50 protein-coding genes and 1 rRNA gene (1 of these 51 only partly in view) are annotated in these 56,865 nt (G+C 66.0%); 31 read left to right on the top strand and 20 right to left on the bottom strand.

All coding sequences use genetic code 11. From position 1 onward, the window contains the following. Positions 1-91 (top strand): 5S ribosomal RNA (rrf, locus tag HV798_RS28020); the annotation flags it as partial. A gap of 174 nt (positions 92-265) precedes the next feature. Here the strand turns inward: rrf and HV798_RS28025 are convergent. Continuing rightward, positions 266-1,675 carry a sigma-54-dependent transcriptional regulator gene (locus tag HV798_RS28025; protein ID WP_217481198.1) on the bottom strand — a complete coding sequence of 470 codons (1,410 nt, stop codon included), beginning with the start codon at positions 1,673-1,675 and terminating at the stop codon, positions 266-268. A gap of 79 nt (positions 1,676-1,754) precedes the next feature. Next, on the bottom strand, positions 1,755-3,725 hold the full coding sequence (locus HV798_RS28030) for a sensor histidine kinase (protein WP_246289249.1): 1,971 nt from the start codon (positions 3,723-3,725) through the stop codon (positions 1,755-1,757). Positions 3,726-4,020: 295 nt separating this feature from the next. Between HV798_RS28030 and HV798_RS28035 the strand changes: the two genes are divergently transcribed. Then, on the top strand, positions 4,021-5,358 hold the full coding sequence (locus HV798_RS28035) for a dicarboxylate/amino acid:cation symporter (protein WP_175192677.1): 1,338 nt from the start codon (positions 4,021-4,023) through the stop codon (positions 5,356-5,358). A gap of 102 nt (positions 5,359-5,460) precedes the next feature. Here HV798_RS28035 and HV798_RS28040 read toward each other — a convergent pair whose 3' ends face one another. The 7 genes from HV798_RS28040 to HV798_RS28070 form a co-directional block, all read right to left on the bottom strand. Continuing rightward, on the bottom strand, positions 5,461-6,081 hold the full coding sequence (locus tag HV798_RS28040) for a Maf family protein (RefSeq protein WP_175192676.1): 621 nt from the start codon (positions 6,079-6,081) through the stop codon (positions 5,461-5,463). A gap of 53 nt (positions 6,082-6,134) precedes the next feature. Further along, positions 6,135-6,605: a 23S rRNA (pseudouridine(1915)-N(3))-methyltransferase RlmH gene (gene rlmH / locus HV798_RS28045; protein ID WP_025135153.1), complete on the bottom strand. Its 471-nt coding sequence runs from the start codon at positions 6,603-6,605 to the stop codon at positions 6,135-6,137. Between the two features lie 8 nt (positions 6,606-6,613). Then, positions 6,614-7,018, bottom strand: a complete 405-nt coding sequence (gene rsfS, locus HV798_RS28050) for a ribosome silencing factor (protein WP_029953358.1) — start codon at positions 7,016-7,018, stop codon at positions 6,614-6,616. Between the two features lie 73 nt (positions 7,019-7,091). Next, positions 7,092-7,679 carry a nicotinate (nicotinamide) nucleotide adenylyltransferase gene (gene nadD / locus HV798_RS28055; protein ID WP_175192675.1) on the bottom strand — a complete coding sequence of 196 codons (588 nt, stop codon included), beginning with the start codon at positions 7,677-7,679 and terminating at the stop codon, positions 7,092-7,094. Then, entirely contained in the window at positions 7,676-8,587 is a 912-nt protein-coding gene (gene hemF / locus HV798_RS28060; protein ID WP_175192674.1) for an oxygen-dependent coproporphyrinogen oxidase, read from the bottom strand. The genes nadD and hemF overlap by 4 nt, the downstream gene beginning before the upstream one ends. Positions 8,588-8,600: 13 nt before the next feature. Then, positions 8,601-9,908 carry a phosphoribosylamine--glycine ligase gene (gene purD, locus HV798_RS28065; protein ID WP_175192673.1) on the bottom strand — a complete coding sequence of 436 codons (1,308 nt, stop codon included), beginning with the start codon at positions 9,906-9,908 and terminating at the stop codon, positions 8,601-8,603. Between the two features lie 140 nt (positions 9,909-10,048). Then, positions 10,049-10,780, bottom strand: coding sequence for a YebC/PmpR family DNA-binding transcriptional regulator (locus tag HV798_RS28070; RefSeq protein WP_025135157.1), 732 nt, complete (start codon positions 10,778-10,780; stop codon positions 10,049-10,051). 156 nt (positions 10,781-10,936) lie between these two features. On the opposite strand from HV798_RS28070, the gene HV798_RS28075 reads away from it, so the two are divergent. The 3 genes from HV798_RS28075 to HV798_RS28085 all read left to right on the top strand — a co-directional run bounded on the left by HV798_RS28075 (position 10,937) and on the right by HV798_RS28085 (position 14,640). Continuing rightward, positions 10,937-12,466: a helicase HerA-like C-terminal domain-containing protein gene (locus HV798_RS28075; protein ID WP_175192672.1), complete on the top strand. Its 1,530-nt coding sequence runs from the start codon at positions 10,937-10,939 to the stop codon at positions 12,464-12,466. Positions 12,467-12,589: 123 nt separating this feature from the next. Further along, on the top strand, positions 12,590-13,657 hold the full coding sequence (locus tag HV798_RS28080; RefSeq protein WP_175192671.1) for a tartrate dehydrogenase: 1,068 nt from the start codon (positions 12,590-12,592) through the stop codon (positions 13,655-13,657). A gap of 26 nt (positions 13,658-13,683) precedes the next feature. Next, positions 13,684-14,640, top strand: coding sequence for a hypothetical protein (locus HV798_RS28085; RefSeq protein WP_175216604.1), 957 nt, complete (start codon positions 13,684-13,686; stop codon positions 14,638-14,640). Positions 14,641-14,701: 61 nt separating this feature from the next. Here the strand turns inward: HV798_RS28085 and HV798_RS28090 are convergent, their stop codons facing one another. From HV798_RS28090 to HV798_RS28110, 5 genes are all read right to left on the bottom strand, one after another. Continuing rightward, a complete protein-coding gene (locus HV798_RS28090) occupies positions 14,702-16,321 on the bottom strand; it encodes a DHA2 family efflux MFS transporter permease subunit (protein WP_246289252.1) in 1,620 nt (539 codons plus the stop codon). 12 nt (positions 16,322-16,333) lie between these two features. Continuing rightward, entirely contained in the window at positions 16,334-17,596 is a 1,263-nt protein-coding gene (locus HV798_RS28095) for an HlyD/EmrA/EmrK family protein (RefSeq protein ID WP_175192670.1), read from the bottom strand. A gap of 20 nt (positions 17,597-17,616) precedes the next feature. Beyond that, on the bottom strand, positions 17,617-19,044 hold the full coding sequence (locus HV798_RS28100; protein ID WP_175192669.1) for an efflux transporter outer membrane subunit: 1,428 nt from the start codon (positions 19,042-19,044) through the stop codon (positions 17,617-17,619). Between the two features lie 107 nt (positions 19,045-19,151). Next, positions 19,152-19,658 (bottom strand): MarR family winged helix-turn-helix transcriptional regulator, encoded by a 507-nt coding sequence (locus tag HV798_RS28105; protein ID WP_175192668.1) that lies wholly within the window; start codon positions 19,656-19,658, stop codon positions 19,152-19,154. Positions 19,659-19,698: 40 nt separating this feature from the next. Beyond that, positions 19,699-20,589 carry a DMT family transporter gene (locus tag HV798_RS28110; RefSeq protein ID WP_175192667.1) on the bottom strand — a complete coding sequence of 297 codons (891 nt, stop codon included), beginning with the start codon at positions 20,587-20,589 and terminating at the stop codon, positions 19,699-19,701. A gap of 85 nt (positions 20,590-20,674) precedes the next feature. Here HV798_RS28110 and HV798_RS28115 point away from each other — a divergent pair, with 85 nt between their 5' ends. The 10 genes from HV798_RS28115 (at position 20,675) to HV798_RS28160 (ending at position 29,999) form a co-directional block, all read left to right on the top strand. Beyond that, positions 20,675-21,655, top strand: coding sequence for a DMT family transporter (locus tag HV798_RS28115; RefSeq protein ID WP_175192666.1), 981 nt, complete (start codon positions 20,675-20,677; stop codon positions 21,653-21,655). Positions 21,656-21,705: 50 nt separating this feature from the next. After that, positions 21,706-22,695, top strand: coding sequence for a quinone oxidoreductase family protein (locus HV798_RS28120; protein ID WP_175192665.1), 990 nt, complete (start codon positions 21,706-21,708; stop codon positions 22,693-22,695). A 161-nt stretch (positions 22,696-22,856) separates the two neighbouring features. Then, positions 22,857-24,365, top strand: a complete 1,509-nt coding sequence (gene styD / locus HV798_RS28125; RefSeq protein WP_175192664.1) for a phenylacetaldehyde dehydrogenase StyD — start codon at positions 22,857-22,859, stop codon at positions 24,363-24,365. A 70-nt stretch (positions 24,366-24,435) separates the two neighbouring features. Further along, positions 24,436-25,317, top strand: coding sequence for a transporter (locus HV798_RS28130; RefSeq protein WP_175192663.1), 882 nt, complete (start codon positions 24,436-24,438; stop codon positions 25,315-25,317). 106 nt (positions 25,318-25,423) lie between these two features. After that, positions 25,424-26,584: an amine dehydrogenase large subunit gene (locus HV798_RS28135; RefSeq protein WP_175192695.1), complete on the top strand. Its 1,161-nt coding sequence runs from the start codon at positions 25,424-25,426 to the stop codon at positions 26,582-26,584. Next, entirely contained in the window at positions 26,581-27,138 is a 558-nt protein-coding gene (locus HV798_RS28140) for a MauE/DoxX family redox-associated membrane protein (protein WP_175192662.1), read from the top strand. Before HV798_RS28135 ends, HV798_RS28140 begins: the two co-directional genes overlap by 4 nt. A gap of 16 nt (positions 27,139-27,154) precedes the next feature. Further along, positions 27,155-27,793 carry a methylamine dehydrogenase accessory protein MauD gene (gene mauD, locus HV798_RS28145; RefSeq protein WP_025135171.1) on the top strand — a complete coding sequence of 213 codons (639 nt, stop codon included), beginning with the start codon at positions 27,155-27,157 and terminating at the stop codon, positions 27,791-27,793. Continuing rightward, positions 27,777-28,292 (top strand): methylamine dehydrogenase light chain, encoded by a 516-nt coding sequence (locus HV798_RS28150; protein WP_025135172.1) that lies wholly within the window; start codon positions 27,777-27,779, stop codon positions 28,290-28,292. The genes mauD and HV798_RS28150 overlap by 17 nt, the downstream gene beginning before the upstream one ends. Further along, a complete protein-coding gene (locus HV798_RS28155; protein ID WP_246289255.1) occupies positions 28,289-28,933 on the top strand; it encodes a c-type cytochrome in 645 nt (214 codons plus the stop codon). The genes HV798_RS28150 and HV798_RS28155 overlap by 4 nt, the downstream gene beginning before the upstream one ends. Positions 28,934-29,033: 100 nt before the next feature. Continuing rightward, the gene (locus HV798_RS28160) at positions 29,034-29,999 is read left to right on the top strand and encodes an AraC-like ligand-binding domain-containing protein (RefSeq protein WP_025135174.1); all 966 of its coding nucleotides are present in this window, start codon (positions 29,034-29,036) and stop codon (positions 29,997-29,999) included. Here HV798_RS28160 and HV798_RS28165 read toward each other — a convergent pair. Further along, positions 29,980-30,654 (bottom strand): epoxyqueuosine reductase QueH, encoded by a 675-nt coding sequence (locus tag HV798_RS28165; protein ID WP_175192661.1) that lies wholly within the window; start codon positions 30,652-30,654, stop codon positions 29,980-29,982. The genes HV798_RS28160 and HV798_RS28165 overlap by 20 nt on opposite strands. A 101-nt stretch (positions 30,655-30,755) precedes the next feature. Beyond that, positions 30,756-33,530, bottom strand: coding sequence for a bifunctional [glutamate--ammonia ligase]-adenylyl-L-tyrosine phosphorylase/[glutamate--ammonia-ligase] adenylyltransferase (gene glnE, locus HV798_RS28170; protein WP_175192660.1), 2,775 nt, complete (start codon positions 33,528-33,530; stop codon positions 30,756-30,758). Between the two features lie 84 nt (positions 33,531-33,614). Here glnE and HV798_RS28175 point away from each other — a divergent pair, with 84 nt between their 5' ends. After that, entirely contained in the window at positions 33,615-37,253 is a 3,639-nt protein-coding gene (locus HV798_RS28175) for a YhdP family protein (protein WP_281360926.1), read from the top strand. 90 nt (positions 37,254-37,343) lie between these two features. Beyond that, positions 37,344-37,517, top strand: a complete 174-nt coding sequence (locus tag HV798_RS28180; RefSeq protein WP_246289258.1) for a hypothetical protein — start codon at positions 37,344-37,346, stop codon at positions 37,515-37,517. A gap of 103 nt (positions 37,518-37,620) precedes the next feature. On the opposite strand, the gene rho is transcribed toward HV798_RS28180, so the two are convergent. Both rho and trxA read right to left on the bottom strand, forming a co-directional pair. Next, complete coding sequence (gene rho / locus HV798_RS28185) at positions 37,621-38,880, bottom strand: transcription termination factor Rho (RefSeq protein ID WP_006218533.1); 1,260 nt, start codon at positions 38,878-38,880, stop codon at positions 37,621-37,623. Positions 38,881-38,997: 117 nt separating this feature from the next. Next, positions 38,998-39,324: a thioredoxin TrxA gene (trxA, locus tag HV798_RS28190; RefSeq protein ID WP_025135179.1), complete on the bottom strand. Its 327-nt coding sequence runs from the start codon at positions 39,322-39,324 to the stop codon at positions 38,998-39,000. A 327-nt stretch (positions 39,325-39,651) separates the two neighbouring features. On the opposite strand from trxA, the gene parE reads away from it, so the two are divergent. The 5 genes from parE to HV798_RS28215 all read left to right on the top strand — a co-directional run bounded on the left by parE (position 39,652) and on the right by HV798_RS28215 (position 46,713). Further along, complete coding sequence (gene parE / locus HV798_RS28195) at positions 39,652-41,613, top strand: DNA topoisomerase IV subunit B (RefSeq protein WP_175192659.1); 1,962 nt, start codon at positions 39,652-39,654, stop codon at positions 41,611-41,613. Then, on the top strand, positions 41,613-42,218 hold the full coding sequence (locus tag HV798_RS28200; RefSeq protein ID WP_175192658.1) for a YcxB family protein: 606 nt from the start codon (positions 41,613-41,615) through the stop codon (positions 42,216-42,218). Before parE ends, HV798_RS28200 begins: the two co-directional genes overlap by 1 nt. Positions 42,219-42,253: 35 nt before the next feature. Further along, entirely contained in the window at positions 42,254-44,575 is a 2,322-nt protein-coding gene (gene parC / locus HV798_RS28205; RefSeq protein WP_175192657.1) for a DNA topoisomerase IV subunit A, read from the top strand. A 204-nt stretch (positions 44,576-44,779) separates the two neighbouring features. Beyond that, entirely contained in the window at positions 44,780-45,427 is a 648-nt protein-coding gene (locus HV798_RS28210) for a TetR/AcrR family transcriptional regulator (protein ID WP_175192656.1), read from the top strand. 23 nt (positions 45,428-45,450) lie between these two features. Then, positions 45,451-46,713 (top strand): DUF418 domain-containing protein, encoded by a 1,263-nt coding sequence (locus tag HV798_RS28215; protein WP_175192692.1) that lies wholly within the window; start codon positions 45,451-45,453, stop codon positions 46,711-46,713. A gap of 105 nt (positions 46,714-46,818) precedes the next feature. Here the strand turns inward: HV798_RS28215 and HV798_RS28220 are convergent, their stop codons facing one another. Both HV798_RS28220 and HV798_RS28225 read right to left on the bottom strand, forming a co-directional pair. Beyond that, the gene (locus HV798_RS28220; protein WP_175192655.1) at positions 46,819-48,159 is read right to left on the bottom strand and encodes an aspartate aminotransferase family protein; all 1,341 of its coding nucleotides are present in this window, start codon (positions 48,157-48,159) and stop codon (positions 46,819-46,821) included. A gap of 40 nt (positions 48,160-48,199) precedes the next feature. Then, positions 48,200-49,147 carry a MurR/RpiR family transcriptional regulator gene (locus tag HV798_RS28225; protein WP_425486175.1) on the bottom strand — a complete coding sequence of 316 codons (948 nt, stop codon included), beginning with the start codon at positions 49,145-49,147 and terminating at the stop codon, positions 48,200-48,202. Positions 49,148-49,400: 253 nt separating this feature from the next. Here HV798_RS28225 and HV798_RS28230 point away from each other — a divergent pair, with 253 nt between their 5' ends. The 9 genes from HV798_RS28230 to HV798_RS28270 form a co-directional block, all read left to right on the top strand. Beyond that, entirely contained in the window at positions 49,401-49,949 is a 549-nt protein-coding gene (locus tag HV798_RS28230) for a MarR family winged helix-turn-helix transcriptional regulator (RefSeq protein WP_175192654.1), read from the top strand. Then, positions 49,946-50,506 (top strand): diaminobutyrate acetyltransferase, encoded by a 561-nt coding sequence (gene ectA / locus HV798_RS28235; protein ID WP_175192653.1) that lies wholly within the window; start codon positions 49,946-49,948, stop codon positions 50,504-50,506. Before HV798_RS28230 ends, ectA begins: the two co-directional genes overlap by 4 nt. Before the next feature lie 126 nt (positions 50,507-50,632). Further along, complete coding sequence (gene ectB / locus HV798_RS28240; RefSeq protein ID WP_025135188.1) at positions 50,633-51,940, top strand: diaminobutyrate--2-oxoglutarate transaminase; 1,308 nt, start codon at positions 50,633-50,635, stop codon at positions 51,938-51,940. Further along, entirely contained in the window at positions 51,937-52,341 is a 405-nt protein-coding gene (locus tag HV798_RS28245) for an ectoine synthase (RefSeq protein ID WP_025135189.1), read from the top strand. The genes ectB and HV798_RS28245 overlap by 4 nt, the downstream gene beginning before the upstream one ends. 15 nt (positions 52,342-52,356) lie before the next feature. Further along, positions 52,357-53,280 carry an ectoine hydroxylase gene (gene thpD / locus HV798_RS28250; RefSeq protein ID WP_175192652.1) on the top strand — a complete coding sequence of 308 codons (924 nt, stop codon included), beginning with the start codon at positions 52,357-52,359 and terminating at the stop codon, positions 53,278-53,280. 85 nt (positions 53,281-53,365) lie between these two features. Then, positions 53,366-54,238 (top strand): MOSC domain-containing protein, encoded by an 873-nt coding sequence (locus HV798_RS28255; protein ID WP_175192651.1) that lies wholly within the window; start codon positions 53,366-53,368, stop codon positions 54,236-54,238. Between the two features lie 306 nt (positions 54,239-54,544). Continuing rightward, complete coding sequence (panD, locus tag HV798_RS28260; RefSeq protein WP_025135192.1) at positions 54,545-54,913, top strand: aspartate 1-decarboxylase; 369 nt, start codon at positions 54,545-54,547, stop codon at positions 54,911-54,913. Between the two features lie 55 nt (positions 54,914-54,968). Beyond that, positions 54,969-56,015, top strand: coding sequence for a CDP-6-deoxy-delta-3,4-glucoseen reductase (locus HV798_RS28265; RefSeq protein ID WP_025135193.1), 1,047 nt, complete (start codon positions 54,969-54,971; stop codon positions 56,013-56,015). Positions 56,016-56,219: 204 nt separating this feature from the next. Next, a protein-coding gene (locus HV798_RS28270) for a D-amino acid dehydrogenase (RefSeq protein WP_175192650.1) crosses the window boundary here: on the top strand, positions 56,220-56,865 show its 5' portion. Its footprint extends 611 nt past the window's final position; 646 of the gene's 1,257 nt are visible here — the first part of the coding sequence; its start codon is at positions 56,220-56,222; its stop codon lies beyond the right edge, outside the window.

Consider the following 56,865-nt stretch of genomic DNA (forward strand, 5'->3'; position numbering starts at 1 on the left):
TACCACTCCTTCCCATCCCGAACAGGACAGTGAAACGCCTTTGCGCCGATGATAGTGGACGGACGTCTGTGAAAGTAGGTCATCGTCAGGCTTTTATTCCGCAAAACCCCACAGGCTCTCGCCTGTGGGGTTTTGTCTTTGTGGCGACGAAAACTTGGCAAGAGAAATTCTGAGTCGCGGTGCCACAAACACAACAATACAAAAAAGCCCCAGGGCGGCTGCGCCGCCCTGGGGCTTTTGCATGGGCATCGAGCATGGAATACGCTCAGGCCAGCGGCGTACCGGTGTAGTCTTGCCGGTCGATGCCGTGACGTTGGAGCTTGTCGTAGAACGTCTTGCGGGGAATGCCCAGTGTTTCCAGCGTGGCGCGTACATCGCCTTGATGGGCCGTGAGCGCTTCGCGGATGAGTTGGGCTTCGATGCGTTCCATCTTTTCGGGTAGTGTGCCAGGCGCCGTGTCCTGGACGGGGGCCGTGCTGGTGGGGGCATTGAGCACACCCAGGACGAAGCGTTCGGCAAAGTGGGCCAGTTCACGGACATTGCCAGGCCAGTCGTGGGTCAACAGATGATGCTTGATGTCGGCTGGCATGTCGGGGATATCGCGCTGGAAGCGGCGTGATGCATGGCCCAGATAGTGTGCGAACAGAAGCGGAATGTCTTCGCGACGTTCGCGCAGCGGCGGAATGCGGATGGTGACGACGTTCAAGCGGTAGAACAGGTCTTCGCGGAATTTGGCGCGGATGGCGGGGCTGCCGAGATCTTCCTTGGTGGCGGCAACGACGCGCAGATCCAGATTGCGGACATCGTTGCTGCCTAGCGGCGTGATCTGGCGAGATTCCAGCACGCGCAGCAGCTTGACCTGCACGGCTAGCGGCATGCTTTCGATTTCGTCCAGGAACAACGTGCCGCCGCTGGCATGCTCGATGCGGCCGATTCGTCGTTTTTGGGCGCCGGTGAACGCGCCGGCCTCGTGGCCGAACAATTCGCTTTCGATCACGCTTTCGGGCAAGGCGCCGCAATTGATTGCCACCAGCGCATGGTGGCGCCGGCGGCTCAAGCGGTGCAGTGCGGTGGCAACGACTTCCTTGCCGGTGCCCGTTTCGCCTTCTACCAGCACGTCCACGTCGGCATCGGCGATGTGGCGCAGCGTCTGTTTGATGCGTTGCATGGCGGGGGTGGTGCCGATGAACGGCACTTCGTCGGCTTCCACGGCAAAGGCGGCTTCACGCAGGCGTCGGTTTTCCAGCACCAGGTGGCGCTTTTCGGCGGCATGCGTGATGGCCGTGACCAGACGATCGGGCGGGTAAGGCTTGGCCAGGAAATCGTAGGCGCCGTCGCGCATGCATTGCACGGCGGTGGCGATGTCGCCGTGACCCGTGATGAGGATGACGGGAATTTCCGGATCGATAGCACGCAAGCGTTGGAACAACTGCAGGCCGTCGATGTCCGGCATGCGGATGTCGGTAACGACCACGCCGTCGAAGTCGCGGTTCAGCGTCGGCAAGGCGCTGCGTGCGCTGGCGTGGGGCTCGACTGCAATGCCGTGCAGCTTCAGCGTCTGGACATTGGCGCGCCGCAAATCTTCGTCGTCGTCGATGAACGCGACGCGGGGCGCCGGCGGCTTGCTCAGGTTGTCGGTGGATGCGGGACCGAACGACGGGCCGCCGGGCGGCATGCTTGTGGCACGTGTTGTCGCAGAGGGAGCGTCCGTCGGCAACACGCCGTTGGCGGCCGTCGGCTGGGAAGAAGAGGAATCAGGGGCGCGGGTCATGGATCGTGGGCGGCGACTTGCGCAGCGTGAGCGTGAACATTGCACCGCGGCCGGGACCGTGGGGTGCGGGGAAAATGGCGTCTCCGAGGTGGGCGGCTCGCAGGTCGCCGCCGAATTCGGCGATGATGTCCCGCGAAATGACCAGGCCCAGCCCCAGGCCTTCGGCTTTGGTCGTATGAAAAGGGGTGAACAGGCGCGCACTGGCTTCGGGCGACAGGCCTGGGCCGTTGTCATTGACGAACAACTGCACCGAGGCGCCCATGTCCTGCATGGCGATGATGATGCGGCCGTCGGCCTGGCCTTCCAGCGCGTCCATGCCGTTCTGCAGCAGGTTCACCAGCACTTGTTCGAGACGGATACGGTTGGCCTGTACCCGGTAATCGGGTTCGGCGGGCGGGCGTTGCAGCACGACGCCCTGGCGCCGGGCGCGGGGGCCGACCAGCAGCAGCGCGCCGTCCAGCGCTTCTTTGAGGCTGGTCGGGCCGACCGAGGCGCCTGCCTTGCGTGAAAACGCGCGCAGCTCGCCAGTGATGTGGCCAATGCGCTCGGTAAGCGAGGCGATGGTACCCAGGTTCTCTTGCACCGAGGCGGTATCCTGGCGGCGCAGGAATTCGGCGGCGTTGTCGGCGTAGGCGCGAATGGCGGCGACGGGTTGGTTGACCTCGTGCGCGACGCCGGCAGCGACCTGGCCCAGCAGGGCCAGCTTGCTGGCCTGCACGAGTTCGTCCTGCATGGTGTGCAGCCGTGCTTCGGTGCGTTGGCGTTCGTCCATCTGCGTCAGCAGTTGCTGATTCACTTCGCGCAGTTGGGCGGTGCGTTCTTCGACCTGGGCGGCCAGTTGCTCTCGCACCGCCGCCTGCTGCGCGGTACGTTCGCGGTTGCGGTGGCGACGGTACAGAAAGATGCCGATCACCGCCGACAGCAAAGCCTGGGCGAGCAGGGCGCCGAGCTGGGCGTTGGCCGTGGCGCGGTTCAGGGCGGATTGCACGGGCGACAGCAGATGCAGGGTCCAACCTGGCGATTCGACAATAGGCAGGGTGGTGTGCAGCAGGGGCGCGCCTGCGGGAATCTGAGGCAGGGCTTCATCGGCGCGCACCAATTGGCCGCCATTGACGGTTTTCAGTGGCGGACGCAGCGGCAGCGGCTGGAACATCGCATCGCCGAATTGCAGGCTGGTACGCAATGTCTGCGCCATCTCGGGCGCCAAGGGCGACAGCACTCGGAAGCGCCAGTCGGACAGGCTGCCCAGCAACACCACGCCATGTTCGTCGGTGACGAAGATCGGGGCGTTCGATTGCCGCCAGTCGGCTTCGAGATCGCGGAAATCGACCTTCAGCACCACTACGCCCAGCATGGCGCCGTTGGTGTCGTCCACGCGCCGCGACAAGTACAGGCCGGCTTCGTGGCTGATGGTGCCCAGCGCGAAATGTTCCGCGGAGCCATGCGCCACGGCGCCCTTGAAATAGGGGCGGAATTGGTAATCGACCCCGACGAAGGTGGCGGGCTCGCGCCAGTTGCTGGCGGCGATGGCGTAGCCGCTTTGATCCAGGACGTAGATGGCGGATGCGCCCACGCCGCGGCTCAGCGTGTCGAGCTTTTCGTCCAGCGATTCGATCTGGGCGGGCGTGGGGTTCTGCAGCGTGGCACGCAGGTCGACATCGCGGGTCAGCACGAAGGGCAGGGCGCGGAATTTGTCCAGGTTGTTGCGCAAGAGGGCGGCGTTGATCTGGCCTGCGCCACGGGCTTGCAGCGCGGCTTCCTTCAGGGCGCCGTCACGCGCCCATTCACTGGCGGCGTGCAGGGTGCCGAAGACGATGCCGACCGCAAGCAGGATCAGGAGCGCCCATGGCCAGGTAATGCCGCGCGGCGTGGCGGCGGCAAGCGCGCTGGCCTGGGATGGGCCACTCGATGATGGGCGAGGGGACGCCTTGGACGGTGAGGGATCGGAGGGCATGGGGGTGTGTGGTTTTCCGCACATTTTATCTGGTTTCTGTGTGGAATTTCGCCAGCCATAGCGTGCACTGATCCCGAGATGGAAAAGAAAACAAGCAAAATCAAGGGCTTGGGGACAGATTCAGGATTGGCGCCACCTGGCACGGCATTTGCATATACCTCGGTAAGCCTGGCGGCATTGCGCACCCGGGTGAAATGGCCTGCGGAGATACGCAAGGCTTTAAAAGAGATAACGCCCCGGCGGCCGTTGCGTAGCATCGCAAGGCGCCTGGGGCCCCTGGTGGGGACAAATCCCAATGATCGAAGTAGATCAAGTCGCGCCTGCGCGCAAGCTCAAGTTCTATCAAATCCTGTACGTGCAGGTGCTCTTTGCGATCGCGATCGGCATCTTGCTGGGTTACTTCAAGCCGGAACTCGGCGAGTCGATGCAGCCGCTGGGCGACGGGTTCATCAAGCTGGTCAAGATGATCATCGCGCCGGTGATCTTCCTGACGGTCGCCACCGGCATCGCCGCGATGAGCGACCTGAAGAAGGTCGGCCGCGTGGCGGGCAAGGCCATGCTGTACTTCCTGGTGTTCTCGACCCTGGCCCTGATCGTGGGCATGGTGGTGAGCCACATCGTGCAGCCGGGCGCCGGCATGCACATCAATCCGGCCACACTGGACCAGAAGGCGGTGTCGGGCTATGTCGCCAAGGCGCATGATTCGACGATCACCGGCTTTCTGCTGAACGTGATTCCCACCACGATCTTCAGCCCCTTCGTTGGCGGCGACATCCTGCAGGTGCTGTTCGTGGCCGTGCTGTTCGGCATCGCGCTGGCGCAGGTGGGCGAACGCGGCAAGCCGGTGCTGGATTTCCTGACGGCGCTGGCGCAGCCGATCTTCAAGCTGGTGGCCATCCTGATGAAGGCGGCCCCCATCGGCGCTTTCGGCGCCATGGCGTTCACCATCGGCAAGTACGGCATCAAGTCCATCATCAACCTGGCGATGCTGGTGGGCACGTTCTACGCGACGGCCGTGCTGTTCGTGGTCGTCATCCTGGGCATGGTGGCTCGCTACAACGGCTTTTCCATTCTGAAGCTGGTGCGCTACATCCGTGAAGAACTGCTGCTGGTGCTGGGCACGAGCTCGTCGGAAGCGGCCCTGCCGACCCTGATGCAGAAGATGGAACGCGCCGGGTGTTCGAAGTCGGTGGTCGGCCTGGTCGTGCCCACCGGTTACTCGTTCAACCTGGACGGCACCAACATCTACATGACGATGGCGGCGCTTTTCATTGCCCAGGCTTGCGACATTCCGCTGTCGCTGGGTGACCAGATCCTGCTGCTGCTGGTGGCGATGCTGAGCTCGAAGGGCGCGGCGGGCGTGACCGGCGCGGGCTTCATCACGCTGGCCGCGACGCTGTCTGTGGTGCCGACGGTGCCGGTGGCCGGCATGGCCCTGATCCTGGGCGTGGACCGCTTCATGTCCGAATGCCGCGCGCTGACCAACCTGGTCGGCAACGCCACGGCCGCCGTTGTGGTCGCGCGCTGGGAAGGCGAGCTGGACAAGGACAAGCTGCATGCCGCGCTGGAAGGCGAGGCCCCCGCCGCGACGGACCCGCAAGCGATTGCGCGCGTGTCGACCTCGCAAGGTTGAACGCCGCGACCAGTTGCCCCTGGCGTTCAATGAGAACGGCGGGGCAGCAAAGAAAAAGCCCCCGAGCCAACCGGCCGGGGGCTTTTTTCATGCCGATCCGCGTCAGGGAATCTGAATTCCGGCGCTGCGCAGCAGATTGGCGGTTTCGAACAGCGGCAGGCCCATGACGCCCGTGTAGCTGCCGTCGATACGCGAGATGAAGGTGCCGGCCAGGCCCTGGATGCCGTAGGCGCCCGCCTTGCCGAAGGGTTCGCCGCTGTCGCAATAGCGGTCGATTTCGTCCGGCGTCAGCGCGCGCATCCAGACGTGGGTAATGGACACGGCCTCCAGCAGTCGATCGCCCGTCCAGAGCGCGACGGCGGTATGTACCTGGTGCGGGTTGCCGGACAAGGCGCCGAGGATGCGGACGGCATCGCCCCGGTCAGCCGGCTTGCCCAGCACCTGGCCGTCGAGGATCACGGTGGTATCGGCGGCCAATAGCGGCAGGACGGGCAGCGCCTGGGCGCCCAGCCAGTCGCGGCCGCGCAGGGCCTTGTCGCGGGCCGTGCGCTGGACGTAGTCGGCGGCGCTTTCGCCGTCATGCTGGGGTTCGTCTTCGCCGGGCGGCGCAGGCACGCGCAAGACCTCGTGGGCCAGGCCGATCTGCGTCAGCAGTTCGCGTCGCCGCGGACTGGCGGAAGCCAGATAAAGGCGCGCGGGCAGGGCGGGAGCGGATTCAGTCATACGGGGCGGCTGGGTAGGCCCGCCACGCGCCTGGCTGGGGCGCCAGGCGCGGATCAGGCGCGGTGATAAGGGTGGTTGGTCATGATGGCCCAGGCGCGGTAGAGCTGCTCGGCCAGCACCACGCGCACCATGGGATGCGGCAAGGTCAGGGAAGACAGGCGCAACTGGCCGCTGCACGAGGCCTTGAGGTCGGCGTCCAGGCCATCGGGGCCACCGACCAGAAAGGCCACGTCCTGGCCGCCCGCTCGCCATTGTTCGAGCTTTTGCGACAGGGCCATGGTGGTCAGGTCGCGCCCGCGTTCGTCCAGTGCCAGGCGCAGGGCGCCGGCAGGCAGCGCGGCGTCGATGCGCTTGGCTTCGGCGGCCATCATCTGGGCGGGTGTCTTGCCGGTGGTGCGCGGTTCAGGCTTGATTTCGCGCAGTTCCAGCGCGCAATCGGGCGGCAGGCGCTTGGCGTAGTCGTCCCAGGCGGTCTGCACCCAGTCCGGCATGCGTGTGCCAACCGCGGCGACGATCAGTTTCACGCCGCGCCTTACTGGTCGGCGTCGTCGTAGGCGCCGTCGCTGACGATCGGCGCCGCCCGGGTGGATTCGGGCAGCAGTTTGACGCGTACCGGCTTGCCGCCCCAGATTTCTTCCAGGTTGTAGTACTGGCGGATGACGGGCTGCATGATGTGGACCACGAGGTCGCCCAGGTCGACGACGACCCATTCGCCGGTGTCCTCGCCTTCGATCGTGATGCCGGACAGGTCGAGTGCGCGGCCGCGATCCGCTACGCTGGAGGCCAGCGCACGGGTCTGGCGATTGGAGGTAGCGCTTGCAATCACGACGCGATCGAACAGGCTCGTCAGATGCGTGGTGTTGAAGACCTTGATGTCTTGCGCCTTGACGTCTTCGAGGGCGTCGATGACGGCGCGTTGGAGTTTCTGTATATCCATAGCTGCAAATATAACCCGCGCACGGACAGCAGGTGCCGGTTCCGTGGCGCTGTGCGCCCAGGCGGGTGTGGGTTTATCGGTAAAGATGGTGCGCCGCAATATACGCGGCGACGGGGCCGGCCAGCAGGCCATCGGTGGATTCGCCCTGCGCCAGGCGCTGGCGGATCTGCGAGGCCGATACCGGCATCGGGGCAAAAGGCAGTTCTTCGAGCGAGTGGCCCAGGCTGTCGAGCCAGGCGGCCAGGTCGGCGGGCGGCGCCAGCGGCGTGCCGGGGCGCGTGGCCACGGCCAGGTCCACCAGGCGGGAGATTTCCTGCCAGTCGCGCCAGGTGCAGAAGTTGGCCAGTTGGTCGGCGCCCAGCAGCCAGACATAGCGGGCATCGTTCGGCAGCGCCCGCAGGGTGTCGATGGTGTAGGTGGCGCCGCCGCGTTCGAGTTCGATGGGGTTGACCACCAGCCCGTCGTGTCCGGCGATGGCCAATTCGAGCATGTCGCGGCGTTGCGATTCGGTGGCGTGCAGGGCAGCCCGTTGCCACGGATTGGCCGCGGGGATGAGCTGTACCTGGGCCAGGCCCAGCGCGCGCAAGGCGTTTTCGGCCAATGCGATGTGCGCGACGTGGACGGGGTCGAAGCTGCCGCCCAGAAGTCCGATGCGCTTCACACCCAGTCCCGCGGGGTCAGGTAGGCGGCCAGTTCGGATTCCGGGGTGCCGGGTTCCGGATGCCAGTCGTAGCGCCATTGCGCCAGGGGCGGCATGGACAGCAGGATCGATTCGGTACGGCCGCCCGACTGCAGCCCGAACAGGGTGCCGCGGTCGAAGACCAGGTTGAATTCGACATAGCGGCCGCGCCGGTAGGCCTGGAAATCGCGTTCGCGTTCGCCGTAGGGCGTGTCGCGGCGACGTTCGACGATGGGCAGGTAACTGGCCAGGAAGGCGTCGCCCACCGAGCGGGTCAGGGCGAAGGACGCGTCGAATCCCGGGGCGTTCAGGTCGTCGAAGAAGATGCCGCCGATGCCGCGGGTTTCGTTGCGGTGCTTCAGGAAGAAGTATTCATCGCACCAGCGCTTGTAGCGCGGGTAGTAGTCGGCGCCGTGGGCCGCCAGGGCGTCGTGGCAGACCGTATGGAAGTGGCGCGCGTCTTCTTCGAACGGGTAGTAGGGCGTGAGATCGATGCCGCCGCCAAACCAGAACACGTCGGCTTCGTCGTGGCCGGGGCGGGCCGCGGCCACGAACATGCGCACGTTCATGTGCGTGGTGGGCACGTACGGATTGCGCGGATGCAGCACCATGGACACGCCCATGGCTTCCCAGCCGCGTCCGGCCAGCTCGGGGCGATGGGCACTGGCCGACGGCGGCAGCTTCGTGCCCTTGACGTGGCTGAACAGCACGCCCGCGCGTTCGAACAGCGCGCCGCCTTCGAGCAGCCGCGACAGGCCGCCACCGCCTTCGGCCCGAGTCCATTCGTCGGCGCGGAAGGCGCTGCCTTCCGCGGCCTCGAGGGCGGCGACGATGCGGGACTGCAGGCCGGTGAGGTAGTCGCGGACCGTGGCGACGGGCAATGCGTTCATCGGCGCTTTCCGGTTACGCGTTGGACTTGGGCTTTTGCTGGGACGGCTTCAGTGCGCGCCAGCCGATGTCGCTGCGGTACTGGCGGCCGTCGAAGTGGATGCCGTCGATGGCTTCGTACACGCGGTCGCGCGCCATCTTGACCGAGTCGCCCAGTGCCGTGACGCACAGCACGCGGCCACCGGTGGTCTTGGTGTCTTCGCCGTCCAGCTCGGTGGCAGCATGGAACACCATGCAGTCATCGGCGTCGGCCGGCAGGCCGCGGATGACGTCGCCGGTGCGCGGGGTGTTCGGGTAGTTGTGCGAGGCCAGCACCACGCCCAGGGCCGTGCGGCGGTCCCAGGTGATGTCGGCGCGGTCCAGCGTGCCGTCCACGGCGTGCTCGAGCACGTCGAGCAGGTCGCTCTTGACGCGCATCATGATGGGCTGGGTTTCCGGGTCGCCCATGCGGCAGTTGAATTCCAGCGTCTTGATGTCGCGGTCGGGATCATCGCCCGGGGCGATCATCAGGCCGGCGTACAGGAAGCCCGTGTAGGGAATGCCGTCGCGCGTCATGCCCTGCACGGTCGGCAGGATGATTTCACGCATGATGCGATGGTGCAGTTCGGGGGTCACGATGGGGGCGGGCGAATAGGCGCCCATGCCGCCGGTGTTCGGGCCCTGGTCGCCATCCTGCAGGCGCTTGTGGTCCTGGCTGGTAGCCAGCGCCAGCACATTGCGGCCGTCGCACATGACGATGAAGCTGGCTTCTTCGCCCACCAGGCATTCTTCGATGACGACGCGCGCGCCAGCAGCGCCCATGGAGCCATCGCCCAGCATGGCGTCGACGGCGGCATGCGCTTCTTCGAGGGTGGCGGCGACCACCACGCCCTTGCCGGCGGCCAGGCCGTCGGCCTTGATGACGATGGGGGCGCCTTCCTGGTCAATATAGGCGTGGGCCAGGGCCGGGTCGGTGAAGGTCTCGTAGCGCGCGGTGGGGATGTTGTGCCGGACCATGAAGGCCTTGGCGTAGTCCTTGGAGCTTTCCAGCTGCGCGGCGGCCTTGGTCGGGCCGAAGATCTTCAGGCCACGGGCGCGGAAGACGTCCACCACGCCAGCAGCCAGCGGGGCTTCCGGGCCGACGACCGTCAGGGCGATGCCTTCGCGCTGGACGAAATCGGCCAGTTCTTCGGCGTTGGTGAACGGGATGTTCTCCATTTGCTCGGCCCGTTGCGTGCCGCCGTTGCCCGGAGCGACGTACACCTTGTGTACGCGCGGGGAGCGGGCCAGTCGCCAGGCCAGGGCATGTTCGCGGCCGCCAGAGCCAATTACCAGGAGTTTCATGTTGCGTGAGTCTTAAGGTTGCCAGTCGAGTGTCGCGAGACACCTGCCCGAGAAATAGGCCACGGACCCGGGCGGGCCCGGGTCCGGTGACAGCGTGGCGCCTGGAAGGCGGGGGCCTTCAGCGCGCCAGGGTCATGGAATTACTGCGCTTCGTCGAAAATGACGGTGGTATAGACTTCCTGCACGTCGTCCAGGCCTTCCAGGGCGTCGAGCAGTTTCTGCATCTTGATGGCGTCTTCGCCGGCCAGCTCGGTTTCGTTCAGGGCCTTCATGACGATGCCGTCGACTTCGGCTTTCAGGCCGGCGGCGTCGAAGGCGCTGCGCACGGCGGCGTAGTCGGGCGGGGCGCAGACGACTTCGATCACGCCTTCTTCGTCGGTCGTGACGTCTTCGGCGCCGGCTTCGAGGGCGGCTTCCATGACCTTGTCTTCCGGCGTGCCGGGCGCGAATACGAATTGGCCGCAGTGCTTGAACATGAAGGCCACCGAGCCTTCCTGGCCCAGGTTGCCGCCGTTCTTGGCGAAGGCGTGGCGCACTTCGGCGACGGTGCGGGTGCGGTTGTCGGTCATGCAGTCGACAATGACGGCCGCGCCGCCGATGCCGTAGCCTTCGTAGCGCACTTCTTCGTAGGCGTCGCCGTCGGCGCCGCCCGCCCCGCGCTGGATGGCGCGCTGGATGTTGTCCTTGGGCATGTTGGCGTCGGTGGCCTTGTCCCAGGCCATGCGCAAGCGCGGATTGCTGTCCGGGTCGGGGCCGCCGGCGCGCGCCGCCACGGTGATTTCACGAATGATCTTGGTCCAGAGCTTTCCGCGTTTGGCGTCTTGGCGGCCTTTGCGGTGCTGAATATTGGCCCATTTGCTGTGTCCGGCCATGGCTTCCCAGATAAATTGTCTGCAAAAACGGCATTTTACCGTGCCGGCGGCCTGCGCGCCCGGGACCCCGTCGCCTGTGTCCATATTGCCACGCACAAGCGCCACGGCAGGCTCTACACTTGGGCATCTGATACCCCCCGGCCCGGAGAGTTGCCCATGCCCGACCCCATCGTCATCGCCAAGAACGCGCAGACCGAGTTGGCGCTGCTGCCCGCCCTGGCCAACCGGCACGGCTGCATCACCGGGGCCACCGGCACCGGCAAGACGGTCACGCTGCAGGTGCTGGCCGAATCCTTTTCCCGTATCGGCACCCCGGTCTTCATGGCCGACGTCAAGGGTGACCTGACCGGCATTTCGCAAGCGGGGGCGGCCAGCCCCAAGCTGCAGGAACGCCTGAAAAGCCTGGGCCTGGCCGAGCCGGCCTGGGGCGCCAGCCCGGTCTCGCTATGGGACGTGTTCGGCGAGCAGGGTGTGCCGGTGCGGGCCACCATCACCGATATGGGCCCGCTGCTGCTGGCGCGCATCCTGGAACTGAACGACACCCAGGAAGGGGTGCTGACCCTGGTTTTCAAGGTAGCCGACGACGAAGGCCAGTTGCTGCTGGACCTGAAAGACCTGCGGGCCATGCTGCAGAACGTGGCCGACCGCGCCGCCGAGCTCAAGACCCGCTACGGCAATGTGTCTTCGGCCAGCGTGGGGGCGATCCAGCGCGGCCTGCTGGCGCTGGAATCCCAGGGCGCCGAGAAATTCTTCGGCGAACCCATGCTGGACGTGGCCGACCTGATGCGCACCGACGCCCAGGGCCGCGGCATCGTCAACGTGCTGGCCGCCGACAAACTCATGCAGGCGCCGCGGCTGTACGCGATTTTCCTGTTGTGGCTGCTGGCCGACCTGTATGAAAAGCTGCCCGAAGTCGGCGACATGGAACAGCCCAAGCTGGTGTTCTTCTTCGACGAGGCACATCTGCTGTTCAATGACGCGCCGCCCGCGCTGCTGAACAAGATCGAACAGGTGGTGCGGCTGGTGCGGTCCAAGGGGGTGGGCGTCTATTTCGTGACGCAGAACCCGCTGGACATACCCGATACCGTGCTGGGCCAACTGGGCAACCGGGTGCAGCATGCGCTGCGCGCGTTCACCCCGCGCGACCAGAAGGCCGTCAAGACCGCCGCCCAGACGATGCGGCCCAATCCCGGCCTGGACATCGAAGCGGCCATTACCGAGTTGGGCGTGGGCGAGGCCCTGGTGTCGCTGCTGGACGCCAAGGGTCGGCCGATGCCGACCGAACGCGCCTGGATCGTGCCGCCCGCCAGCCGCATCGGCCCCGCGACCGACGCGGAACGCCAGGCGTTGCGCCAGGCCAGCCCGATGACCGCGAAATACGGCCAGGCCATCGACCGCGAATCCGCCTACGAGGTGCTGGCCGGGCGCGCGTCGGCGCCCGCCAAACAGGACCCGGCAGCCCCCGTGCCGACAGCGGGGGCGCCGTCCCCCGCGCCCGCGCAGGAAGACAAGGGGGGCGGCTTCATGGATGGCCTGAATGATGTCCTGTTCGGCTCGACGGGCCCGCGTGGCGGCAAGCGCGATGGCGTGGTGCAGTCGGTGGCCAAAAGCACGGCGCGTTCCATTGCCCGGGAACTCGCGCGCGGCATACTCGGTTCGTTGCTGGGATCCAAAACCCGGCGCTGAATTCTGTATTCCGTCTCTGGAACACCCGGATACCCCCAAGTTTTGTAACTGGGGGTATTGCGTTGCCGCCATTTATGCCTATGATTCTGGGCGGTGTAACCCAGGAATCGAAAGGACAGAGCGGTGGCGAAGAAACACAAGATTGCAGTGCTTCCCGGAGACGGTATCGGCAAGGAAGTCGTGCCGGAAGGCCTGAAGGTGCTCGAGGCCGTCGCGACGCGCTTTGGCATCGATTTCCAGTGGGACCATTTCGACTGGAGCTGCGATTATTACGCCAAGCACGGCAAGATGATGCCGGACGACTGGCAGCAGCAGATCGGCCAGCACGAGGCGATTTTCTTCGGCGCCATCGGCTGGCCCGCCACCGTGCCCGACCACGAGGCCCTGTGGGGCTCGCTGTTCAAGTTCCGCCGCGAATTCGATCAATACATCAATCTGCGTCCGGTACGTCTGATGCCCGGCGTGCCGTCGCCGCTGGCCGACCGCAAGCCCGGCGAGATCGATTTTTTCATCGTTCGTGAAAATACCGAAGGTGAGTATTCCAATAGCGGCGGCATCCTGTTTGGCGGCACCGAACGCGAAGTGGTCATCCAGGAAAGCGTATTTACCCGTGTCGGCGCCGACCGCGTGCTGAAATTTGCGTTTGAACTGGCGCAAAAGCGTGGCAAGCACCTGACGGCGGCCACCAAGTCCAACGGCATTTCCATTTCGATGCCCTGGTGGGACCAGCGGGTGGCCGATATCGCCGGGAACTATCCGGATGTGCGCTGGGACAAATATCACATCGACATCCTGTGCGCGCATTTCGTGCAGCACCCCGACTGGTTCGATGTGGTCGTGGCGTCGAATCTTTTCGGCGACATTCTTTCCGATCTGGGCCCGGCCTGCACGGGCACGATCGGCATCGCGCCGTCGGCCAACCTGAACCCGGAACGCAAGTTCCCGTCCCTTTTTGAACCCGTGCATGGCTCCGCACCCGACATCTATGGCAAAGGCATCGCCAATCCGATCGGCCAGATCTGGAGCGGCGCGCTGATGCTGGACTTCCTGGGTTACCCCGACGCCTCGGCGGCCGTGGTCCGCGCCATTGAAACCGTGCTGGCCGATGGCCCGCGTACGCGCGACATGAAGGGCACGGCTTCCACCGCTGAAGTCGGCGATGCCATTGCGTCGCTGATCGCGGCGGGCTAGCCGTGCGTTTTCAGGGGGCCGAGGACATGGTCGACTCTATTGCTTCTACCTCCACTCAGGTGGGTGGCAGCCGTGCCGACCGTTTCGCTCGCAAGCTGTTCCGCATGATGCGGTCGCGCACGCAGCGGCATAACCAGCATCTGTGGCCGTTCGTTCGCATCTGGCGCAATTCGGCCGGGGTGATCAGCGGCTTTCGCGCCTTTGGCCGGTCGTTGCCCATCACGCCGCTCGAGCAGGGCTACGACCCGGCCGACGACGAGATGCACCTGATCCTGAGCGGACCCTCCATCGCCGAGATTCCCTATGACCGCCTGAAGATCCGGGCGGCCATGGGCGTGAACGGCTCGATCGCGCTTGCCCGCAAGTTCGATCTGCCGTTCAAGTATTACTGCATCATCGACCAGAACTTCGTCCGAGATCGCATTGATCTGGTGCGCGAGATCGTGGCCTGTGAGCTGACGCTGTATGTGCTGCCCGAAGTGCTGCGCTACATCATGCAGGGGATTCCGCAAGAGTTGATCCGCTGCCGCATCTGCATCATCGAGCTGATCTCCGAGCGTGCCTATCAGCGTAGCGCGGCCCCGGCCGTGCTCAAGCGCATGGTGGCGGCTTCGCCTGATCTGCAACTGCTGGACGCCAAGCAGGGCCTGGGCTACAGCTTCAACGCGTCGCTGGGCGTGTTCGACGCCGACACGGTGGCCTATGTGGCGCTGCAGGTGATGATTTCAGGCGGGGCCCGCAAGGTATACCTGCATGGCCTGGACCTGACGTTGCAGCACGGCATGCGCTTTTACGACGAAGGCGCCACGCCGCAGACCAGCCGCCTGGCGCGCAATTTCGCCCGCCTCATCGAACCGTCGTTCCGCTTTGCCGCGCAGCAATGGCGCGGTCGGGGCGTGTCGGTGATCAATCTGTCGCCCGTCAGTGCGATACCGCCGGATGTGATCGAGCGGCAAGCGTGGCAAGCCTTGCTGAAGAACTGAAAACAAAGGGCCTGGCAATTTCTTGCCAGGCCCTTTGCTTTTACCGGGTGTGCCGTGCGCTTCAGTGGGCGCCCGCCGCGGCTTCGGCCGCACCGCCGCCACCGCCCGCCTTGGTCGAGCGCGGTTTGGCGAACCAGACCAGGCCAATCAGCATCAGGAAGATCACCGCCGAGGCGTAGAACACGTCGACGGCCGACATGGTGAACGCCTGAGCGTTGATCATGCGATCTACCGTGCTCAGCGCCTGCTCGTGGGACATGCCCACGCCGTTCTGCAACGCGTTCAACGTCTGGTCGAACGCCGCCTGGCCGGGCTTGGCGGCCTCGGTCAGCTGCGAGTGGTGCAGGGTCGCGCGGTTTTCCCAGAGCGTGGTGGCGATCGACGTGCCGAACGCACCTGCGGTCAGCCGCAGGAAGTTCGACAGGCCGGAGGCCGCCGGAATGCGCCAGGGCTCGATGCTGGACAGCGTGATCGAAGTGAGCGGCACGAAGAACGCCGCCATGGCCGCGCCCTGGATGATCGTCGGGATCATCAGCGTGCGCACGTCGGTCTGGGTGTTGAAACCCGACCGCATGAAGCAGACCAGGGCGAAGATCATGAACGCGGCCGTGACGATCTGGCGCGGGTCGCGCGTGGCCAGCATCTTGCCCACCATGGGCGTCAGCAGGATCGCGAGCAGGCCCACCGGCGCCGTCACCAGGCCGGCGTAGGTGGCGGTGTAGCCCATGTAGCTTTGCAGCCAGAGCGGCAGCAGCACCACGTTGCCGAAGAACACGCCGTAGGCGACCGCCAGCGTCACGGCGCCGACGGTGAAGTTGCGGATCTTGAACAGGCGCAGGTCCACCACCGGATGCGCGTCGGTCAGTTCCCAGATCAGGAAGAAGACGAACGAGACGAAGGCGATGGCTGCCAGGGCGATGATGGTGGGGCTGGCGAACCAGTCCAGTTCCTTGCCCTTGTCCAGCATGATCTGCAGCGAACCCACCCAGACCACCAGCAGCACCAGCCCGAGCTTGTCGATGGGCAGCTTGCGGGTGAGCGATTCGCGGTTGCCGTAGATGCGCCAGCTGATCCAGGCGGCCAACAGGCCTACCGGGACGTTGATGTAGAAGATCCAGGGCCAGGTGTAGTTGTCGGAAATCCAGCCGCCCAGCAGCGGCCCGGCCACGGGGGCGACCAGGGTCGTCATGGACCAGACCGCCAGTGCCATGCCCGCCTTGGACTTCGGGAAGCTGGCCAGCATCAGCGTCTGCGACAGCGGGATCATCGGGCCGGCCACGGCGCCTTGCAGCACGCGGAAGGCGATCAGGGCTTCGAGCGACGGCGAAAAGCCGCACAGCCACGAGGCCAGCACGAACAGCAGCGTGGAGATCAGGAACAGCCGCACCTGGCCGAAGCGCTGGGTCAGCCAGCCGGTCAGGGGCACGGTGATGGCGTTGGCCACCGCGAACGAGGTGATGACCCAGGTGCCCTGGCTGGAACTGACGCCCAGGTCGCCGGAAATCGTCGGGATGGAGACGTTGGCGATCGAGGTGTCCAGCACGTTCATGAACACCGCCGTGGACAGCGCGATCGATCCGATGATGCGGGTCGCGCCTTCCAGCGGCGGGTAGGTGCCGGGTGGGAGTACGGTCGGTTCGGCGGGGGCGCCGCCGGCCGCGGGCTGTGCGGGGGTGCTCATGGGAGCGCTTCCTTACTTGGCGCCGCGCGCCGAGCCTTCTTTGGCAGCGGGCGACTGGGCCGCCTGCGGGGTGAATTCGTCAGAGGCGAGGTTGGCCTGGATGATCTTGTTGATCATCGCGTCCACTTCGTCATGCGCCGGTTCAAAGGCGCGGGTCGACCAGGCCGGTTCCTTGCGGGCGGCGGCGGTCAGGGCTTCGCCTTCCTGCTTGCCCACGTCCACTTCGACGTCCATCGACAGGCCCACGCGCAGCGGATGCGCCTTCAGGTCATCGGGGTTCAGGGCGATGCGCACGGGAACGCGCTGCACCACCTTGATCCAGTTGCCGGTGGCGTTCTGGGCGGGCAGCAGGGCGAATGCGCTGCCGGTGCCGGCGTCCAGGCCGGCGACGGTGCCGTGATACGTGACCGAGCTGCCGTACAGGTCGGCCACCATCTTGACCGGTTGGCCGATGCGCATCTTGCGCAGCTGGCCTTCCTTGAAGTTGGCTTCGACCCAGACCTGGTCCAGCGGCACGACGGTCATCAGCGCGGCGCCCGGGGCCACGCGCTGGCCCACCTGCACGCTGCGGCGGGCGATGACGCCGCCGACCGGGGCGGGCAGCACGGTGCGCGATTGCGCGAGCCACGCGTTGCGCAGGCCGGCGACGGCCTGGCGCACGTCGGGGTGGTCTGCCACGGTGGTGCCTTGCGTCAGGGCCTGGTTGGTAGCCAGCTTGGCGCGCGAGGCCGCCAGCGCGGCACGGGCTTGCGCCAGGCCGGACTGGGCAGTCTTCAGGGCGGCTTCGGCGTGCAGGATTTCTTCACCGCTGACACCGCCGGACTTGGCCAGTTGCTGGCGGCGGCTGACGTCGCTCTGGGCGCGGGTCAGCTCGGCCTGGGCGCGCAGGATGTCGGCGTTGCGCAGGTCGACATCGGCTGCCAGCGCATCGTTCTGCACATAGTAGGTACGGACCTGGCGCACCATCTGCGCCAGTTTGGCTTCTGCCTGCTGCAGGGCGACTTCGGTGTCGGCCGGGTCCAGGCGCACCAGCGGCTGGCCGGCGGCGACGGTTTCGGTGTCGTCGGCTTCGATGGCGACGACCGTGCCCGGCACTTGCGGCGTGATCTGCACCAGGTTGCCGTGCACGTACGCGTCGTCGGTGCTTTCGAAGTGGGCGCCGAACAGCGCCCACCAGATGCCGTAGGCGATCGCGATGAGGATGAAGACCCCGGTCGCGGTCAGCAGCAGGCGTTTGCGGGCGGGATTGGTCGTGGGAGTGGTGGCTGCGTTCATGACGTCTGAATCCGGAGCGTTCAATGAGTGGAGTTCGTGGCGGGCGCGGGCTGGGCAGCAGGCGCGGGGGCGTAACCGCCGCCCAGCGCGTTGGCCAGGTTGGCATCGAGCTGGTAGGCGCGGATGCGCAGGTCGGTATCCAGGCGGGCTTGCGTCAGCACGCCGGTCTGCGCGATCAGCACGGTCAGGTAGTTGCCCATGCCGGCCTTGTAGCGGTTGACGGCCAGTTCGTAGGCGGCTTCGATGGCTTCGCGGGCCTGGTGCTGCTGAGCCTTTTCTTGCTCGATCAGGCGCAGGCCGTCCAGCGCGTCGGCCACCTGGTGCACGGCGTCCAGCACGGTCTGGTTGTAGTCAGACACCGCCAGATCGGCGTCGGCGCGGCGGCCGGCCAGGTTGGCGTTCAGCTCGCCGCCGTGGAATATCGGCAACGTGATGGCCGGGCCGATGCCGGCGGTACGGCTGGCGGCGCCCAGCAGGTTGCCGGTGCCCAGCGCCTGGAAGCCGACGAAAGCGGCCAGGTTGACGTTGGGGTAGAACTCGGCGCGGGCGCTGTCGATCTGGTGGCGCGCAGCTTCGGCGCGCCAGCGGGCGGCCACGACGTCGGGGCGATGGCCCAGCAGGTCCAGCGGCACGCTGTCCGGCACACCGCCGCCAGGGGCGGTCAGCGACACGGCAACCAGCGATTGGCCGCGCTGCGGACCCGCGCCGACCAGCGCCGCCACCTGGTTGCGCAATTGCGCCAGGGTGGTCTCGTTCTGGGTCAGTTCGACCCGGCCGGCGGCCAGCGACGATTCCGCCTGCTTGACCTCGACCTGGGTATCCAGGCCGGCCGAATAGCGGCCGCGGGTCAGCGACAGCACGTCTTCGCGCTGCGTCAGCACGCGCTTGATGACGTCGCGCTGGGCAAACGCGTTCTGCAGGTTCAGGTAGGCGCGCACGGTGGCGCTGGCCAGCATGTTGCGCGCCGCCTGGGCATCGGCCTGGGCCGCGGACTGTTGCGACACGGCGGCCTGCAGACGCGAGCGGTTCTTGCCCCAGAAGTCCAGCTCGTAGCTGAAATCGAGCGCCAGCCGGTTGTCGCTGACGACGGACCCGCCCAGCGGCGCCGGGTAGATGTAGTCGCTGGACAGGTGCTCGCGAGTCAGCGAGTAGTCGGCGTCGACCCGCGGCAAGAGGGGCGCGCGGGCGGTGCTGACCGCGGCGTTGGCCTTGGCCAGGCGCGCCTGGGCGGCCGTCATGGACGGGCTGTTGGCCAGCGCTTCGTCCATCAGCGTGTTGAGCTGGCTGTCGCCGTAGCGCTGCCACCACTGTGTTTCGGGCCAGGCGGTGGCCTGGGCAGTCAGTCCCAACTTGGCTTCGTCCAGGGCCGCGACGGGCGTGGGCCCGGGTTCCATCAGGGCGCAACCGCTCAGGGCAAGCACTAATGCGGTAGAAAGAAGGCGTTTCATCCTGACAATCTGCTGAAAGTAATTGATTAATCTGTATTTGCCTAGGCAAATATTACGTCAAATAAAGCCCCTGTCTCCAGGGGCGGCAGGCGCTCGTTGGAGCGCCGTCAGCGCTCGGGCGCGACGCCGGATGCGGAGCCGTTGGCGATCATGCGGCGCATGAAGTGCATCAACTGCGCGACTTCATCGGTGGAAAAACCCCGCAGGTGGTGATTCAGGACGCGGGCGATGTTGGGCGGAATGTTGCGCGCCTTTTCTTCGCCGAGTTCAGTCAGTTCGATCTTCACGACACGCCGGTCCTGCTGGCTGCGGGCCCGCTGTAGCAGGCCTTTGGCCTCGAGGCGGTCCAGTGCGCGGGTCATGGCGCCGGTGTCCATGCCGTTCAGGCGGGCCAGTTCGGCGGGCGTGTCGGCGCGGCCCAGGTACAGCATGGCGATGGGCCGCCATTGCATGGCGGTCAGGTCGAGCGGCGCCATTTCCTGATCCAGCATCCGGTTCAGGGAGTTCGAGACCAGCTTGATCAGGTAGCCGGCGTTATCCTCTGTCATGCAGCGGGTGTCACCGCGGTAATGAATCGGATTTTCGGAAGAATCAGGGCGTGACGAGGCATTCATGCTGCGGATTTTACTGCCTAGTCAGTAATTGTCAAGGCTGCTATTTGGGGACGCCCTCCGGGGCGTTTTCGGCGGCGGCAGGGGCCTTGCGCAGGCCCGACCAGACGATGGCCGCCACGATCAGGGCGGCGCCGGCCATCATGCGCACGGTGGGCTGCTGGCTGAACAGCACCCAGGCAAACGCGATGGCGTAGACGGGTTCAAGCGCGATCACCAGGCCGGCGCTGCGCGCATTCAGGCGGGTCAGGCTGGAGACGAACAGAAAATGCGACAGGCCGGTGCAGAACACGCCCAGCAACGCCAGCCAGAACCAGTCCACGGCGGGCAGGGCGGGCAATTGGCTGGCCGCGAACGGCAGCATGACCAGCGCCACGATCAGGTTCTGCCAGCAGGCCACCTGCATCGGGTCCATGCCGGATGCCGACCGCCGGTTGCTCAGGGCGAGCAGGGCGAAGGTCAGGCCGGACAACAGGCCCCAGGCCAGGCCGATGGTGCCCTGGTCGGCCAGGTCGAACGACGGCGTGACCAGCACCAGCCCGGCGGTGACCAGGCCCAGCAGCAGCCATTCGGCCAGCCGCACCCGTTCGCGGAAGATCAAGCCTTCGAACAGCGTGATGAAGGCGGGAAAGCTGGCAAAGCCCAGGGTGGCGATGGCGATGCCGCCGACTTTGACCGAGATGAAGAACGTGACCCAGTGCGCCGCCAGCAGGGCGCCAGCCACCACCAGCACGAACAGCTGTGCCGGGGTCAGGGCGCCCAGCAGCGGGCGGCGGCGCATGCGGGCGAACAGGCCCAGCGAGATCACGGCAAAGACGGCGCGCCCCAGGGTGATGACCGCGGCGCTGGCCTGGATCAACTCGCCGAAAACGCCGGTCAGTCCGAACAGGATGGCGGCGATATGGATATAGGTCAGGGCGCGGTGTCGGGTCATTCTGGGTGTGAGGCGAAGGCGGAAAGCGGCTAAAAAAGCGCGGCTGGGCGTGCAATTGGGCATGCACTGAATCTAAAATCATCGCATGAATCGCATTGCCAGGCTTTTGCCGGTCACTCGTCCCTCCAGCCGCGCGGCCGGCTTTTTCATGGCCGCCCTGGGCGCCGTCCTGTTTTCGGGCAAGGCCATCGCCGTCAAGTTCACCTACCGCTACGGTATCGACGCGGTCACCCTCATCGCTTTCCGCATGCTGTTCGCCATGCCGTTCTTCGCGGCGGTGGCGTGGCATCAGTCGCGCCTGGCGGCCCGCGGCCAGATCGTGGTCATGACCTGGAAGGAACGCCTGCAGGTCTGCCTGCTGGGCCTGCTGGGGTATTACCTGTCCAGCTTCCTGGATTTCCTGGGCCTGCGCTACATCACTGCCAGCCTCGAACGGCTGATTCTGTTCCTGTCGCCGTCGCTGGTCGTGCTGCTGTCCGCGTTCTGGTTCAAGCGTCCGGTCGAGCGCCGCCAGTGGCTGGCCATGGGGCTGTCCTATGCAGGCGTGGTGCTGGTGTTTGCCCACGACCTCAGCTTCGGCGGGTCTGCCGAGGTGCTGACAGGGTCTTTGTTCGTTTTCGGTTCGGCGCTCAGCTATTCTGTGTACCTGATCTGCTCGGGCGAACTGATCAAGCGCGTCGGGCCCACGCGGCTGGTGGCCTATGCCATGCTGGTGTCGTGCGTGGCCTGCATCGTGCAGTTCTTCGTGGTCCATCCCGCTTCCGTGCTGGTCCAGCCCCTGGGCGTCTACGGCTATTCGATCATCCACGCCACCCTGAATACGGTGGCGCCCGTTTTCATGCTGATGTGGGCGGTGGCGCTGATCGGCGCGCCGACCGCGTCGCTCCTGGGCATGATCGGGCCGGTGTCGGTGCTGTTCCTGGCGTCGTGGTTCCTGGATGAGCCCGTCACCGCCTGGCAGTTGGCCGGCACCGCGCTGGTCCTGGCCGGCGTGTTCGTATTGATGGGGGGCGGCGCCGCCAAGCCGCCGCCCGCCGCGCCGGGCGGTTCGGCCCCCGCGCGCTGAAGTCTGGTTTTCTCGGTTGATTCGCAACATTTCAATGAAAGGAGGCCAGCATGGCCAGCAATCTCGTCAAGGCAATCCGTATCGAGCAGCACGGTGGTCCCGAAGTCCTGAAACTGGTGGAAGTCGAAGTGCCGCCGCCCGCCGCCAATGAAGTCACCATCGACCAGCACGCGGCCGGCCTGAACTTCATCGATATCTATTTCCGCACGGGCTTGTATCCGCATCCGCTGCCGCATGGCCTGGGCTTCGAGGGCGCGGGCGTGGTCACCGCCGTGGGCGCTGACGTCAAGCACCTGAAAAAGGGCGACCGCGTCGCCTACGGCCAAAGCCCGATCGGCGCCTACGCCAAGGCCCGCAACGTGCCCGCCAACCAGGTCGTCAAGGTGCCCAAGGGCATCGGCTTTGATGAGGCCGCCGCGCTGATGCTCAAGGGCCTGACCGTGCAGTACCTGTTCCGCCAGACCTACCGCCTGCAAGGCGGCGAAACGATTCTGTTCCACGCGGCCGCAGGCGGCGTGGGCCTGATCGCCTGCCAATGGGCGCGTGCCCTGGGCGTGAAGCTGATCGGCACCGTGTCCAGCCCCGAGAAGGCCGAACTGGCCCGCGCCAACGGCGCCTGGGAAACCATCGACTACTCGCGTGAAAACGTGGCCGAGCGCGTGCTCGAACTGACCGGCGGCAAGAAAGTGCCGGTGGTGTACGACGGTGTGGGCAAGGACACCTGGGAAACCTCGCTGGACTGCATCGAGCCGCGCGGCCTGATGGTCAGCTTCGGCAATGCCTCCGGTCCGGTGGCGGGCGTGAACCTGGCGGTGCTGAACCAGAAGGGCAGCCTGTACGTCACGCGTCCGTCGCTGGGCGTGCACGTGAACACGCTGGAAAAGCTGCAGGCCGCTTCTGAAGAACTGTTCGACCTGGTCCTGAAAAAGAAGATCAAGGTCCGTATCGACCAGCGCTACAGCCTGGAGCAGGCCGGCGAAGCCCAGACCGCGCTGGCGTCCCGCAAGACCACCGGCGCCACGGTGCTGATGCTGGACTGATCCTCCCTGTTCCGCAGGTCCCGCAACGGCGGAGCGCAAGGTGCGTTCCGCCGTTTTGCTTGGGCGTGCGCACCGGGACAAAACCCCATGCACGGACGGACAAGCCAGCGCGGTGGCCCGTTGCTATTCTGGCTTCAACCTCATTCGTTGGAGCCTTCCGCATGCCGTCCGACCGCCCCACCGCCAGCGCATCCGTGTCCGACCGCCCGGAATTGGCTGCCATCCGCGAATTCATGCTTGTCGATGGCAAGCCGCTGCGCGAAGGGCAGGGCAAGCCCATCGCCGTCTTCAATCCCGCCACGGGCGAGGTCATTGCCCATCAGCTGGATGCCGGCCCCGCCCAGATCGACCTGGCCGTGCAGGCCGCGCGCCGGGCATTTGCCGCGGGCCCCTGGCACGACATGCTGCCCGCCGGCCGCGAACGCCTGCTGCTCAAGCTGGCCGACCTGGTCGAGCAGCATGGCAACGAACTGGCCCGTCTTGAAACCCTGAACAACGGCAAGCTGCTGGGCGTGGCCCAGGGGCTGGAAGTGGGCGCCGGTGCGCAGTGGCTGCGCTACATGGCCGGCTGGGCCACCAAGCTCACGGGCGATACGCTTGCGTTGTCCATCCCGTTTCCACCGGGTGTGCAGTACAGCGCCTATACCTTGCCGCAGCCGGTGGGCGTGGTGGCCGCCATCATTCCGTGGAACTTCCCGCTGTTGATGGCCATCTGGAAAATCGCACCGGCGCTGGCCGCGGGCTGCACCGTGGTGCTCAAACCCGCCGAAGAAACCCCGCTGACCGCGTTGCGGCTGGCAGAGCTGGTGCTCGAGGCCGGCTTTCCGCCCGGCGTGGTCAACGTCGTGACGGGCCGCGGCGAAACCGCCGGGGCAGCCCTGGTGGCGCACCCCGGCATCGACAAGATCGCCTTCACCGGGTCCACCGAGGTCGGCAAGCTCATCGGCCGCGCCGCAATGGACGACATGAAGCGCGTTTCGCTGGAACTCGGCGGCAAGTCGCCCGTAATCGTGCTGGACGATTGCGACCCGGATGTCGCGGTGCAGGGCGCGGCCGCGGCCATTTTCTTCAACCAGGGTCAGGTGTGCACCGCCGGATCACGGCTGTACGTGCAAAAGGGGCTGTATTCCAAGGTCGTGCAGGGGCTGGCCGACCTGGCCGCCGGCATGAAGCTGGGGTCGGGCTTTGACCCCGCCACGCAGGTCGGGCCGCTGGTGTCGGCGCGCCATCAGCAGCGGGTCCTGGATTACATCGGTATCGGCCGCGCGCAGGGCGGGCGGCTGCTGGCGGGAGGCAATGCCGGCGACGGGGCAGGGTATTTCGTGCGGCCCACCGTGTTTGCCGACGTTCCTGCCGATGCCCGTATCGCCCGTGAGGAAATCTTCGGGCCAGTGGTGGTCGCCCAGGCGTTCGACACGCTGGACGACGCCGTGCGGCTGGCCAACGACAGCGCATTCGGCCTGGGCGCCAGCCTCTGGAGCAACGACCTGTCCCGCGTGCAGCGGCTGATCCCGCGCATCGACGCGGGCACGGTCTGGGTCAACACCCACAACATGCTTGATCCCAACATGCCGTTCGGCGGCTTCAAGCAATCGGGCATCGGCCGGGAACACGGCCGCGCCGTGCTGGACATGTATCTGGAGAAGAAGTCCGTTTGCATCGCTTACTAGACTGACGGCCGCGCGCTTCAAGCCGGGACATACCGGCGCACGCGCGTGCCGCGACACCAAGGGGAAGGGCATGGCAGGCAAGACCACAGGCCGGGGCCGGGCAAGCGCAGCGTTATTGCTGGCGTGTGCGGCAACGGCGCAGAGCGCATGGGCAGGAGACCCCAGTGCACGCGACTGGATACCCGCACCGGTCGGCACCAACATCATCGCAGGCTACCTGACGGGCCTGCGCTCGTCGGGCCTGTACTCGGCGGGCCAACGCGTGGACGGCGCCTCGGTGGACGTCGACGCCGTCATCTACCGCCAGATGCACTATCGCGAGTTCTTCGGCAAGACCGTGCAGCTGGAATTCATCGTGCCGATGTCCCGCACCACGATGGAACTGCCGGGCGCCTCGCGCGATCGCCAGACCGGCATCGGCGATGTCACCCTGGGGTCCGCCATCTGGCTCTACAACAACGAGCAGACCAAGACCTGGTTCGCCTGGGAACCCTTTGTCGTGGTGCCCCTGGGGCGCTACGACGGTTCGCGTCCGGACACCTCGCCGGGCAAGAATCGCTGGTCCACCATCCAGGACTTTTCCTTCGTCAAGGGCGTGGGGGAATCGACCTTTCTGGAAGCCATCGGCGAAGTCGAGATCTACGGCCGCAATACCGACTGGATGAGCCAGACCCTGAAAAAGGATCCGTCCTTCCGCTTCTTCGCACTGGCTTCGACCAACCTCACGGCCAATACCTACACGGGTATCCGCTACCGCTTCGAGACCGGCGGGCGCGAGCGTGTCAGCGGTGAAACCGTCACCAGCCGCGCGCGCAACCACCAGCTGGCGCTGGAATTGACCCACCAGATCAACGACGCCAACCAGATCCAGATGCAGTACATCCACGACCTCAAGGTCGAAAACGGCCCGCGCATGCGGGGCGTGCAGATGCGCTACGTCTATGCCTTTTAGGAGCAACGGACATGACAGGGGACATCCAATGACTGCGCTTTGTGCGGATACCCGCGGCCGGCAGGCCGCGGCACGAGCGGGCCGGCGGGCGGGCCGGCTGGCGTGCATGCAGGCGGGCAAATGGGCGTTGTGCGCGGCCCTGGTCGCCGCGGCCGGCCTGGCCCGGGCCGACCTGCCCAACGAGGAACTCAAGGGCGGCACGCGCCTGCCGCCGGCCACGCCACACCGGCTGTACGTGATGGATGCGGTGTTCAACCACCTGGTCGACAGCCGCATCAACATCTACGATGGCGACACGATGAAGTTCCTGGGGCTGGTGCCCGCGTCGTTCAACGGCCACATGACGGTGTCCGCCGACGGCAAGGACATCTACATCATGACCACCTACTACGAACGCCTGAACCGCGGCAAGCGCACCGACGTGGTCGAAGCCTGGGACGCCGAAACGCTGACGCCCAAGTACGAGGTGCCGATTCCTGAAAAGCGCGCCCAGGCGCTGAATTATCGTAATTACTTCCAGCAAAGCTCGGACGGCGGCCTGCTGTTCGTGCAGAACGCCACGCCCGCGTCGTCCGTGACCGTGGTTGACGTCAAGGCCCGCAAGTTCGCCGACGAAGTGACGGCCGCGGCCGGTTGCTGGAGCATCATCGTGCCGCCGTCGCGGCCGCGCAGTTTTGCCAGCATCTGCGGCGACGGCACCTTCGTCACGGTGGATCTGGACGCCGCCGGCAAGCCGTCGGGGCAGCAGCGCAGCAAGCCCATGTTCGATGTCGAGAAAGACCCGATCTTCACGCACACCGGCAACGTGGGCGACACCTTCTATTTCGTCTCGTACAACGGCAATGTCTACAGTGCCGACTTCAGCGGGCAGGATGCCAAGTTCGCAGAGCCCTGGTCGTTGCTGGACAAGTCCGGCAAGGATCGCGGCTGGCGGCCGGGCGGCTACAACCTGCTGGCCGTGAACCGCAATACCAAGCGCCTGTACGTAGGCATGCACCCGAACGGCGTCGAAGGCTCGCACAAGACGCCGGCCGCCGAAATCTGGGTGTACGACCTGGCCACGCACAAGCGGCTGGCGCGCGTGCCGGGCAAGAACGCGCTGTCGATGTCGGTGTCGCAGGACGACAAGCCGCGCCTGTTCACGCTGGATGGCGGCAACGTCAACATCTACGACGCCGCGCCCGCCGCACCCGTGTTCAAGGGCACGATCCAGGGCGCCGGCGAAACCGCGCTGCAGGTCGAACCGCAACCCGGGGGCGCCCAATGACCGATCCCGTCCTGCTTTACGCGGCCAGCGCCGCGCTGGCCTGCGTGCTGCTGCTGGGCGCGCTGGAAAAGCTCAAGGACATGACCGCGTTTGCCGCGGCCGTGACCGCCTACGAGATCGTGCCGGCAGGTCTGGCTGCCGCGTTTGCCTGGGGCTATGTCCTGGCCGAGGCGCTGGCCGGCGCGCTGCTGCTGGCGCCCGTGAGCCGGTCGACCGGTGCCGCGCTGGCGTTGGCAGTGCTGGCCGTGGCGACGGCCGGCGTGGCGGTCAACCTGGCGCGCGGCCGACGCGATATCGACTGCGGTTGCGGCGGCCCCGCATTTCGCAGCGCCGCGGCGCGTGGCGCGGGCCTGTCCTGGTGGATGGTGCTGCGCAACGGCCTGCTGGCGCTGTGGACCTTGCCCGTCTTTGCTGCTGTCCAGGGGGCATCGCGCAGCCTGCAATGGGCCGATGCCGCTTCGGTCTTCGGCCTGGCCATGAGCGCCGTGGCCCTGTACTTCACCGTCAATCACTTGCTGGCTTCGCACCTGAAGCTGCAGCAGCTGCATCACTAGAACCAAGGAGCAACACATGGAAGCCTTGATCATCTCCAATTTCCTGCTGTGGGGCGTGGTGCTCTGCCTGCTGCTGGTCATTCTGGCGCTGTCGCGCCAGATCGGCGTGCTGTACGAGCGCGTGGCCCCGATGGGCGCCCTGACCATGGACAAGGGGCCCGCGGTCGGCGACGCCGCGCCGCGTTTCGAACTGCCTGACCTGCTGGGCCGTCGCCTGACCATCGGCGAACGCGGCCAGCACAGCCAGTTGCTGTTCTTCCTGTCGCCCACCTGCCCGGTGTGCAAGAAGCTCTTGCCCATCCTGAAGTCCGTGGCCGGCACCGAAAGCGCCTGGCTGCGCATCGTGCTGGCCAGCGACGGCGAAATGCCCGAGCACCTGGCCTTCTACCGGCAGGCAGGCCTTGAGCGCTTTCCGTATCTGCTGTCTACCGAGCTGGGCATGAAGTTCCAGATCAGCAAGCTGCCGTATGCCGTGCTGATCGACGAGACCGGCGTCATTCGCGCCAAGGGCCTGATCAATTCCCGCGAACAACTCGAAAGCCTGTTCACGGCCAAGGAACTGGGCGTGGCGTCGGTGCAGGAATTCCTGGCCGCCGGTTCGCTGGACGAGACCCGCATTTCCCGCAAGGAGAACAGCAATGCTCTGGTTGGATAAGCTTGGCGAGCGCGCGACGCGCTCGATGGCGCACGCCACGTCGCGGCGCAGCGTGCTGAACCGCATTGGCAAGGTGCTGGTAGGCACGGCGTTTCTGGTGCCCGTACTGCCGGTGGCCCGGTCGGCGCCCGCAGCCGCCAAAAAGCCGCAAACGGACGAAACCGCCTGCGACTACTGGCGCTACTGCGCGGTGGACGGTTTCCTGTGTTCCTGCTGCGGCGGCAGCACCACGTCCTGCCCGCCGGGCACGTCGCCATCCGCCGTGTCGTGGGTGGGCACCTGCCACAACCCGATGGACGGCAAGGATTACCTCATCAGCTACAACGATTGCTGCGGCAAGACCGCCTGCGGCAAGTGCATGTGCGCGGCCGCCGAGCGCGAGCGGCCGGGCTACCAGATGTTCCTGCACAACGACGTCAACTGGTGCATGTCCAACGAGTCGTCCATCTTCCACTGCACCACCTCCGTGATCGTCGGGTTGGCCAAGAAGCAGCCATGACCAAGGCAGGCTCGGGTTCCGGCAGAAGGCGGCGGCGCGGCGGGTGGGCCGCGCTGTCCGCCGCGGCAGCCATGGGGGCGCTGGCGGCTGCGGCGGCGCTGGCCGGTGAGGCGTCGACCTCTGGCGTTCCCTACGCGGCTCCTTCCTCCGCCAAAACTTCCGTGGCGGGCCAGCCCGTCGCCGGAGAGCCCATCGCCGGAGAGCCCGTCGCCACCCATTCCCCCGACTCCCCTGATGCGTTACGGCAGGCTGCGCGTGCCGACTACGTGCTGAAATGCGCCGGCTGTCATCGGGTCGATGGCCGGGGGAGCACGCCGCATGGCATTCCGGATTTTCGTAATTCCGTCGGGGCGTTCGTGCATCTGCCAGCGGGACGCGAATACCTGATTCGTGTGCCGGGGGCGGCGTATTCGCCCTTGAGCAACGCGGACCTGGCGGCGGTATTGAACTGGGTGCTGCTGACCTTCAGCCCCGCTCAGCTTCCTACCGATTTCCAGCCCTATACCGAAGCCGAGGTGGCCGCCGCACGCCCAAACCGCTATCCCGATGTGGTGCCGGTACGCCACGGCCTGGCGCAGGAATTGGCCAGGCAGGGGTTCACTTTGTCTGATTATTCCTACGGCAGCGCCCGCAAACCCTGAAGCTGCGCGGTTTTTAGGGGTTGTCACGGATACTCCACGTCCGGCGCTCGGTGATAGAAAGAAGCCAGCCATTTGTTCCTAGCCGCGCGCCGGAGTCTTCATGTCCCATCGCCTCGTACGCAGCGCGCCCCAGCAGTTCCGGGATTGCGCCAGCTGGAAAGACAACATCAGCAACACCTTCGTGCCGCTGGAAGTGTCCGCGGCCAATCCGCAGCGTTTCCGCAGCAGCGTGGCGGTCGATTCACTGGGCTGGATGCAGGTCTGTGAAATGCACACGGGGGCGCAACGCGTGCGTCGCACCAAGCTGCTGGCCGACCGCGCCGAGGCATCCGGCTACAAGGTGACGCTGCAGCTGGCCGGGCGCAGCGAAATTCGCCAGGCTGCCCGCAGCGCTTTGTTGATGCCGGGCGATTGGGGCATCTACGACACCACCCGGCCCTACGAGGTCGACGTCGACGACGATGCGCATTTCCTGGTGATGCAGGTGCCGGGCAAGCAATCCGAAGCCTGGCAGCCGTTCATCCAGAATGCGGTGGCGCGCAGTTACAGTGCTCGCCACGGTTGCGGCCGCATGGCCATGGACCTGCTGCGGGTGGCCCTGAGCGAACATGCGCACCTGTCCGATAGCGCTGCGCGAGACGCCGCCAATGCGGTCATGCAGATGATGGGGCTGGACATCAGCGAACGTGCCGGTGGGTTGGCCGAACAGGACCAGGCCGACATGCGCCAGGCGCAACTGCGCCGTGTGCAGCAATACCTGGTCGACAACCTGCACGATCCCGACCTGTCGCCGGCCAGCGCCGCCGTGGCCCTGCGCGTGTCACGCCGCTATCTGTACAACCTGTTCGCCCAGGCCGCCACCACGCCGGCAGATTTCATCCTCAGCGCCCGGCTGGAACGCTCGCGACATATGTTGGGTGACGCCACGCAAACGACGCGGCAGATCGGCGACATCGCTTTTCGCCACGGCTTTTCTGACGCCGCGCGCTTCAGCCACGCATTTCGCAATCGGTATGGGGTGTCGCCGTCGGAGTATCGGCGCGGACTTAAAGGTTTTCCTCGTTGATGAGGTCTTCTTTGCCGTAGAACTTCACGCCGATGTGAATGCGCTCGCGGCCCTGGGCACGGCGGTGGCGGTTGGTGTCGCGCAGCGAATACACGCAGCCGCAGTATTCCTGCTGGTAGAAGTTCTCGCGCTTGCTGATTTCGATCATGCGGGACGACCCGCCACCCTTGCGCCAGTTGTAGGTCCAGTAGATCAGGTCGTCGTAGCGGGCGGCGGCGCGCTCGCCGCAGCCGTTGATCTGGTTCATGTCTTTCCAGCGCGAAATGCCGAGCGAGCTGGTGATGGTGTCAAAGCCGTGTTCGTGGGCATACAGCGCGGTGCGTTCGAAGCGCATGTCGAAGCAGGCCGTGCAACGCTCGCCGCGTTCGGGGGCGTTCTCCATGCCCTTGACGCGATCGAACCAGTTGTCCATGTCGTAGTCGGCGTCGATGAACTCGATACCGTGCTGTTCGGCGAAGCGGATGTTTTCCTGCTTGCGGATCTCGTACTCTTTGACCGGATGGATGTTCGGGTTGTAGAAGTAGATCGCGTAGTCGATGCCGGACGCGGTCATGGCTTCCATGACCTCGCCAGAGCAGGGCGCACAGCACGAGTGCATCAGCACTTTGCTGCGGCCGGCGGGCAGGTCGAGTTTGGGGCGCACGAGTTCGGACATGATCTGACAGGCAAATAAGGCGGAAAACTCCTTATTTTACGATGAGTTGCCGCTTTTGCACGGGACGCCCCAAGCGGGCTGCCTGGCGCGTCCCTGATTGTTCAGCCGAACACTGCCTGCCAGAGTTCGCGCACCGCGGCGCGCTCGGCCTGCAACTGGTCGGGGGCGACCCGGGCCTTTTCCACGCCTTGCATGCGCAGCTGGTGCTGGATGCGCCGCAATACTCGGTAGGCGTCGCCCGCGCGCGCCGCCAGGGCGGGGTCGATCAGGCCCGCCTCGCCGGCCAGGCGCAGCAGCGTGATGTTGCCCAGATTGCGCACCAGCACGGCGTGCGTGCCCGCATGGCACAGCACCAGGTACTGGGTCACGAATTCCACGTCGACCATGCCCCCGCTATCGTGCTTCAGGTCGAACTTGCCGCTGCTGTTCGGGTGGCCGGCGTTGATTTTCTCGCGCATGGCCAGCACTTCGTCGCGCAGCGCGGCCGCATCGCGCGGCATCACCAGGATGGCCTCGCGGATCTGCTCGAAACGCTCGCCGACGGCTGCGTCACCCGACGCGTAGCGGGCCCGGGTGAGTGCCTGGTGCTCCCAGGCCCAGGCGTGCTTCTGCTGATACTGCTCGAAGGCCTCTACGGACACGGCCAACAGGCCCGCATCGCCGTCCGGGCGCAGGCGCAGGTCGATTTCGTACAGACGGCCCGATGAGGTCATCGTCGACAGCCACGACGTCATGCGTCGGCCCAGCTTGGCATAGACCTCGGATGCGTCTTCGCGCGGGTCGTCGTACAGGAACACCAGGTCCAGGTCCGACGAATACCCCAGTTCCTTGCCGCCCAGCTTGCCGTAGGCGATCACCGCGAAATGGGGCTTGGCGCCGGCCACTTTGTTGACCAGCGGCCAGGTGCGATGGATGGTTTCGGTGAGCAGCAGGTCAGCCAGCGCCGACAACTGGTCGGCCAGTTTCTCGACCGTCAGTTCGCCTTCCAGGTCTTGCGCCAGCAGCTGGAAGCTGGCCTGGCGCTGCACGTCGCGCATCAGGTTCATCTGGCGTTCGATGTCCGGATCGCCGTCAGGCAGGCGGCAGGCGTCCAGGTCGGCGCGCAGTTGCCGGGCGATCTGGGCGAAGTCCAGCGGTTCGAACAGGGTGCGCCAGTCGATCAGGCTGTCCAGCAGCAGCGGATGCTGCGTCAGGTATTGGGCCGCCCAAGGGCTGGCGGCCACCATGCGGGCTACGCGCGCCAGGGTGTCGGGATATTCCGCCAGCAGGGCCAGATAGGCGCTGCGCTGGGCGATCTTTTCGATCAAGTCGAACAGGCGCACGGCCGCAGCCAGCGGGGCCGGCGTCTGGCGGGCGGCGCGCAGCGCGGCAGGCAACAGGACTTCCATGCGGCGGCGGCTGCTTTCCGGCAGGCTGCGGATACGGTGGCTGCCCAGCAGGGTTTCGGTGCGGCGCAGCAGGTCGTCGGCTTCGTCGCCGAAGGCCTGGCGGATCTGCTCGGCCAGTTCGCACTCGCTGTCCGGTTCGCCCGTCGCCGGGTCGCCTTGGGCATCGGGCGCATTGGCCGTGTCCTCGGTGTCCATGCCCACCATCCGGAACACGTTGCGGAAGGTCTGCGAAACGAATTGGCGGTGCGCGGCCAGGGTGCTTTCGAAATCTTCCGGGGTGAAGCCCAGCGCAGCGGCCAGTCCGGCGCGCAGTGCGGGGTCGCCGGGCAGCAGGTGGGTCTGTTCGTCTTCGCGGTATTGCAGCGCGTGTTCGGTGCGGCGCAGGAAACGGTAGGCCTCTTCCAGGCGGCGCGCGTCGTCTTCGGGCACCAGACCGGCGACGCATTCGGCGTGCAGCGCTTCCAGCAAGCCCCGCTTTTGCAGGGCCGGCATGCGGCCGCCACGGATCAGCTGGGCCAGTTGCACCACGAATTCGATCTCGCGGATGCCGCCATCGCCCAGCTTGATGTTGTTGGCGCTGTCGATGCCGTTGCGGGCCATGGCGCGCCGCTGCCAGTCCTGGCGAATGCGCTCGCGCAGGGCCCGCAGCGCGGCCAGCGCGTCGAAGTCGAAATATTTGCGGTACACGAAGGGCACGCGCAGGCTTTCCAGCTGGCGCGCCTGGGCCGCGCTGTCGCTGCCCTCGAACGCCTGGGCGGGCATCAGCCGCGCCTTGAGCCAGGCATAGCGTTCCCACTCCCGGCCCTGGCCGATCAGGTAGTGTTCCAGCGCATCCAGGCTCCAGGCCAGCGGGCCGGCATCGCCGTCGGGACGCAGGCGCAGGTCGGTACGAAAAACCTGGCCGTTCGCATCCACCTCGGACAGCACGGGCATCATGCGCCGGGTCAGGCGGCCGTAGAACTCGTGGTGGCTGATGCGGCGCGGACCGTCGGTGTCGCCTTCCTCGCCATACAGCATGATCAGGTCGATGTCGGACGAGACATTGAGCTCGCAGCCGCCCAACTTGCCCATGCCCACGATCAGCATTTCCTGGGGCTGTCCGGTGGCCGGATCGCGCGGCACGCCATGCACGGCAGCCAGGTCGGCCGCCACGCTGCGGTAGGCAGCCGCTACCGCCATGTCGGCCAGCGTCGTCATGGCGCCTACCACTTCTTCAAGCGGCGCCTGGCCGGCCAGGTCGCGCACGATCAGCGTGCTGAACACGCGTTCCCGCAGTTTGCGCAGCACTTGGCGGCACAGGTCCACCGGTAGCACGGCCGGCGCGCCGGGGCCCGCCAGCTCCGCCTGCCACTGCGCCAGCCGCTCGGGGGTGACCGGCAGGCGCACGGCGTCTTCCAGCCAGGCGGCCAGGTCTGGATGGGCATCCAGACGGCGGCGCAGGTGGCCGGACCAGGCCAGGGCGGGGGCGAGCAGGGAGGGCGTGGACATGGGTATCAGGCGAGAGACGAATGGGCGCGTTTCAGGTATAAGTGGGGACGATACCGCAAGACATATTCTCCTGCCCACCGATCCGTGTCTGTTTCAAAAAAAGTGCTCTGCTGCCTGTTCTGGGCGGCGCTGACTATCTATAGCGTCGTGGCCGTCGGGCTCTTGGGCGTGCGCTATTGGGTCTTGCCGCGCGTGGACCAGTGGCGGCCCCAGATCGAAGCCTACGCCAGCCAGGCGTTGGGCGCACGCGTCTCGATCGGCGCCATCAAGGCGGATTGGCAAGGCCTGAACCCCCGGCTGGAACTGACCTCTGTAGCGGTACATGACGGCGTCGCGGCGCCAGTGCTGACGCTGCCGTCGGTGTCCGCCGTGCTCGCCTGGCGCAGCATCCTGACCCTGTCGCCCAAGCTGGTGCGCCTGCGCGTCGAGCAGCCCGAACTGACCCTGCGCCGCGATACCGACAATCACCTGTGGGTGGCGGGTCAAAGCATCGACCTCAATGCCAGCGATCACCGCTCGGACCTGGATCATCCCGCGCTGCGCTGGCTGACCGCGCAGCGCGAATTGCTCATCCGCGGCGCCACCATCCGCTGGCAGGACGAAATGCGCCAGGCGCCCGACCTGGTATTGAGCAATGTCGATTTCCTGGTCCGCAACGGCAGCCTGTCGCATCGTTTCGTGCTGCGCGCCGACGCCGATCCGGCGCTGGGCCGCAAGCTGGACCTGCGCGGCGAATTCAATCGCAGCCTGTTCGCGGGCGATGCGTCCAACCCGGCCAACTGGAGCGGTGAACTCTATGCCGCCCTGGAAGACGCCGAGCCGCAGGCCTGGGCGCCGTGGGCGCCGCCGCCTCCTATCAAGGGACGCATCAGCGGCCGGGCCTGGCTGCAGCTGGATCATGGCAAGTTCACCACGCTGACGGCGGACGTGGCGGGGCGCGGCCTCGGCTGGACCGCGGCCGCCGACGGGCCCGCCGTCCACAGCGGCTATGCCCAGCTGCGCATCGAAGGCACGCCGGGCGACTTCATTGAAAGCGCCAGCGTGCCGCTGGCGCGCAGCCCTGGCGCCGCGAATCTGTCGGTCAAGGGGCGTGTCGAACAATTGCGCGTGGCGTTGCCCGGCGTCTTCGAACAGCCCGAGCTGGTGGCCGACGAACTGGCATTGGACGCCCAGACCAAAGGCGCCGATGCCAAGAACTGGTTCGTGGACGTCGGCCAATTGCGTATCGCCAACAGCGACCTGGATGTCCGCCTGCAAGGCCAATGGCGCAAGGAAGGCAAGAGCGGGGCGGGCAGCGTCGACATGCGCGGCACGCTGGTGCGGGGCAAGATGAACGCCATCCACCGCTATCTGCCGCTCGAGGTCAACGCCGACGCACGCGAGTGGCTGGCCACCGGCTTGCCCGCAGGCGTGATGGAATCGGCCTCCATCACCCTCAAGGGCGACCTGGACGAGTTTCCGTTTGGCGCGCCGGGTTCGACGGGCGAATTCGTCATCGCGGGCGCCTATTCGGGCGCCAAGGTCGACTACGCGCCGGCGCGCAGCCACCGCAAGGGCTGGCCGATGCTGGAAAACCTGTCCGGCAGCTTCCGGGTCGACAAGGTTGGCCTGGTGCTCGACAGCCCCGGCGGTGCGGTGGCCCACACCGGCCCGGACCAGACGGTGACGCTGGGCGCGGTGACCGCCAGCATTCCCGACATGGAGCACAACGCCCAGCTGACGGTCAATGGCGACACGACCGGCACGGTGCCCGCCTACCTGGCGCTGGCCGAAAACTCGCCTCTGGGCGGCCTGCTCGATGGGGCGCTGGACGAAGCCCGGGGCACCGGCAACTGGCGCATGCCGCTGAAGTTGAAAGTGCCGCTGATGAACACGGACGACACCCAGGTCGAGGGCAAGATCCAGTTCGCCGACAACACGTTCACTTTCATGCCCGAAATGCCCTTGCTCAGCCAGATGCATGGCGACCTGGAATTTTCGGAAAAAGGCGTGCATACCAAGGAAATCCGCGCGCAGTTCCTGGGCGGTCCGGTCAAGATATCCGGCAGCCTGTCCCAGCCCAAGGACGTCTTGCGCTTTGATGGCGTGCTGGCGGGATCGGGCCTGACGCAGATCAGCAATACGCCGTCGATGGCGCGGTTTTCGGGCAAGGCCGCCTATAAAGGCTCGGTGGGCTATCAGCGCGGCGGGTCGGTCGAACTGGCGATGGAAACCGATCTGGTCGGCATGGCGATCAACATGCCGGCGCCGGTGGGCAAGCCCGCTGCCACCGCGCAGACGCTCAAGCTGCAGTGGGGCGCCGCGCAGGATCGCGGCGCCAAGGGCCGCCGCTGGCTCACGGCCAGCCTGGGCGAGAACATCAATGCGCTGTTCGAACGGGACCCAACGGATTCGTCGCCCTCGTATTTCGCCCGCGGCACGCTGGGCATCGGTCGTCCGGCCAGCCTGCCCGAACGTGGCCTGAGCCTGAGCGCCAGCCTGCCTGAACTGGACATGGACGGCTGGGAGGCCGTGTCCGACGGTTTCAGCCCGCCGCCCGTCAAGGGGCGTCCGGCCGCCCGTCCGCTGCTGCCGCAGCCCGAGCGAATCAGTCTTGCCACGGGGGTGCTGCGCACCAGCGGCTACACCCTGAACGACCTGACCCTGTACGCCACCCGTCCGGCCCCGGCGCAGTGGCGCGTAGACCTTGAATCGCGCCAGGCGGCCGGTTCGCTGTCGTGGCGCGAGGCCTCGGGCGCCATCGCCGGCCAGATCACGGCGCGCCTGAAGCACCTGGCGCTGGGCGGCGCGGATGACACCAATGAGGCCGACAAGGCCTTGTCGTCGGGGAGCGACCTGTCCGACATTCCGGCCATTGACCTGCAGGCCAAGGAATTCAAGCTGTATGGCAAGAACCTGGGCGAATTGCAGGTGCTGGGGACCAATCTGGAACGGGGCCGCCAATGGCGCCTGGACAAACTGTCGATCACCAACGACGCCGCTACGCTGAACGCCACTGGCGCCTGGCGGCTCGAAGGACCGGATCGCGGGCTGACGGTCGATGCCACGGTCAAGTTCGAGAACGTCGGCAGCTTCATGGACCGCATCGGCTTCGAACACGTGGTGTCTGGCGGCACGGGCAGCGTCAAGGGCAAGGCCACCTGGCGCAATCTGCCCTGGACCCACAACATTGCCGACATCGTCGGCGACGCAGAGATCAGCCTGGACAAGGGCCGCTTCATGCACGTGAACTCGCGCACGGCCCGCTTGCTCGAATTGCTGTCGCTGCAATCCTTGCAGCGCCTGGCCCGGCTGGACGTGAACCCCACCAGCCTGCTGCGCGACGGATTTCCGTTCGATACCGTGCGAGGCCAGGTCAAAATGGCCGACGGTTCGCTGACCACCGAGGGTTACAAGCTGAACGGCCCGGTGGCCGCCATCGTGCTGGCCGGCGGCGTCAACATCGTGCAAGAGCGCTGGAATCTGAAGGCGGTGGTCATTCCCAACCTGGACGCCAGCGGCGCGGCCATGGTGACGGCGCTGGCCGTCAATCCGCTGATCGGCCTGGGGGCATTCGTGACGCAGTGGCTGCTCAAGCAGCCGCTGGCGCGGGCCATGACCCTGGAATACGCCGTCACCGGCAGTTGGGACGATCCGCAGATCGATCCCATCGATGCCTCGGGCAAGCCGGCGCCCAAGCAGACGCCCAAGCCGCGCAGCCTGGAAGAGTTCATCGAACATTGATTGGGCGGCCCGCGCGAGGCCTGACATTGCGATACAGACCGTACAGGCACCGGGCTGTCGCGCCCGTCCAAGGTCAAGCTGGGCACCTGCGTGGCGGCCGAAGAAGCCACCCACCCGGGGCAGGTGGCGTGCACGGTGGCGGTGACGATGGGGGCCGCGGTCAACGAAAACCAGATGGACTTCTACAAGCAGGGCAAGAAGTGGAAGGCCCAGCCCAGTTCGTCCCAGGACAAGCTGCCATTTCCTGATCCCAAGTTGCAGTGATCGCTGGCCCAAAGACTCACCGAAACGCCACCCCATAAAGCATTTGGCGAGGACCGCCTTGGGGCTGTCCTCGCCAAATCGATAAGCGTCGCGAAAGGCCGGCTTACTTCTTCTTCATCATGTCGAAGAATTCGGCGTTGGTCTTGGTCGCACGCATCTTGTCCAGGATGAATTCCATGGACTGGACTTCGTCCATGTCGTGGATGAACTTGCGCAGCACCCAGACCTTTTGCAGCAGGTCCGGGGCGATCAGCAGTTCTTCGCGGCGGGTGCCCGACTTGTTCAGGTTGATCGACGGGTAGACGCGCTTTTCGGCCAGGCGACGTTCAAGGTGGACTTCGGAGTTGCCCGTGCCCTTGAATTCTTCGTAGATGACTTCGTCCATGCGGCTGCCGGTTTCGATCAGCGCGGTGCCCAGGATGGTCAGCGAACCGCCTTCCTCGAGGTTGCGCGCCGCACCGAAGAAGCGCTTGGGGCGCTGCAGGGCATTGGCGTCCACACCGCCGGTCAGCACCTTGCCGGAAGCCGGCACGACGGTGTTGTAGGCGCGGGCCAGGCGGGTGATCGAGTCCAGCAGGATCACCACGTCTTTCTTCATTTCGACCAGGCGCTTGGCCTTTTCGATGACCATTTCCGCAACCTGCACGTGGCGGGTGGCGGGTTCGTCAAAGGTCGAGGCCACCACTTCGCCGCGCACGGTGCGCTGCATTTCGGTCACTTCTTCCGGGCGCTCGTCCACCAGCAGGACGATCATCACGGCGTCGGGGTAGTTGGTGGTGATGGCGTGCGCAATGTGCTGCATCATCACCGTCTTGCCCGACTTGGGGCTGGCGACGATCAGGCCGCGCTGGCCCATGCCGATGGGGGCGAAGACGTCGAGGATACGACCCGTGAGGTTTTCTTCGCTCTTGATGTCGCGTTCCAGACGCATGGTCCGGTTCGGGTGCAGCGGCGTCAGGTTCTCGAACATGATGCGATGCTTGATCGCTTCGGGCGCCACGCCGTTGACCTTGTCCACCTTGACCAGGGCGAAATAGCGCTCGCCATCCTTGGGCGTGCGCACTTCACCTTCGATCGAGTCGCCGGTGTGCAGGTTGAAACGGCGAATCTGGGACGGCGAGATGTAGATGTCGTCCGTGCTGGCCAGATACGAGGTCTCGGGCGAGCGCAGGAAACCGAAGCCGTCGGGCAGGACTTCAAGCACGCCGTCGCCAAAGATCTGCTCGCCTTGCTTGGCGCGCCGTTTCATGATGGCGAACATCAGCTCCTGCTTGCGCAGGCGGTTGGCGTTCTCGATTTCCAGGCCAGCGGCCATTTCCAGCAGCTGCGAGACATGCAGCGCCTTCAGTTCGTTGAGGTGCATCGCGGTGAGTGGTGGGGGAAAAGTAAAGGAGGGTTCTGGCGGCGCGCCACGGACGGGCTCGCGCGGTATTGAATGAGCGCCGCCACCAGGGCGGCGCCTTCGTTCACAGCACGCAGTTTACAACGCGCCGTCCAGGAATGCGGTGAGTTGCGACTTCGACAGCGCGCCAACCTTGGTGGCGGCAGCCTGGCCGTCTTTAAAGAGCATGAGGGTGGGAATGCCGCGGATGCCGTACTTCGAGGCGGTGCCCTGGTTCTCGTCCACGTTCAGCTTCGCGATCGTCAGGCGACCAGCGTACTCGGTGGCAACTTCTTCCAGGATCGGGGCAATCATCTTGCAGGGGCCACACCAGGCAGCCCAGTAGTCCACCAGCACCGGCTGGCCGGATTTCAACACATCGGCATCGAAGCTCGCGTCACTGACGTTCTTGATTTGGTCGCTCATGATGGTGATTCTCGGTTCGGCAGCAAAAGGCGCGTAAAAAGGGACGCGCCTTGCCGTTGTTCTTGTTTGTGGAATGGATTAAAGCATACCACTGTCAATAACGACAGTCATACCACTGTTTATAACAACAGGGTTTGCCGCTTTTGTGTAGGATGTTGCGGCGCAGTTGTCGTGATCGGGGTGGTTGAACCCGGCTACGCTGGCTGTGTCTATCGTCATCCTACCGAATTCGGAGCTGGTCAGGTCGTGCGCATTCCACCCGGAGCCGCGCAGAATCTGGGCTTATCCGTAAAATGTCGGTTTTTTTCCACAGATGTTGGGGATAACTTGGCCACTCCACGTTACAACGAGGCGTCCATCCGCGTCCTGAAGGGGCTGGAGCCCGTGCGCCAGCGCCCGGGCATGTACACCCGCACCGAAAACCCCCTGCACGTCGTGCAGGAGGTCATTGATAACGCCGCAGACGAAGCCCTGGCTGGCTACGGCAAACAGATACAGGTCACGCTGCATATCGATGGCAGCATTTCCGTCGAAGACGACGGCCGCGGCATTCCCGTCGGCCTGCACCCCGAAGAACACGCGCCCGTCGTGGAACTGGTGTTCACCCGCCTGCACGCGGGCGGCAAGTTCGACAAGGCCGGCGGCGGCGCCTACGCCTTTTCCGGCGGCCTGCATGGTGTCGGCGTATCCGTCACCAACGCCCTGGCGACCCGCCTGGAAGTCGTGGTCTGGCGCGACGGGGCGGTCAACCGCCTGGTCTTCAAGGGCGGCGACGTCGCCGAACCCCTGGCCCCCTACGATCAGGGCGGCCGCAAGAAGTCGGGCACCCGCGTGCGGGTCTGGCCCGACGCGAAGTATTTCGACAGCCCCAATATTCCGTTGGGCGAATTGACCCACCTGCTGCGCAGCAAGGCCGTGCTGCTGCCGGGCGTGAAGGTGCTGCTGGTCAACGAAAAGACCGGCGACACCAAGACCTGGCAGTACCAGGACGGCCTGCGCGGCTACCTGGCCGAAGCGCTGTCCGGCGCCGAACTGATGGTGCCGTTCTTCGAAGGCGAGCAATATGCCGGCGCCGACCACGAGAACTTCGCCGAAGGCGAGGGCGCCCAGTGGGTCGTGGCCTGGACCGAAGACGGCAATGCCGTGCGCGAGTCGTACGTCAACCTGATCCCCACGCCGGCCGGCGGTACGCACGAATCCGGCCTGCGCGAAGGCCTGTTCGGCGCGGTCAAGGGCTTTGCCGAACTGCACAGCCTGCTGCCCAAGGGTGTCAAGCTGCTGCCCGAAGACGTATTCGCCCGCGCCAGCTTCGTGCTGTCGGCCAAGGTGCTCGACCCGCAATTCCAGGGCCAGATCAAAGAACGCCTGAACAGCCGCGACGCGGTTCGCCTGGTGGGCGGCTTTTCCAAGAGCGCGCTCGACCTCTGGCTGCACAGCAATGTGGAATACGGCAAGAAGCTGGCCGAACTGGCCATCCGCCAGGCGCAGGCGCGCCAGCGTTCGGCGCAAAAGGTCGAAAAGCGCAAGAGCTCCGGCGTGGCCGTGTTGCCGGGCAAGCTGACCGACTGTGAGTCCAGCGACGCCACCCGCACCGAGGTCTTCCTGGTCGAGGGCGATTCGGCCGGCGGGTCCGCCAAGATGGGCCGCGACAAGGAATTCCAGGCCATCCTGCCGCTGCGCGGCAAGGTGCTCAATTCCTGGGAGGTCGACCGCGATCGCCTGTTCGCCAACAACGAAATCCATGACATTTCCGTCGCCATCGGCGTGGACCCTCACGGGCCCAACGATACGCCGGACCTGTCTGGCCTGCGCTACGGCCGAATCTGCATCCTGTCGGACGCCGACGTCGACGGTTCGCACATCCAGGTGCTGCTGCTGACGCTGTTCTACAAGCACTTTCCCAAGCTGGTCGAAGCCGGCAACGTGTTCGTGGCCAAGCCGCCGCTCTTTCGCCTGGATGTGCCGGCGCAGGGCAAGCGCCCGGCGCGCAAGATCTACTGCCTGGACGAAGGCGAGCTCGAAGCCGCGCAGGACAAGCTGCGCAAGGAAGGCTCGCGCGAAGGCGCCTGGGCGGTCAGCCGCTTCAAGGGCCTGGGCGAAATGAACCCCGAGCAGCTCTGGGAAACCACCATGAACCCGGACACGCGCCGGCTGCTGCCGGTGGGCTATGGCGACCAGACCCCCGAAGACACCACCCGCATGTTCGACATGCTGATGGGCAAGGGTGAATCGTCGCAGCGCCGCGCCTGGATCGAAGAAAAGGGCAACCTGGCGGAGCTCGACATCTGATGGCGCAGGCCCCGTTGCCGCCCGCGTCCATGGCGGTCGATCTCACGGCCGACGACTACGCCGATTTCTCGGCGTACGTGTACAAGCGGCCGGAGCTGCGGCGCCGCCGCTACCGGTCGCACCTGCGCTTTGCCGTGCTGATGATCGTGGTGCTGTTCGCGTACCTGGCCTGGCAGACCTGGGGCGGCAATGGGCCCAACTGGGGCCTGATGCTGCCCGTGTACTTCGAGGGCCTGGCCGTGGGCCTGGGCATCCTGGCGTTGCTGGCGCTGGCCTACGAGTTCGTGCTGCCGGGGCTGGTGCGCATGAACACGCGGCGTATGCTGGCCAAGCGGCCCGACGGCCTGTTCCTGGGCCGCCATCAGCTGGTCTTCGGGCCGGCTGGCATCGACGACACCGTCGCCGGTGCGTCGGGGCAGCTCGCCTGGGGCGATGTGCGCCGGGTCGAGGAAACGCCGCAGCATCTCTACGTCATCCTGGGCACCCTGCAGGGCGTCATCATCCCCAAGCGCGGACAAGACGCCGCGACGCTGGATGCGGTGCGCGCCCAACTGCGCGCGCACGTGGCCGATATCCAGCTGCTGGACGCCGCGCGTCCCCAATGACGCCGTTTCAATGAATTTGTCTACCTGAAACCATCATGACCGACAGCAATCAACACGGTTTGTTCGACGCCGCGCCCGAAGAGGGCGGCGATGCCGCCATCACCCTGGCGCGCTATGCCGAACAGGCCTATCTGGACTACGCAGTATCCGTGGTGCGGGGCCGGGCCCTGCCGGACGTGGGCGACGGCCAAAAGCCCGTGCAGCGCCGCATTCTGTACGCAATGCAGGCCATGGGCCTGGCTGCAGGCGCCAAGCCCGTGAAGTCCGCGCGCGTCGTGGGCGACGTGCTGGGCAAGTACCACCCCCACGGCGACCAGGCGGCCTACGACGCCATGGTGCGCATGGCGCAGGATTTTTCCCTGCGCTATCCGCTGATCGACGGCCAGGGCAACTTCGGTTCGCGCGATGGCGATAATGCCGCCGCGATGCGTTACACCGAAGCGCGCCTGACGCCCATCGCCAAGCTGTTGCTCGACGAGCTGGACGAAGGCACGGTCGACTTCGTGCCCAACTACGACGGCAGCCAGCAAGAACCCCAGATGCTGCCGGCGCGCCTGCCCGTCATGCTGCTCAACGGCGCATCGGGCATCGCGGTCGGCATGGCCACAGAAATTCCGCCGCACAACCTGCGCGAAGTCGCCCAGGCCTGCGTGGCGCTGATCAAGCATCCGCAACTGCCGGACGCCGAGCTCTACGGCATGATCCCGGGCCCCGATTTCGCCGGGGGCGGCCAGATCATCACCCCCGCTGCCGATATTGCGCAGATCTACGCGGGCGGGCGCGGTTCGCTGAAAGTGCGGGCCCGCTGGACGTTCGAGGAAATGGCGCGCGGCCAGTGGCAGTTGGTGGTCACCGAGCTGCCCCCGGGCACCTCGGGCCAGAAGGTGCTCGAGGAAATCGAGGAAATCACCAACCCCAAGGTCAAGAGCGGCAAGAAGAGCCTGACCCCCGAGCAAACGCAGGCCAAGGCCGTGATGCTGAACCTGCTGGACGCCGTGCGCGACGAATCCGGCAAGGATGCCGCGGTGCGCCTGGTGTTCGAACCCAAGACTTCGCGCGTCGATCGCGACGAATTCGTCAACACCCTGTTGGCGCAGACCAGCATGGAAAGCAGCGCCTCGGTCAACCTGGTCTGCATCGGCACCGACGGCCGTCCGCGCCAGAAGGGCCTGCGCGACGTCCTGGTCGAATGGCTGGCATTCCGCACCAATACCGTCGTGCGCCGCACCCGCTTCCGCCTGGACAAGGTCATCGACCGCATCCATGTGCTGGAAGGCCGCATGGTGGTCTACCTGAACGTCGAAGAGGTCATCCAGACCATTCGCGAATCCGACGAGCCGCGCGCGGCCCTGATGGAACGCTTCAAGCTGTCCGAGCGCCAGGCCGAAGACATCCTGGAAATGCGCTTGCGCCAGTTGGCACGCCTGGAAGGCTTCAAGATCGAGAAAGAACTCGAAGAAAAGCGCAAGGACCAGATCGGTTTGCAAGAGCTGCTGGACAACCCCAACACCCTCAAGCGCCTGCTCATCAAGGAAATCGAGGCCGACGCCAAGCAGTATGGCGATGACCGCCGCACCCTGATCGAAACGGCCGAACGCGCCGTGCTCGAAACCAAGGTGCTGGACGAGCCCGTTACTGTGGTGGTGTCGCAAAAGGGCTGGCTGCGCGCCCGCCAAGGCCACGGCCACGACAAGTCGCAATTCGCCTTCAAGCAGGGCGACGACATGTACGGCGCCTTCGAATGCCGCACCACCGACACGCTGATCGCCATGGGCGACAACGGCCGGGTCTATTCGGTGCCGGTGGCCAGCCTGCCGTCGGCGCGCGGCGACGGCCAGCCGGTCACCACCATGATCGACCTGGAAAGCGGTTCGCGCATCGTGCACACCATCGCGGCGGCGCCCGACAGCCGCTGGCTGCTGGCCACGCGAGGCGGCTATGGCTTCTCGGCCAAGCTGTCGGACATGATCAGCCGCCAGCGCGCCGGCAAGCAGTTCATCACGCTGGAAGCGGGCGATGAACTGCTGCACCCCGTGCCGTTGTTCGATGGCGCCAAGCAACTGGCCTTGCTGTCGCAGAAGGGCAAGTTCCTGGTGTTCGGGCTGGACGAGGTCAAGGCGCTGTCCGGCGGCGGCCGTGGGACCATCCTGATGGGCCTGGATGGCGCCGACAAGCTCGACCAGACCGTGCCGATTGGTGCGCTGGGCCTGCGCGCCGCGGGCATCTACCGCAACAAGCACACCGAAGACATCCTGGTCGGCGACGCGTTGGCCATCTATGTCGGCAAGCGTGCGCGCAAGGGCCGGGCGCTGGACGTGCGGCCCAAGCAGCCGTTGCTGTCGCCCGTGCTGGGCTGATCGCGGCGGGATGCACGGCATCCATGAAGGCGGCGCCTGCGGGCGCCGCTTTTTTTTTTATGGGCGCGGTGGGGCTTTTTGCCCAGGCCTGGCCGCCGTCGGCATGCCAGGCTTGACCTCGGGAAGGGGCGTGATATTTAATAGATAGATCAATCAGTCTATTAATAAAATCCTGACGACCCGGACAACATCGCCTTAGTCCTCATGCGAAAAATAGATCCCGCCAGACAGCACGAGCGTCGCCGCCAGATACTGGCCGCCGCGGCCGAGTGTTTCGCCGAACACGGCTTTCACGCCACGTCCACCGCGCAGATCTGCGCGCGCGCGGGCATGAGCCCGGGCAACCTGTTCCATTACTACGCCAGCAAGGCAGAGATCATCGAAGCCCTGATCGCATCGGACACCGAGGCGCTGCGCGAACGCCAGCAAGGTGCAGACGCCGAGCCCGATGCGCGCGCGGCCCTGACCCGCTGGGTCGGCGACAACCTGGCCCAGTACCAGGACCCTGCCTTCGTGCGTCTGGGCATGGAGGTGCTGGCCGAGGCGGTGCGCAATCCGCGGGTTCACGCCCTGGTCATGGCCAACGAAGCCGAACGCAAAGCGGCGCTGACGGCGTTGCTGACGGCCGTGTGGCGCCCGCTGCCGCCCGACGCGCTGCCGCGGCCCGTCGCGGAAATGGCCGACATGCTGTTGTTGCTGCTTGATGGTGTCTACAGCCGGTCGGTGGTCGACCCCCGATTCGATGTGGCTGCGGGCGGCCGGTTGCTCGATGGCGCGTTGCAAGGGTGCCAGCCGCCGTTGCCGGGGGGCCACGGCAAAACGGGCAAAGGCACGACGGCAGAGGGCGCATGAGTACGCCTGTGCAAGCGCCGCAGATGGCGCCACAAACGCCCGACACGGGACTGCCGGGGCGGCAGGGCGGCGCGCAAGCCGCACCCCAACGCCTGGCGCACGTCGATGCGCTGCGGGGCTTCGCGCTCTTTGGCATCCTGGTGGTCAATATCGGCGTGTTCGCCTCGCCCTTCTACGCCAGCGGGATTCCCCATCCCGACTTCTCGCGGCCGCAGGACCACGTGGTGGGCTGGCTGGTCGCGTGGTTGTTCGAGACCAAGTTCTACCTGCTGTTCTCGTTCTTGTTCGGCTACAGCTTCACGTTGCAGATGGCCGCGGCCGAACGCAGCGGGGCCGCCTTCGCGCCGCGTTTTTTCAGGCGGCTGCTGGGGCTGGCGGCGCTGGGCCTGGCGCATGCCGTGCTGTTCTATCAGGGCGACATCCTGCTGACCTATGCGCTGCTGGGCTTGATATTGATGGCCTGCCGCGGCATGGAGCCGGGCCGTGCGTTGCAACGGGCGCTGTGGCTGATCGGGCTGGTATCGCTGGCCTGGGCGGCGCTGGGCGCCTTGAGCCTGCTGGACCCGGTCGGCACCGCGACGTTCAGCCGCGCCGCGGCCAAGGTGTCCGCCGCCGACGCTCTGGCGGCGATCGAGGCCTATCGCGGGACGGTCATGACCACCATCGCCCGGCACTGGCAAGAACTGACCTCGGTCACCTGGGCCACCATCGTGCTGGTGCAGGGGCCGTTTGTGTTCGCGATGTTCCTGGTGGGTTACGCCCTGGGACGCCGGCAGGCGTTGGCCGACCCGTGGCGCGAGCCGCGCGTGCTGTGGCTGCTCTGCGCGCTGGGCGCATTGCCGGGGCTGGCGGGGTCCGCGTTCTACGCGACCACCAGCCTGGATACGGCACGGGTGTGGGAAACGCTGGGCCTGGCCGCTGACCTGTTCACTGCGCCGTTGCTGAGCATGTCGTACGCCGCGGCCCTGCTGCTGGCCATGCGCACGCGCCCTGGCGCCTGCCTGGCCCGCTGGCTGGCGCCCGCCGGCCGCATGGCCCTGACCAACTACCTGATGCAATCGGTGGTGTGTGCGTGGCTGTTCACGGCCTGGGGGCTGCGGCTGTCCGGCAGCGTGTCGCCGGGCATGACGTTGCTGATCGCCACGATGCTGTTCGCGGCGCAACTGCCCTTGTCGGCATGGTGGCTGCGCCGCCACGCCTACGGTCCGGTCGAATGGTTCTTGCGCGCGCTGACCATTGGCGCGTGGCCGGCCTGGCGCCGCTTGCCCGCGGAGCGGGGCGGCTAGGCCGGCCTCTGGGGCGCGGCCCGGGTCTGAGCCGGACGGCGCCGCCGCACCGGCAGGGGTTGTGAGGTCGATCCGGCGCCTGTCAGGCGTCTTCCGGCAGCCGTCTCAGCGCCCGGCGTCGGCGATGGCCGCGTCGATCGCGCCGGCCAGCCGCTCGGTCAACTGGTCCAGCTCGTCGTCCGAGATGATGAAGGGCGGGGCCAGCAGCACGTGGTCGCCCTGGCGGCCGTCGATCGTGCCGCCCATGGGGTAGACCATCAGGCCGCGCGCCATGGCTTCGCGCTTGATGCGCGCGTGCAGCGTCACGGCCGGGTCGAAGGTCGCCTTGCTGGCGCGGTCGCGCACCAGCTCCACGCCCATGAACAGGCCGCGCCCGCGGATATCGCCCACGTGCGGATGTTCGCCCAGCGCTTGTTGTAGGCGCAGGCGCAGGCCCTCGCCTTGCGTGCGCACGCGCGCCAGCAGGTTGTCGCGCCGGATCACTTGCTGCACCGCCAGCGATGCCGCGCAGGCCGTCGCGTGGCCCAGGTACGTGTGGCCGTGCTGGAAAAATCCGCTGCCCTGCTGCATGGCCTGCACGATGCGTTCCTGTGCCATGACCGCGCCGATCGGCTGGTAGCCGCCGCCCAGGCCCTTGGCGATGGTGATCAGGTCGGGCGTCACGCCTTCCTGTTCGACGGCGTACAAGGTGCCGGTGCGGCCCATGCCGCACATGACTTCATCGGCGATGAACAGCACGCCGTGGCGGTCGCAGACGTCGCGGATGCGGCGGAAATAACCGGGCACGGCCGTCACCGCGCCCGATGTGGCGCCCACGACGGGTTCGGCCACGAAGGCCATCACGGTGTCGGGGCCCAGCCGTTCAAAAGCCTGTTCCAGTTCTTGCGCCAGGCGGTCGGCGTACTGGTCGTCGGTTTCACCGGCGCGCTGGTCGCGATAGGCGTAGCAGGGCGACACGTGTTCGACATCGATCAGCAGCGGCGCGAACTGGGCGCGGCGCCAGGCGTTGCCGCCCACCGCCAAGGCCCCCAGCGTGTTGCCGTGATAGCTCTGGCGTCGCGCCACGATGTGGCGGCGCTGCGGCTGGCCGATTTCGACGAAGTACTGTCGCGCCATCTTCAGCGCGGCCTCGATGGCTTCCGAGCCGCCCGACACGAAGTACGCGTGCGACGTGCCGGCGGGCGCATCGGCGACCAGCATGCCGGCCAGTTCCTCGGCGACCTCGGTCGTGAAGAAACTGGTGTGGGCATAGGCCAGCGCATCGATCTGCGCATGCATGGCCGCCTGCACGTCGGGATGGTTGTGCCCCAGGCAGGAAACCGCCGCGCCGCCCGAGCCATCCAGGTAGGCTCGGCCTTCCTGGTCATAGAGCCAGACGCCCTGGCCGCGTACGGCGACGGGCGGCGTGCTGCGCAGGGAACGGTGTAGAACGCGGGAGCGGGTCATGGCTGGGGTCTCCAGGGGCGTGGGAAGCGAGGGAAAAGGGTCAGGGGGCGACGCCGCGTCTGCGCGTCGGTTCGCGCCAATAGGCGCCGTCGGCCTGCAGGCGGGTTTCGATATCGGCCAGGCGTTGCAGTACGGCGTCGCCGCCGCGGGCCGCCAGCCGCGCGATCAGGTGTTCGGCCAGGCCCAGCAGGCCGGCGGTGCTGTGAAAGAACGAGCCGGGGCCGCGTTGGGCCGATGCATCGGGGCCCGCGTCGGCCGTGGTCGGATCGTCGGGCCGGGTAAAGCGCAGCACGTGGTCGGCAGCCTGGGCCACCGGGCCGGCCGCGCTGTCGGTCAGCGCCAATATCGTCACGCCGCGCGCGGCGATCTGGCGCGTCAGGCGCACCGTGGCGGCCGGGTAGGGCGCTTGCGAAATCACCACCAGCGCATCGCCTTCCTGCAGGCTGTCGGCGTCTTCGGCGGATGCCCCGCCCAGGCCGTCGATCAGGATGCCGTTGCGGCGCAGCAGATGGTAGGCGTAGCGCATCTGGAAGGCGATGCCGAAGGCCGATCGCGTGCCCAGGAAACCGACCTGGCGCGCGGCCAGCAGCGCAGCGACGGCCGCGTCGAACGCGGCTTCGTCATTGGCTTGCCAGATCGACGCCATGGCCTCGGTCTGCAATTGCGTCAGGGTGTCGTGGCCGCGGCCGCCGGCCTGGCCCGCGTGCGAGGCCTGCAAACGCGCCGCACGGTCACGCAGGCTGGCGTCCGATGCACCGGCCAGCGCACGCTGGAACGGGGCGCGAAAGGCCTCGTAGCTGTCGTGCCCCGCCGCGCGGGCCAGCCGCAGCATGGTGGCCGGCGACACCCCGACGGCCTGCGCTTGCCGACGCATCGACCACAGCCCGACCTGGGCCGGATTGGCCAGCACCCAACGCGCTGCGCGCTGCATCTCGGCGGGCAGGGTGGCGCTGATTTCGCGCAGATGGTCTTGCAGGACGGTTGTCACGGTGACGTCGGGAGCCAGAACGATATAAAACAAATGCTATATCTATATTGAAGTAAAAAACAGATGTTTTATTTGCGGACTGTACGACAACTCCGACAAACCGTAACGTGGCTGTCCCCCTGGGAACGCCCTTGGGGACATGCCGGGAATTAGCGCGGAAATGATTACAAAATGGCCGGTGATCGGGTTTGACACAGGGATAGGTCACCCATATCATTCGTATAGAAATCAATTTAGCTGAACTAATTCAGTCATGAATAAACAGACCGTAACCGACCCCTCGCAGCAATATGACCTGCGCATCTTGCGGGCACTGCGCCGAATCACGCGATCCATCGCGTTGCATTCGCGCCAGTTGTCTGCGGTCAGCCACATCACGGCGCCGCAGCTCATGTGCCTGCGTACGGTCATCGCGAACGGCCCGCTGACGGCCACCGCGATCAGCCGCGAAATCCATGTCAGCCCCAGCACGGTCGTCGGCATTCTTGACCGCCTGGAAGACAAGGGCCTGATCCGCCGCGAACGCGGCCGCGAAGACCGCCGCATCGTCTTCGTGACCGCCACCGACGCCGGCCGCGAACTCGCCCAGCAGGCGCCGTCGCCGCTGCAAAAGCACCTGGCTGACGCGCTGAACGCGTTGCCCGAGCTGGAGCAGGCCACCATCACGCTGTCGCTCGAGCGCATCGTGGCGCTCATGGAAGAAGAGAGCGGGGTCGCAACGGATACCCATGGTGACGTGACGTCGCCCATCCTCGAGGTGCCCACCGGTGGGGCGCCTCCCGAATCGGGACTGGTTGTATGAGAACAAACGAACTGATCGACCCCATCAACTCAAGTGCCGTGGCGCCGGCGGCGGGCAGCGAAACGCATCTCCTGCGTGAGCCCCGCCGCAAAGACGGCGCCGCGATCCACCAGCTTATCTCCGAGTGCCCGCCACTCGATGTGAATTCCCTATACGCGTACCTGCTCCTGTGCGAGCACAACCGCGGCACCTGCGTCCTGGCCGAAAGCGCCGGAGGACGCATCGATGGATTTATCTCCGCTTACGTGCTTGTCGACAAGCCTGACGTGTTGTTCGTCTGGCAGGTCGCCGTGCACACCCGCGCACGCGGCCAACGGTTAGGCCGCGCCATGCTTCGGGAGCTCTTGCGACGCAAGGGGCTCGAGCATGTTCGTCATCTTGAAACCACGGTGGCGCCTGACAACCAGGCATCGCGCCGCACTTTCTCCGGCCTGGCCGGCGAATTGGGCGCCCACGTCTCCGAGCAGCCCTTCTTCGATCGGCAATTGTTCGGCGGCGCGGACCACGACGACGAGATGTTGTTGAGGATAGGCCCGTTCACGTTGCCCGCGCCGTAAGGCCGGGAACCCTGCGGGTCCTTATCGAAAACCGGGATGGCTGTTCTGATCCGGATGCGCCTGGCGCGCATGCGGAGGGGCTCTGGCCGTCTGTCAACTTATGAGATGAAAGGGAGGATTAATCACATGGACTTGAAAATCTTTGACCGGATGGAGTCGGAAGTACGGGGCTACATCCGTTCGTTTCCCGTGATCTTCAGCCAGGCCAGGGGCTCGACGCTGGTCGACGAGGACGGTGGCGAATACATCGACTTCTTCAGCGGCGCCGGCACCTTGAATTACGGCCACAACAATCCGGTGCTGAAGGAAAAACTGCTCGAGTACGTGCAGTCCGATGGCGTGGTCCACGGCCTGGACATGGCCACCAGCGCCAAGAAGAAATTCCTCGAGACCGTCGACCGTGTGCTGCTCAAGCCGCGCAACTGGCAATACACCCTGCAATTCACCGGCCCCACCGGCACCAATGCGGTCGAGGCGGCGCTGAAGATCGCGCGCCAGGTCAAAGGGCGGCCCAATGTGATTTCCTTCACGCACGGCTTTCACGGCGTCAGCGGCGGTTCGCTGGCGGTGACGGCCAACATGAAGTTCCGCGATGCATCCGGCTACCCGCTGGCCAACACCACCTTCATGCCCTATGACGGCTATTTCGGGCCGGACGTGGACACCATGGCCTACCTGGAGCGCATGCTGGAAGATCCCAGCAGCGGCATGGACAAGCCTGCCGCCGTCATCGTGGAAACGGTGCAGGGCGAGGGCGGCGTCAACGTGGCCACGCTGCGCTGGCTGAAGGAACTGGACAAGCTGTGCAAGCGCCACGACATGTTGCTGATCGTGGATGACATCCAGGTCGGCTGCGGCCGCACCGGCACGTTCTTCAGCTTCGAGGCCGCCGGCATCCGCCCCGACATCATCACGCTGTCCAAGTCGCTATCGGGCTTTGGCCTGCCGATGTCGCTGGTGCTGATGAAGCCCGAGCTCGACATCTGGAAGCCGGGCGCCCACAGTGGCACGTTCCGCGGCAACAACCTGGCCTTCGTCACCGCGACGCAGGCACTGGAAACCTACTGGGCCAACACCGCGTTCACCGCGGACATCCAGCGCAAGGAACGCCTGGTGCGCGACTGGCTGGAAAACCTGGTTCACAGCTATCCCAACGCCGGCCTGTCGGTGCGCGGCCGCGGCCTGATCCAGGGCCTGGTGTGCAACAGCACGCCCGCGCTGGCCAATCGCATCGCCGCCAATGCATTCAAGCGCGGTGTCGTCATCGAAACGTCGGGCGCCCACGACGAGGTCCTGAAGCTGCTGCCGGCCCTGACCATCGAGGAAGAGCTGCTGAGCAAGGGTCTGGATGTGATCGAGGCCAGCGTGGCCGACGCGCTGGCCGAAGAAGGGCAGTCCGCCCGCATTCTCAAATTTGGAGGAAAACGTCAATGATCGTACGCAATGTCAAAGATGTGATCGGCACCGCCGATGAAGTCCGCACCGACACCTGGGTCAGCCGCCGTGTGCTGCTGAAAAAGGACGGCATGGGATTTTCCTTCCACGAGACCACCATCTTCCCGGGCGGCCGCACCCATATCCACTACAAGAATCACCTGGAAGCGGTGTGGTGCATCGAAGGCGACGGTTCGATCGAGACCATTGCCGACGGCAAGAAATACGACCTGGGGCCCGGCGTGGTCTACGCCCTGAACGAGCACGACGAGCACTGGCTGTGCGGCGGCAAGGAGCCGCTGCGGGTCATCTGCGTCTTCAACCCGCCGCTGACCGGCCAGGAAGTGCACGACAAAGAGGGCGTCTACGCCTTGCCTGAAGCCCACGCGAAAGCGGCCTGATACAAGGAGGTTCGCATGATCTCACCTGCACAGGATCCGTACGCCTCCCGTACGGATCGAAGTTCCGCCATCATTTCCCGCCAGGACCCCGTGGTCTACGGCGAAGGCAGCTACGCCAACGCCCTGAGCGGCGAACAGATCGGCTCGTACGAGCGCGACGGCTTTCTGCTGCTCGAAGACCTGTTCTCGGAAGCCGAAGTGCGCGCGCTGTCGGCCGAGGTCGAGCGCATGACGCGCGACCCGTCCATCATCCGCCGCGAAGAATCGATCACCGAGCCCGGCAGCAACGCGGTGCGTTCCATCTTCATGGTGCACGTGCTGAACCCTGTGCTGGCGCGCCTGGTGCGTGACCCGCGGCTGGTAAACGTTGCCCGCCAGATTCTGGGGTCCGAAGTCTATATCCACCAGTCCCGCGCCAACATGAAGCCTGGCTTCAAGGGCAAGGAGTTCTACTGGCATTCGGATTTCGAGACCTGGCATGTGGAAGACGGCATGCCGTCGATGCGCGCCCTGAGCTGCTCGGTGCTGCTGACCGAGAACAACGACTGCAACGGGCCGCTGATGCTGGTGCCCGGGTCGCATCGCCAGTTCATTTCCTGCGTCGGCGAAACGCCCAACGAGCACTACAAGCAATCGCTGAAGAAACAGGAATACGGCGTGCCGGACCCGGTCAGCCTGCAATTGCTGGTGGAGCAGGGCGGCATCCGCTCGATGACCGCCAAGGCCGGTTCGGTGGTGTTTTTCGACTGCAACACCATGCACGGCTCGAACAGCAACATCTCGCCGTGGCCTCGGTCGAACGTGTTCATGGTCTACAACAGCATGGAAAACACGCTGGAGCCGCCCAAGTACGGCCTGACCCCGCGCCCCGAGCACATCGCCACGCGCAAGGCGTTCAAGGCGGTGACGCCGCTGGATGCCCTGAAACTGGTAGGCTGAACCAGATTCCCGCCCAGGTCCGCCTGGGCTTTTTTTCGTCCATCCGCTATGCTTTGCCGCTCTTTTCCACGCCTGCGTCCCTGCCATGTCTGCCCGCATCCTCAGCCTGCATATCTATCCGATCAAATCCTGTGCCGGTATCGATCTGGCCGAGTCGCCAGTGGATCGCGCCGGCCTGGCGTATGACCGCCGCTGGATGGTGATCGGGGCCGACGGCCAGTTCATGACGCAGCGCCAATGGCCCGCCATGGCGCTGATCCGCACCGCGTTGACCGCCGATTCGCTGCGTCTGTCGGCGCCCGGCATGGCGGACCTGGATGTGCCGCTGGATGGTTCCGGCCTGCAGGCCGGCGTGGAATCGGTGGGCGTCTGGAAGGACTTCATCGATGCGCGCCGCGAAAGCGAGGCGGCGGCCGAATGGTGCACCGCTTTCCTCAAGACGCCGTGCCGCCTGTACAAGGTGGACGAGGCCGCGGCCCGGCCTGCCAAGCCCGAATGGGTGGACAAGTGGACCGACGGCCACCCGGATCTGGCCGATACCTTCGGCGGCGACCATTTCTTCGGTTTCGCCGACGGTTTCCCGCTGCTGGTGGCCAACCAGGCATCGCTGGACGACCTGAACGCCCGGCTGCAGGCCAAGGGCGTGGCGCCGGTGCCGATGGACCGTTTCCGGCCGAATATCGTCGTGCAGGGGGAATGGGAGGCTTTCGAGGAAGACCACACCGCCATGATCACCGCCGGGCCGGTCAGCATGGCGTTTGTCAAGCCGTGCACCCGCTGCTCGATTCCCGATATCGACCAGCACACCGCTGTGCAGCACGATGAACCCGGCCGTACGCTGGCGGGCTACCGCAACCTGGATATCGGGGTGGTGTTCGGCCAGAACGCCATCGTCGATGCGCCTGCCGGCGCCCGCCTGAAAGTGGGCGACGGGGTCGAGATCGAGCTGGACTTCTGACATCGCGCCGGGCCAGGCCCGGCCGGTCCAACCCGGTTTTTGCGGGGCGGGTGCCCGCCGAGAGATGGACGTTTTCGGGCCATGACGATGGCCAATGCTGCCATTTTGGATGGCAAATGCCGCCAAGTGGCTTTTGGACCGGGCGGCAGGGCGTTCCATCGCGGCAAAAATTATAGAATACCGGCTTCCGACGGCAGAAACCGGGTGCCGCGCGGTTCTTGGCCCGCGGGATCATCCGCCCGCAGGCGTATTCGCATTCATTGCATCACTTCGCGCGCCGGTACGCGAAACCAGGACATTTCTATCATGCAACGCATCATGCTGCGGGCAAAGCTGCACCGCGTCACGGTCACCGAAGCCGATCTTCACTACGAAGGCTCGTGCGGCATCGACGAAGACCTGCTGGACGCTGCCGGCATGCGCGAGTTCGAACGCATCGAGCTCTACAACATCAACAACGGCGAACGCTTCGACACCTACATCATCAAGGCGGCCCGCGGCAGCGGCGTCATCTCGTTGAACGGCGCCGCCGCGCGTCGCGCCCAGGTCGGCGATCTGATGATCATCTGCACCTACGGGCCGATGTCGGAAGAGCAATCCGCCACCCACAAGCCGCAGGTCGTGCTGGTGGACGACGCCAACCGCGTCAAGGAAATCCGCAAGTTCCCGGCCTGAGGCCGGGCCGGGCGGAGCGCCAGGCGGCGCTCCGTCAACCCTGATACGTTTCATCATGAGCTTCCAGGTCATCATTCAACCCAGCAAGCATCAATTCCCGGTCGAGCCGGGCCAGACCGTGCTCGACGGCGCCCTGGCCGCGGGCATCGTCCTGCCCTACAGCTGCCGCAACGGCGCCTGCTCCACCTGCAAGGGCAAAGTGGTGTCCGGGGAGTTCGACGCGGGCCAATACCCCGCGCAGATCCTGTCGCCCGAGGAACTGGCCGACGGCTACACCCTGTTCTGTCAGGCGCGGCCCGCTTCCGACCTCGTGGTCGAATCCACCGAGGTCCGCCTGGCCAGCGACATCCAGATCCGCAAGCTGCCCTCGCGCGTGCAGACCATGGAGCGCGCCGCGCCCGACGTCACCGTGCTCAAGCTGCAATTGCCGGCTTCCGAGCAGTTCCGCTACTACGCCGGCCAATACATCGAAGTGATCCTGAAGGACGGCCGCCGCCGCAGCTATTCGATGGCCGGCGCGCCGCATACCGGCAGCCCGCTCGAACTGCACATCCGCCACATGCCGGGCGGCTTGTTCACCGACCACGTGTTCGGCGCCGGCGACACGCAGATGAAAGAGCGCGAAATCCTGCGCCTCGAGGGCCCGTTCGGCTCGTTCTTCCTGCGCGAAGACAGCGACAAGCCCATCATCCTGCTGGCCAGCGGCACGGGCTTCGCACCCGTCAAGGCCATCGTGGAACACATGATCCACAAGAACATCCACCGCCCGGTCTCGCTGTACTGGGGCGGTCGTCGCCCGCGCGACCTGTACATGGATGCGCTGGCGCAGTCGTGGACCGAGGCGCTGCCGGATTTCCGCTACGTGCCCGTGGTGTCCAACGCGCTGCAGGAAGACAACTGGACCGGCCGCGACGGCTTCGTCCACGAGGCCGTGCTGCACGACATCGCCGACATGTCGGGGTACCAGGTCTACGCCTGCGGCGCGCCGCCCATGGTCGATGCCGCCCGGCGCGAATTCAGCGCCCAGCGCGGCCTGCCGCCCGAAGAGTTCTACGCGGACGCCTTCACGTCCGAGGCCGACCTGGCCAAAGCCGCACCCTGATCCATCCCGGGGGCGAGCAAGCAAAAAGGGGCGAACCGGCAGCCTGATCCAGGCTGATCGATTCCGCCCCTTTTTTTGATGTTTTCAGCCGTAGGCGAGGGCGGGGCGTCGGGGTAAACTGCGATGTCACCTTGGCAGCGGCTTGCCGCGGGGCGCGGACATCGTGTCCGCGGACCCAGTGGGTACGCAAGGAGCAATGCGGGCATGAAAGTAGCGGTATTGGGTAGCGGCATCATCGGAATCTCCAGCGCCTGGTGGCTTAGCCAGGCAGGCCACGACGTCGTGGTCATCGACCGCTGCACCGGACCCGCCCAGGAAACCAGCCTTGCCAACGGCGCCCAGATATCCGTGTCCTACGCGGAACCCTGGGCCAACCCGCAAGCGCCCCTGAAACTGCTCAAATGGATGTTCCAGGACGACGCCCCGCTGCTGTTTCGCCCGCAGCTGGATTGGCGGCAATGGATGTGGGGCCTGGCCTTTCTGCGCGAATGCCTGCCGGGCCGCCTGGCGCCGAACATCCGCGCAATGGTCCGCATGGCCGAATACAGCCGCGCCACCCTGCGCAGCATGCGCGCCGAGTTGGGCATCGAATACGACCACCTCGAACGCGGCATCCTCAATTTCTACCGCGACCCGCACGAATTCGAAAACTCGCAACGGGCCGCCGGCCTGATGCGCGATTTCGGCGTCGAGCGTCGCGTGGTGTCCACTGATGAAGTCATCGCCATCGAGCCGGCCCTGGCGCCGCACCGCAACACCATCGTCGGCGGCGATTTCACTCCCGAAGACGAAAGCGGTGACGTGCATCTGTTCACCGTCGCCCTGGCCGAGCGCTGCGCGCGGGCCGGCG

The organism is Achromobacter deleyi (genome assembly GCF_902859705.1).
Taxonomy (GTDB): domain Bacteria; phylum Pseudomonadota; class Gammaproteobacteria; order Burkholderiales; family Burkholderiaceae_B; genus Achromobacter; species Achromobacter deleyi.

Excerpts from the sequence above, each read along its gene's own strand:
- HV798_RS28025 (WP_217481198.1), bottom strand. The coding sequence starts at position 1,675 with ATGCCGCCCGGCGGCCCGTCGTTCGGTCCCGCATCCACCGACAACCTG.
- HV798_RS28030 (WP_246289249.1), bottom strand. The coding sequence starts at position 3,725 with ATGCCCTCCGATCCCTCACCGTCCAAGGCGTCCCCTCGCCCATCATCG.
- HV798_RS28035 (WP_175192677.1), top strand. The coding sequence starts at position 4,021 with ATGATCGAAGTAGATCAAGTCGCGCCTGCGCGCAAGCTCAAGTTCTAT.
- HV798_RS28040 (WP_175192676.1), bottom strand. The coding sequence starts at position 6,081 with ATGACTGAATCCGCTCCCGCCCTGCCCGCGCGCCTTTATCTGGCTTCC.
- rsfS (WP_029953358.1), bottom strand. The coding sequence starts at position 7,018 with ATGGATATACAGAAACTCCAACGCGCCGTCATCGACGCCCTCGAAGAC.
- hemF (WP_175192674.1), bottom strand. The coding sequence starts at position 8,587 with ATGAACGCATTGCCCGTCGCCACGGTCCGCGACTACCTCACCGGCCTG.
- purD (WP_175192673.1), bottom strand. The coding sequence starts at position 9,908 with ATGAAACTCCTGGTAATTGGCTCTGGCGGCCGCGAACATGCCCTGGCC.
- HV798_RS28070 (WP_025135157.1), bottom strand. The coding sequence starts at position 10,780 with ATGGCCGGACACAGCAAATGGGCCAATATTCAGCACCGCAAAGGCCGC.
- HV798_RS28075 (WP_175192672.1), top strand. The coding sequence starts at position 10,937 with ATGCCCGACCCCATCGTCATCGCCAAGAACGCGCAGACCGAGTTGGCG.
- HV798_RS28085 (WP_175216604.1), top strand. The coding sequence starts at position 13,684 with ATGGTCGACTCTATTGCTTCTACCTCCACTCAGGTGGGTGGCAGCCGT.
- HV798_RS28090 (WP_246289252.1), bottom strand. The coding sequence starts at position 16,321 with ATGAGCACCCCCGCACAGCCCGCGGCCGGCGGCGCCCCCGCCGAACCG.
- HV798_RS28095 (WP_175192670.1), bottom strand. The coding sequence starts at position 17,596 with ATGAACGCAGCCACCACTCCCACGACCAATCCCGCCCGCAAACGCCTG.
- HV798_RS28100 (WP_175192669.1), bottom strand. The coding sequence starts at position 19,044 with ATGAAACGCCTTCTTTCTACCGCATTAGTGCTTGCCCTGAGCGGTTGC.
- HV798_RS28105 (WP_175192668.1), bottom strand. The coding sequence starts at position 19,658 with ATGAATGCCTCGTCACGCCCTGATTCTTCCGAAAATCCGATTCATTAC.
- HV798_RS28110 (WP_175192667.1), bottom strand. The coding sequence starts at position 20,589 with ATGACCCGACACCGCGCCCTGACCTATATCCATATCGCCGCCATCCTG.
- HV798_RS28115 (WP_175192666.1), top strand. The coding sequence starts at position 20,675 with ATGAATCGCATTGCCAGGCTTTTGCCGGTCACTCGTCCCTCCAGCCGC.
- HV798_RS28120 (WP_175192665.1), top strand. The coding sequence starts at position 21,706 with ATGGCCAGCAATCTCGTCAAGGCAATCCGTATCGAGCAGCACGGTGGT.
- styD (WP_175192664.1), top strand. The coding sequence starts at position 22,857 with ATGCCGTCCGACCGCCCCACCGCCAGCGCATCCGTGTCCGACCGCCCG.
- HV798_RS28130 (WP_175192663.1), top strand. The coding sequence starts at position 24,436 with ATGGCAGGCAAGACCACAGGCCGGGGCCGGGCAAGCGCAGCGTTATTG.
- HV798_RS28135 (WP_175192695.1), top strand. The coding sequence starts at position 25,424 with ATGCAGGCGGGCAAATGGGCGTTGTGCGCGGCCCTGGTCGCCGCGGCC.
- HV798_RS28140 (WP_175192662.1), top strand. The coding sequence starts at position 26,581 with ATGACCGATCCCGTCCTGCTTTACGCGGCCAGCGCCGCGCTGGCCTGC.
- mauD (WP_025135171.1), top strand. The coding sequence starts at position 27,155 with ATGGAAGCCTTGATCATCTCCAATTTCCTGCTGTGGGGCGTGGTGCTC.
- HV798_RS28150 (WP_025135172.1), top strand. The coding sequence starts at position 27,777 with ATGCTCTGGTTGGATAAGCTTGGCGAGCGCGCGACGCGCTCGATGGCG.
- HV798_RS28155 (WP_246289255.1), top strand. The coding sequence starts at position 28,289 with ATGACCAAGGCAGGCTCGGGTTCCGGCAGAAGGCGGCGGCGCGGCGGG.
- HV798_RS28160 (WP_025135174.1), top strand. The coding sequence starts at position 29,034 with ATGTCCCATCGCCTCGTACGCAGCGCGCCCCAGCAGTTCCGGGATTGC.
- HV798_RS28165 (WP_175192661.1), bottom strand. The coding sequence starts at position 30,654 with ATGTCCGAACTCGTGCGCCCCAAACTCGACCTGCCCGCCGGCCGCAGC.
- glnE (WP_175192660.1), bottom strand. The coding sequence starts at position 33,530 with ATGTCCACGCCCTCCCTGCTCGCCCCCGCCCTGGCCTGGTCCGGCCAC.
- rho (WP_006218533.1), bottom strand. The coding sequence starts at position 38,880 with ATGCACCTCAACGAACTGAAGGCGCTGCATGTCTCGCAGCTGCTGGAA.
- trxA (WP_025135179.1), bottom strand. The coding sequence starts at position 39,324 with ATGAGCGACCAAATCAAGAACGTCAGTGACGCGAGCTTCGATGCCGAT.
- HV798_RS28200 (WP_175192658.1), top strand. The coding sequence starts at position 41,613 with ATGGCGCAGGCCCCGTTGCCGCCCGCGTCCATGGCGGTCGATCTCACG.
- parC (WP_175192657.1), top strand. The coding sequence starts at position 42,254 with ATGACCGACAGCAATCAACACGGTTTGTTCGACGCCGCGCCCGAAGAG.
- HV798_RS28210 (WP_175192656.1), top strand. The coding sequence starts at position 44,780 with ATGCGAAAAATAGATCCCGCCAGACAGCACGAGCGTCGCCGCCAGATA.
- HV798_RS28215 (WP_175192692.1), top strand. The coding sequence starts at position 45,451 with ATGGCGCCACAAACGCCCGACACGGGACTGCCGGGGCGGCAGGGCGGC.
- HV798_RS28220 (WP_175192655.1), bottom strand. The coding sequence starts at position 48,159 with ATGACCCGCTCCCGCGTTCTACACCGTTCCCTGCGCAGCACGCCGCCC.
- HV798_RS28230 (WP_175192654.1), top strand. The coding sequence starts at position 49,401 with ATGAATAAACAGACCGTAACCGACCCCTCGCAGCAATATGACCTGCGC.
- ectA (WP_175192653.1), top strand. The coding sequence starts at position 49,946 with ATGAGAACAAACGAACTGATCGACCCCATCAACTCAAGTGCCGTGGCG.
- ectB (WP_025135188.1), top strand. The coding sequence starts at position 50,633 with ATGGACTTGAAAATCTTTGACCGGATGGAGTCGGAAGTACGGGGCTAC.
- HV798_RS28245 (WP_025135189.1), top strand. The coding sequence starts at position 51,937 with ATGATCGTACGCAATGTCAAAGATGTGATCGGCACCGCCGATGAAGTC.
- thpD (WP_175192652.1), top strand. The coding sequence starts at position 52,357 with ATGATCTCACCTGCACAGGATCCGTACGCCTCCCGTACGGATCGAAGT.
- HV798_RS28255 (WP_175192651.1), top strand. The coding sequence starts at position 53,366 with ATGTCTGCCCGCATCCTCAGCCTGCATATCTATCCGATCAAATCCTGT.
- panD (WP_025135192.1), top strand. The coding sequence starts at position 54,545 with ATGCAACGCATCATGCTGCGGGCAAAGCTGCACCGCGTCACGGTCACC.
- HV798_RS28265 (WP_025135193.1), top strand. The coding sequence starts at position 54,969 with ATGAGCTTCCAGGTCATCATTCAACCCAGCAAGCATCAATTCCCGGTC.